We start from the raw sequence: 55,587 nt of genomic DNA, 5'->3' as shown, positions 1-55,587 counted from the left end.
GGACACGCCTAGGCCACGACCTCGCCCCGCACCGGTGTCAGCGCCATCGCGGCCAGCGGCAGCGCGGCGGCGACGACCAGGCTCCACGTCCAGCCCGCGACCGGGATCAGCGCGCCGAAGACCGGGGCGACGGCCAGGGCCACCGCGTTCTGGCCGGTGTTCTGGATGCCCAGCGCCCGACCGGCCCAGGACGGGCCGGCCAGCTCGGCCGTCGCGGTGAAGCCCAGGCCGTTGTCGGTGACCGAGACGACGAGCACCGCGATCAGGCCGACCACCGCCAGCCACGCCGCCGTTTGGTCTCCCAGGGCCCAGACCAGCAAGAACGCGGCGACGGTGGCCGCGATGGCACGCATCGGGCGCATCCGGCTGGCGACCCGGTCCGACCACACCCCCGCCCCGACGCGGCCCAGCGCCCCGAAGACCTGGACGAGGGCGAGGACCGCGCCCGCGGCCACCGCGTCCCACCCCAGCTCGCTGACCAGGTAGGTCAGCGCGAACGTGGCCGAGACGAACTGGGGCACCACCAACAGCGCGCTGGCCAGGTGCACCCGCGCCAGCCGACCCCCGCGGTACGGCGAGCGCGTGGCGGCCACGCCGGTGGCGGGCTTGCGCGGCGGGTCGAGCAGCAGCAGGACGACCAGGACCGCGCTCACCAGGCACAGCGCGGCCGGGACCAGCAAGGCCGCCCGGTACCCGAAACCACCGGCCACCGACGGCAGGGTCAGCGCCGCGATGCCGACGCCGATCGGTTGGCAGGTCTGGCGGATGCCCATGGCCAGGCCGCGCTCGGCGGGGCCGAACCAGCCCAGCACCGCCCGGCCGCTGGCCGCGCTGATCGACGCCGAGAACACCCCGGCCACCACCAGGGCCGCGGCGAGCCAGCCGGTGCCGGGCGCCCAGACCGCGGCCAGCGCGCCCAGGCCGGTGCCGGTCATGCCAATCGTCATCACGACCCGCTCGCCGAACCGGTCCGCGGCCGCGCCCCAGGCGATCAGCGCCACCAGCACGCCCAGCACCGGCGCGACGGTCAGGCTCCCGGCCCCGGCCAGGCTCATGCCCTCGGCGGAGCGGATCGCCGGGATCAGGAACGGCAGGCCGTAGACGAGGGTGCTCGTGGCGGCCTGGGCCGCGACGGCCACCCCGAGGATGACCCACCGACGAGAGGTTCCCTGCTCGACATGCGCGACCATGTAGTTAACATAGCTAACTGTTCCTGTATTTCGGAACTCTCGTCTCATTTTATGAGAAGACCAAAACGAGCAGGGCCGCGACCCGGGAGGGTCGCGGCCCTGTGGCCCAGCCTGGGATCAGGTGCCCGTGCTCGGGGACTTGTCCTCGTCCGGCAGCGGGGTGCCGGTGTCCGTCTCGTCGGTCGGGATGTCCGGCCGCTCGGTCTTGCCGCGCTTGACCGCCTCGAGCAGGAGCTGCGCGACGTCGACGACCTCGACGTTCTCGCCCGCCAGGCCGTCGGCCTGGCGCGCGGTGACGCCGTCGGTGAGCATGACGCGGCAGAACGGGCAGCCGGTCGCGATCTTCGACGGGGCCGTGCTCAGCGCCTCGTCCACGCGGTCGACGTTGATCCGCTTGCCGATCCGCTCCTCCATCCACATCCGGGCGCCACCGGCGCCGCAGCACATGGACCGGTCGGCGTGGCGCGGCATCTCGCGCAGCTTCGCGCCGGACGCGCCGACCAGCTCGCGCGGAGCCTCGTAGATCTTGTTGTGCCTGCCCAGGTAGCACGGGTCGTGGTAGGTGACGTCCTCGGTGACCTTGGCGACCGGCACCAGGCGCTTCTCCCGCACCAGCTTGTTGAGCAACTGGGTGTGGTGCACGACCTCGTACTTGCCGCCCAGTTGCGGGTACTCGTTGGCGATGGTGTTGAAGCAGTGGGCGCAGGTCACCACGACCTTGCGCTTACCGGCCTCGCGGCCCTCGAACACCGAGTTCATGACCTCGACGTTCTGCTGGGCCAGCATCTGGAACAGGAACTCGTTGCCCGCGCGGCGCGCCGGGTCGCCGGTGCAGGTCTCCTCCGAGCCGAGCACGACGTAGTTGACGCCCGCGTTGTGCAGCAGCTCGGCCACCGCGCGGGTGGTCTTCTTCGCGCGGTCCTCGAAGGCGCCCGCGCAGCCGACCCAGAACAGGTACTCGGTCTCGTCGGCCAGCTCGCCGTCGAACACCGGGACCTCGAAGTCCAGCTCCTCGGTCCAGGCCAGGCGGTCCTTGGAGTTCTGGCCCCAGGGGTTGCCCTTGTTCTCCAGGTTCTTGAACATGCCGCCCAGCTCGGACGGGAAGTTCGACTCGATCAGGACCTGGTAGCGGCGCATGTCGACGATGTGGTCGACGTGCTCGATGTCCACCGGGCACTGCTCGACGCAGGCGCCGCAGGTGGTGCAGGACCACAGCACCTCGGGGTCGATGACGCCGAGCTCGTCCGGGCCGCCGATCAGCGGGCGCTCGGACTCGGCCAGCGCCAGCACATCGATCCCGGCGTGGGAGTTGTCGCCGACGAGGCCGATCTCCTCGCCCATCATGTCCTTCTTGCCGCCCGCGAGCAGGTACGGCGCCTTGGCGTAGGCGTGGTCGCGGAGCTGGGTGATCAGCAGCTTCGGCGACAGCGGCTTGCCGGTGTTCCAGGCCGGGCACTGCGACTGGCAGCGACCGCACTCGGTGCAGGTCGTGAAGTCCAGCCAGCCCTTCCAGGTGAAGTCCTCGATCTTGCCCGCGCCGAAGACGTCCTTCTCCGGGTCGGCCTCCTCGAAGTCGAGGGGCTTGCCGTCGGACATCATCGGCTTCATCGCGCCCAGCGCCACGCCGCCGTCGGCCTCGCGCTTGAAGTAGATGTTGAAGAACGCGCTGAACCGGTGCCAGGCCACGCCCATCGTCATGTACTTGGCCACGACGTAGACCCAGACCATCGCGCCCATGAGCTTGATGAACGCGAGCACGGAGACCAGGTTCGGGCTCGCGGGCAGGAGCTCGCCCAGCGGGTTGGACACGAACGCGGCCCACAGCGGCAGCTCGTGCGCGCCCATGGCGGCCTTGGCCGCGCGGACACCGAGGATGCCGAAGCCCTCGAAGATCACGACGGTCTCGACGAAGTAGGCCTGCCGGAAGTTCGAGCCCTGGAAGCGCGACATGCGGTCGGCGCGGCGCGGGTGGTTGCGCTGGCGGATGACCACCAGCGCGATGCCGCCGATGATCGTGGCGACGCCCAGCACCTCCATCAGCAGGTGCCACACGTTCCAGTGGTCGAGGATCGGCCAGCCCCAGGTCGGGACGAACACCTCGCCGTAGGCCTCGAACAGGGCCGCGGAGCCGATCAGGAAGCCCCACATCACCAGCCAGTGCGCCCAGCCGACGTGCCGGAACTTGTTCATCCGCGTGTGCGCGGCGAACTCGACGAGCATCGTCTTCATGCGGGGCACGAACGGGCCGTTGCGCGTGGAGTCGGGTTGCCCGAGCTGGATCGTCTTGATGAACCGCATGATCGTTCGCACGAACATGCCCCAGGCCACGAGGCTGACCGCGACCGCGATCAGCCCGAGGATCAGTTGCACGGCACCCATGGCGTGGTGACCTTCCGTCAGTTCGGCATTCGGTGGGAGACCCTACTCGCCAGTAACCGGGTAAGCCGACCCTAAGCCTGACAAGTGTGGTGCACACCTCCGGACTACTTGGACGATCGTCCAGGTAGTGTTTCCCGGCATGGTGGCGTTCATTCTGCTGGTAGCGGCGATCGTCGGCGAGGTGGCGGTGGCCTTGTCGCGGAAATTGTCAGCGAGGTTCAGCGGACTTGTGCCCGCGGGCGGCGCGTCGTGAGCGCGACCGCCTACCGCCGGGTCGACGGCCGCCGGGCCAGGGGCGACCGCAGGCGCGCGGAGATCATCGAGGCGACCTTGCGCGTGGTCGAGCGCGACGGGGTCGCGGGCGTCACGCACCGCACGGTGGCCGCCGAGGCGGGCGTGCCCCCCGCCTCGCTCACCTACCACTTCGCCGCGCTCGACGACCTCATCGTCACGGCGCTGACCTGGTCGGCGGAGGACATGGCGGTGCGCATCCGCGACCGCATCGAGTCCAGCCGGATCAAGGGGCGCAGCCAGGCGGGGGCGGTGGCCGAGATGCTGGCCGAGGCGCTCGGCCCGCGCCGGGGGCGGACGATGGCCGAGTACGAGCTCTACCTGCTCGCGGCCCGCCGCCCGACCCTGCGCCGCGCCGCCCGGCAGTGGCTCGACGTGCTGACCAGCCTCGGTCGCCAACCGGACGAGACCGGGTTCCGCGCCTTCCTCGCGGGCATCGACGGAATCCTGCTCCAGGGCCTCATCGACGACGACCCGCCGACGGAGGAGGAGCTGCTCCCGGTCGTCGAGCACCTCCTCGCACCCCTGCGCTAGGGGTAGGGAGAACATCAGGGTGGTTCCGGGGGCTTTCCCTGATCCCCGGGCGCCGTGCGCGGCCATAACGTCTTCCTTGTTGCTCAACCAAGGGGGAAACGATGAAGAACCTGCTGGTCGCGGTGCTGATCGGGGCGTCGGGGGCCGCGCTGGTAAGCGGCTGCGGGATGTTGGAGAAGCAGGGGGCGTACTCCGACGACGCGCGGTTCGACCAGGTGGTCCGGGAGGTCCGCCTGTCCGTCGACTCGGGCTCGGTCCGGATCGTCGCCGGGGAGACCAGCTCGGTCCACCGCACGGTGCACTACCGCGGCGACCGGCCCGACGTGTCGACGTTCCGGATGGAGGGCGACACGCTGGTGCTCGACTCCTGCGAGGTCTCGGGCTGCTGGGTGGACTACGACGTGGTCGTGCCGAGGGGGGTCGCGGTCGACGGTGACATCGACTCCGGGCAGGCGGAGGTCCAGGATGCCTCGACGGTCTCGCTGGCGGTCTCCTCCGGCGACCTGACGGTCACCCGGCCCAGCGGCGCGGTCTCGGTCGAGGCCGACTCCGGCCGGGTCACCCTCGCCGAGACCCAGGACGCGGTGACCGTGCGCGCCGACTCCAGCGATGTCGAGGTGCGCGCCGCCAAGGCCGCCCCGCTCGTGGCCAGGGTCGACAGCGGCACCATCGACGTGCGGGTCCCGCGCGGCGACTACAACACCACCCTGCGCGTCGACTCCGGGCGCATCGACAACCGCATCGGCCACGACCCGACGGGCACCCCGCTCGAGGCCAGGGCCAACTCCGGCACCATCACTCTCGACTTCGGTTGAGTTTTCCCGCCGGGTCGGGAACAACTCCGCGCTGGTCCTCGTTGTGCGGGTCAGAAAGGTTGAGCGGGACCGACTCAAGTAGCAAAGCTGAGTCGAGTACACTCAACCTAGAGGATCACCCGAGAGCAGTCACAGCAGGAGGAAGACATGGCGCGAGCGGTCGGCATCGACCTGGGGACGACCAACTCCGTCGTCGCCGTCCTCGAAGGCGGCGAGCCGACGGTCATCGCCAACTCCGAGGGCTCGCGGACGACTCCATCGATCGTCGCGTTCGCCAAGAACGGCGACGTGTTGGTCGGACAGCCCGCGAAGAACCAGGCGGTCACCAACGTTGACCGCACCGTCCGGTCGGTCAAGCGGCACATCGGCACCGGCTGGAAAGAGCAGTTCGACGGCAAGGACTACACGCCGCAGGAGATCTCCGCGCGCGTGCTGATGAAGCTCAAGCGCGACGCCGAGTCGTACCTGGGCGAGACCATCACCGACGCGGTCATCACCGTGCCCGCGTACTTCGAGGACGCCCAGCGCCAGGCCACCAAGGAGGCCGGGCAGATCGCGGGCCTCAACGTCCTGCGCATCGTCAACGAGCCCACCGCGGCCGCCCTGGCCTACGGCCTGGACAAGGGCGCCAAGGAGCAGACGATCCTGGTCTTCGACCTCGGCGGCGGCACCTTCGACGTCTCGCTGCTCGAGATCGGCGACGGCGTCGTGGAGGTCCGCGCGACCTCCGGTGACAACCACCTCGGCGGCGACGACTGGGACCAGCGCGTCGTCGACTGGCTGGTCGAGAAGTTCAAGTCGTCCAGCGGCATCGACCTCACCAAGGACAAGATGGCGCTGCAGCGCATCCGCGAGGCGGCCGAGAAGGCGAAGATCGAGCTGTCCAGCTCGAACAGCGCCAACATCAACCTGCCCTACATCACCGTCGACGGCGACAAGAACCCGCTGTTCCTCGACGAGACGCTGACCCGCGCGGAGTTCCAGCGGATCACCCAGGACCTGCTCGACCGCACCCGCACCCCGTTCAACAACGTGGTCAAGGACGCGGGCATGCCGATCGGCGAGATCGACCACGTCGTGCTGGTCGGCGGCTCCACCCGGATGCCCGCCGTCGCCGAGCTGGTCAAGGAGCTCACCGGCGGTCGCGAGGCCAACAAGGGCGTCAACCCGGACGAGGTCGTCGCCATCGGCGCCGCGCTGCAGGCCGGTGTGCTCCGGGGCGAGGTCAAGGACGTCCTGCTGCTCGACGTGACCCCGCTGTCGCTGGGCATCGAGACCAAGGGCGGGGTGTTCACCAAGCTCATCGAGCGCAACACCACCATCCCGACCAAGCGCTCGGAGATCTTCTCCACCGCCGACGACAACCAGACCACCGTGGGCATCCAGGTGTTCCAGGGCGAGCGCGACTTCGCCGCGGACAACAAGAAGCTGGGCACCTTCGACCTCACCGGCCTGCCCCCCGCCCCGCGCGGCGTGCCGCAGGTGGAGGTCACCTTCGACATCGACGCGAACGGCATCGTGCACGTCAACGCGAAGGACCTGGGCACCGGCAAGGAGCAGTCAATGACGATCACGGGCGGCTCGGCGCTGCCCAAGGACGACATCGACCGGATGGTCAAGGACGCCGAGGCGCACGCCGAGGAGGACAAGAAGCGCCGCGAGGAGGCCGACGTCCGCAACCAGGCGGAGACGCTGGTCTACCAGACCGAGAAGTTCCTCAAGGACAACGAGGACAAGGTCCCGGCCGACGCCAAGGAGAAGGTGACCGCCGCGATCACCGAGGCCAACGAGGCGCTCAAGGGCACCGACATCGGCGCCATCAAGGCCGCGATGGAGAAGCTGGGCACCGAGTCCCAGGCGATGGGTTCCGCGCTCTACGCCAACACCGGGGCCGAGCAGGCCGCGGGCGGCCCCGAGGGCGGCGCGCAGGCCAAGCCCGAGGACGACGTGGTGGACGCCGAGATCGTCGACGAGGACAAGGACAAGAAGTGACCGAGCAGAAGCGCGAGGAGAACGCCGCGCAGGAGCCGGTCGTGGTGCGCGACAAGCGCAGGCTCGACCCGGAGACGGGTGAGGTCCGCGCCGAGGCCAAGGCGGCCGGGGACACCCCGGCCGCGCAGGCCCCGGCCGAGGCCGAGGTCGAGGACGTCACAGTGGTGGACGGGATCGTCGACGACGCCGAGGCCGACGCCGACGCCGACCCGGCTGCCGAGGCGAAGTCCCAGTTGGCCGAGCGCACCGCCGACCTGCAGCGCCTGCAGGCCGAGTACGCCAACTACCGCAAGCGCGTCGAGCGCGACCGCGAGGCCGTGGCCACCTCGGCCAAGGCCCAGGTCGTGGCCGAGTTCCTCGGTGTCCTCGACGACCTGGAGCGGGCCGAGAAGCACGGTGACCTCACCGGCGCGTTCAAGGCGGTGGCGGACAAGCTCAACTCGGTGCTGACCAAGACCGGGTTGGAGGCGTTCGCCCACGAGGGCGAGCCGTTCGACCCCTCGGTGCACGAGGCCGTGCAGCACGACACGTCCACCGAGGTGGACGGGCCCACCGTCAGCGGTGTGCTGCGCCGGGGTTACAAGATCGGGGACCGCGTCGTGCGGGCCGCGCTGGTCGCGGTGACCGACGCCGAGGCAGCACCCGCCACCCCGGCGGACTGAGCGAGAGGAGGGGACGTCCGGTGAGCGCACGGGACTGGATCGACAAGGACTTCTACCGCGAGCTGGGCGTCTCCTCCGACGCCGGTGAGGGCGAGATCAAGAAGGCGTACCGCAAGCTCGCCCGCGAGCTGCACCCCGACGCCAACCCGGGCAACGCCGACGCCGAGGCGCGGTTCAAGGCGGTGTCCGAGGCGCACGGGGTGCTCGGCGACCCGGAGAAGCGCAAGCAGTACGACGAGGCCCGCTCCCTGTTCGGCGGCGGGCTGCGCGGCGGCTTCGGCGGCGGGTCGGGGGGCGGCGGCGCGTCGTTCTCCGACCTGTTCGGCCAAGCCGCGGGCGGCGCGGCCGCGGGCGGCGGCTTCGGCGACATGCTGGGCAACCTGTTCGGCCGCGGCCGGGGTGCGGCGTCCTCGCCGCGCGCCCGGCGCGGGGCCGACGTCGAGACCGAGGTCCGCATCGACTTCGTCGAGGCGGTCAAGGGCGCGACGGTCCCGCTGCGGCTGTCGAGCCCGTCGGAGTGCGAGACCTGCCACGGCTCCGGTGCCCGGCCGGGCACCACCCCGCGCACCTGCGCGACCTGTTCGGGCGCGGGCCTGATCAGCCGCAGCCAGGGCGCGTTCGCGTTCAGCGAGCCGTGCCACGACTGCCGCGGCACCGGCCGCATCGTCGACAACCCCTGCCCCGACTGCGGCGGCGACGGGGTCAGCACCAAGACCCGCACGCTGACCGTCCGCATCCCCCCGGGGGTGGAGAACGACCAGCGCATCCGCCTGTCCGGCCAGGGCGAACCCGGCTCCAACGGCGCCGCGTCCGGCGACCTGTACGTCCGCGTGCACGTCACCCCGCACCCGGTCTTCGGCCGCGACGGCAACAACCTCACCCTGCGGGTCCCGGTCAGCTTCACCGAGCTGGCCCTGGGCACCACCATCTCCGTCCCCACCCTGGAGGGCTCGGTCAGCGCCCGGGTCGCCCCCGGCACCCCGTCCGGCCGCGTCCTGCGGGTCCGGGGCAAGGGCGTCGCCAAGCGCGACGGCCAGACCGGCGACCTGCTGATCACTCTGCAGGTGTCGGTCCCCCCGACCCTCGACGAGACCGCCACCGAGGCCCTGCAGGCCTACGCTGAGGCGACCAAGCAGCACGATCCCCGACCCGACCTGACCGCCATGGTCGAGAAGGCGAGGCAGTCGTGAACCCCTTCCCGCCGGGGGCCGACGAGGACACCCCCGTCTTCGTGATCTCGGTGGCCGCCCAGCTCTCCGGCCTGCACGCCCAGACCCTGCGCAGCTACGACCGCATGGGCCTGGTCTCCCCCGGCCGCACCTCCGGCGGCGGCCGCAGGTACTCGGTCCGCGACATCGTCCTGCTCAAGGAGGTCCAGCGCCTCTCCCAGGAGGCCGGGGTCAACCTCGCGGGCGTCAAGCGCATCATCGAACTCGAGAACGAGGTCGACGCCCTGCGCTCGCGCATCGCCGAGCTGACCGAGGAACTGGCCCAGGTCCACGCCGCCGCCGAACAGGCCGCCGCGGCCATCCACAAGAGCTACCGCCACGACCTGGTCCCCGTGAAGCGCGAGACCGCCCTGGTCGTCTGGCGCCCCCCGCAGCGCCGCCGCTGACGGGGTCGCGCCGTTCGATCAGCTCAGGATGAACGGGTCGTAGGTGATGTGGTCGATGGGGGCGCCCGCGAGCAGGAGGGCGGAGACCGTGCTGCGGATCATCTGGGGACTGCCCGAGACGAGGATGTCGCAGTCGGACCAGGAGCCGTACTTGGTGACGACCTGGGCGAGGGTGCCGTGTTCGGCCTCCGCGACGTCGGGTTCGTGCTCCAGGACGGGCAGGATCGACAGCCACGGGTTGCTGGCGGCGATGTTCTGCAGGTGGGCCAGGTCGTAGAGGTCCTCGCGGACGCGGCCGCCGGTGAAGAGGTGGACGCGGGGGTTGAGGCCCCACTGGGCGAGCTCCTCGATGATCGAGCGCATCGGGGCGATGCCGGTGCCGCCCGTGATCATGAGGACGTCGCGGTCGGACTGGCGGTCGACGGTGAGGCGGCCCATGGGGGCGGCGATGCGCCACTCGTCGCCGACCTGGGTGTCGTTGACGATGGTGGGACTGACCAGGCCGTTCTCGACGGTGCGGACGTGGAACTCGAGGACGCCGTCGTCGGCGGGGGCGGTGGCCGGGGACAGGTAGCGCCACAGGCGGGGGTGCTGCGGGACCTCGACGCTGACGTACTGGCCGGGGCGGTAGGGCAGGGGCTGGTCGGGGCACACGCGCAGCACGGCCAAGTCCCAGCTGATCCGCTCGCGCTCGACGACCGTCGCGTTCCACCACGCTGGCCCGGTGGCCTCGGCGGCGGCGCCCAGCATCGCCCTGGCCATGATCGTGTACGCCTCGGCCCACGCCCGCTCGACGTCCTCGGTCCACACCGGCTCGGCGAACTCGCGCACGGCGTGGATCAACGCCATGCCCACGGCCTCGTAGTGGTCGCTGACCAGGCCGAACTTGCGGTGCTCGCGCCCGATCTCACGCAGGTAGGGCACCAGGTCCTCCGGCCGGTCGACCATCTGCACGACCTGCACGAGCGCCTGCAGCAGCCGCGAGTCCCGCACCCGCATGTCCGGTGGGAACATGTCCTGGGTGCTGGGCTCGACGTGGAACAGGTTGTCGTAGAAGGCGGCGGCGACCTCATCGGCGCGCGGCTCGACGAAGGCGAAGCTCTCCCGGACCAGGCGCACCATCGCCGCCACCGCGGCGGGTGCCTCGGCGCGCGGGTTCGAGGACGGGAACGGGCTCACATCGGCTGACATGGTCGGGCGGTCGCTCCACCGGTCTGACGGTCCCTGGGCGGCACTCAGCGTACTTGAGCCCCCCGCACCAGCGGGGTGGAGAACGGGTGAATCGGTACTGCTCGACTACTGGACGTACACGGTACTGCATTTTTTGCCTGGTAGCTGCGCCCCAGCGGCGCCGTGCCGCTAACTTTCCGGGAGGCGTGACGAAGGGACTGACGAGGGTGGACGAGCAGTCGGGCGAGCGGGAGAACGCGGCCCAGGACCTGGAGCGGGAGCTGTCGAAGCTGTTCGGCCGCGCCCGCAGCCTCTCGATGACTTTCGCCTCCCGGGTGCACACCGGCCTCGACGCGGCCTCCTACGCGCTGTTGCTGCACCTCAGCGACATCAGCCCGGTGCGCGCGGCCGACGTAGTGGAGCGCACCGGTCTGGACAAGTCGACGGTCAGCAGGCAGATCGCACGGCTGGAGGAACTCGACCTGATCGAGCGCGTGCCCGACCCCTCCGACGGCCGGGCGCGGTTGGTGCAACTGACCGTCACCGGGGCGGCTCGGCTCGCGGAGGTCCGATCGGATCGACGGGCGCGGCTGCGCACGCAGTTGGGGACCTGGCCAACCGAGGACATCCAGGAGTTCAGCAGGTTGTTGGGCAAGCTCAACCTGGACCTGTAATCCCTGGTCACGCCGTTCTCCCGGCGGGCTGGGGACAGTTGTACACAAGCCTGTGGACAACTTCCTGGGGATTGTGGACAACTGCGTCACAACTGTGGACAGCCATGTTGCGACAAGTGGGTGATCGCTCGATCGGGTGACTTCGGAGCGCAACCGGCAAAGTCGTCCGGGTTGAGTGGAACCGACTCAACTTTGCTGACGTTAGAAGAGTCGAGAGTTCCAGGCAGCAGGCAGATCCGAGGTGGAGATGGACGCGTTCAACCCGACGACCAAGACTCAGCAGGCGATCTCGTCGGCGGCCCAGGCCGCCGCGACCGCGGGCAACCCGGACATCAGCCCGGTCCACCTGCTCGGCGCCCTGCTGGCCCAGGCGGACGGCCTCACCGCGCCGCTGCTGACCGCCGTCGGCGTCGACCCGGCCGTGGTCGGAAAGGAGCTCGAGCCGCTCAGCCGCGGCCTGCCCAGCGCCACCGGGGCCACCGTGTCGCAGCCGGGGCTGTCCCAGCAGGCGCTGCGCACGATCACCCACGCCCAGAAGCTCGCCACCAGCATGGGCGACGAGTACGTCTCCACCGAGCACCTGCTCGTCGGCCTGGCCGCCGAGGGCGGTGAGGCGGGCGACCTGCTCAAGCGGCACGGGGCCACCGCCGAGGCGCTGACCGAGGCGTTCACCAAGGTCCGCGGCTCCGCGCGGGTCACCTCCCCCGATCCCGAGGGCACCTACCAAGCGCTGGACAAGTACGGCGTGGACCTCACCGAGCGCGCCCGCAAGGGCGAGCTGGACCCGGTGATCGGCCGCGACGCCGAGATCCGGCGCGTGGTGCAGGTGCTGTCGCGGCGCACCAAGAACAACCCGGTGCTCATCGGTGAGCCCGGCGTCGGCAAGACCGCCATCGTCGAGGGCCTGGCCCAGCGGATCATCGCCGGTGACGTGCCCGAGTCGCTGCGCGGCAAGCGGGTGATCTCGCTCGACCTGGGGTCGATGGTGGCGGGCGCGAAGTTCCGCGGCGAGTTCGAGGAGCGGCTCAAGGCCGTCCTCAAGGAGATCACCGACTCCGCCGGCCAGGTCGTCACCTTCATCGACGAGCTGCACACCATCGTCGGCGCGGGCGCGACCGGCGAGGGCGCGATGGACGCGGGCAACATGATCAAGCCGATGCTGGCCCGCGGCGAGCTGCGCATGGTCGGCGCCACGACGCTGGACGAGTACCGCGGGCACATCGAGAAGGACCCGGCCCTGGAGCGCCGCTTCCAGCAGGTCTTCGTCGGCGAGCCGACGGTCGAGGACACCATCGGCATCCTGCGCGGGCTCAAGGAGCGCTACGAGGTGCACCACGGCGTGCGGATCACCGACAGCGCCCTGGTCGCCGCGGCCACCCTGTCCGACCGCTACATCACCGCCCGGTTCCTGCCGGACAAGGCCATCGACCTGGTCGACGAGGCCGCGTCCCGGCTGCGGATGGAGATCGACTCCCGGCCGGTGGAGATCGACGTGGTCGAGCGCGCCGTGCGCCGCCTGGAGATCGAGGAGATGGCGCTGGCCAAGGAGGAGGACGCCCCCTCCCGGGACCGCCTCGCCGCGCTGCGCGCCGAGCTGGCCGAGAAGCGCGAGGAGCTGTCCGGGCTGACCGCCCGCTGGCAGAACGAGAAGGGCTCCATCGACAAGGTCCGCGAGCTCAAGGAGCAGTTGGAGTCGCTGCGCGGCGAGTCCGAGCGCGCCGAGCGCGACGGCGACCTCGGCCGGGCCGCCGAGCTGCGGTACGGGCGCATCCCGGCGCTGGAGAAGGACCTGGCCGCGGCCATCGACGTGTCTGCGGTGTCCGCGGACACCTCGCCGACCGGCGACCTGATGCTCAAGGAGGAGGTCGGCTCCGACGACGTGGCCGAGGTGGTGTCGGCGTGGACCGGCATCCCGGCCGGGCGCATGTTGGAGGGTGAGACGCAGAAGCTGCTGCGCATGGAGGAGGAGCTGGCCCGCCGCGTGGTGGGGCAGGCCGAGGCCGTGCGCGTGGTGTCCGACGCCGTCCGCCGCACCCGCGCGGGCGTGGCCGACCCGGACCGGCCGACCGGCTCGTTCCTGTTCCTCGGCCCGACCGGCGTCGGCAAGACCGAGCTGGCCAAGGCGCTCGCGGAGTTCCTGTTCGACGACGAGCGGGCGATGATCCGCATCGACATGAGCGAGTACTCCGAGAAGCACTCGGTGGCCCGCCTCGTCGGCGCGCCCCCCGGGTACGTCGGCTACGACCAGGGCGGGCAGCTCACCGAGTCGGTCCGCCGCCGCCCGTACAGCGTGGTGCTGCTCGACGAGGTGGAGAAGGCGCACCCGGACGTCTTCGACGTGCTCCTGCAGGTCCTCGACGACGGTCGGCTGACCGACGGCCAGGGCCGCACCGTCGACTTCCGCAACACCATCCTGGTGCTGACCTCCAACCTCGGCTCGCACGCCATCGTCGACCCGGCCCTCGACGACCGGGGCAGGCACGACGCGGTCATGGCCGTCGTCCAGCGCCACTTCAAGCCCGAGTTCCTCAACCGCCTCGACGACGTCGTGGTCTTCCACGCCCTCGCCACCGAGGAGCTCACCTCGATCGTCGACATCCAGGTCGGCAAGCTCGGCCGCCGCCTCGCCCAGCGCCGCCTCGCCCTCGACGTCTCCGCCGCCGCCCGCGAGTGGCTCGCCCTCAACGGCTTTGACCCGGTCTACGGCGCCCGCCCCCTGCGCAGGCTGGTCAGCTCCGCGATCGGCGACCAACTGGCCCGCAAGCTCCTCGCGGGCGAGGTCCGCGACGGCGACACGGTCAAGGTCGACATCAACGAGGACAGCTCTGGCCTGGTCGTGTCGCAGGCCGAGTAGCAGTGCCAGGTGTGGGGCCGTTCTCGCCCGAGCGCGGCCCCACACCCGGCGGAGAAGACAGCGCCTGCTGAGCTTGTGCATGATCATTCCCCCCGTCGGGCAGTTCCTCTCGACCCAGCCTCGCCGCCGTCGGGCCGCGGTTGAAGGGGTGGTCGAATTCTGTGGACAGATCCGGACCCTGTGGACAACTCGCCCTTACCGAGCCGTTCCTGTCGGACCCCCTGAGTAGCGTTGAAACCGGGGGCCCCAGAGCGGTTGATCTTGGAATGGCGCCCGCGGTCGACTCCGCCACGCCCGGCGGCGTTCGCGGATTCACCCCAAAGGGCAAACGGCCGCAAACCCGCCGCTCCCGCGCGTTGTGTCCCAGCGAACGAGACGAAGTTCCAGCGATCGGGTGCGCGGCGCGCCCCCCGTGATCTTGAACAACGGCGCGTGGCGACTACGCTGCCCGATGTGGGCGTTCCCGCTTGGGTCTGGTTCTTGATCGCTGTCGTCGCGTTCGTCGCCGGTGGCGGGTTCCTGCTGCGCGACCGGGCGGTGTTGACGTCGAGAAACCGGGAGCGACGGCGGTGGGCCGGGCTGCGCGGGTGGCAGTTCGCCGAGACGGACATGGTGCTGCCCAAGCAGTGGAGCGGCGGGGCCGTGGCCTACTACGGGGACGGGCTGGCCAGGGACGTGGTGGCCGGGACGACGTTCACCGCGGACGGGCGACGCAAGGTCTACGTGTTCGACCTGGAGGCCGGGGGGCGGGTCAACACCGTCATCGCGGCGGTGCAGACGCGCAGGAAGCACCCGGTGGTCGTGGAGCTGTGGGTGCCGAGCACGCCGTTCCAGCGCGAGCACATGCCCGAGCTGCTGGGGCCGGTCGGGCAGCGGTACGCCTTCGTCTCCGACATCGGCGCGGCGCGGACGCTGATCACCCCGGACCTGGTCGACGCGACCGAGGAGATCGGGCGCGACATCGCCGTGGCGTGGATCGAGGACGGGTGGGTGCTGGCGGCGGCGCCGCCGAACTCGAGCCCCTCGCGGCTCGAACGCCTGCTGCGGGGCATCGGCGAGATCGCCGACGTCGTCGACCCGTTCGACGGCGAGTCCGACACCGCCGAGGCCGAGCCCGAGGCGGACACGGCGGCGAAAGCCGACGTCAAGGACGCGTGATCTTCTTCCGGTCTGGGTTACCGCTTAGTAGCGTGTCCACATGCCCACCGCCCTCATCACCGGAGCCACCGCAGGCATCGGCCACGCGTTCGCCCGCAGGCTCGCCGCGGACGGCTGGGACCTCGTCATCGTCGCCCGCACCGCCGACCGGCTGAAGTCCGTCGCCGCCGAGTTGGCCGGGGCCCACGACGTCCAGGTCCAGCCGATGACCGCCGACCTGACGACGACCAGGGCCCGCAAGCGGGTCGAGGCGCGGCTGGCCGACCCGGACAAACCGGTCGACCTGCTGGTGAACAACGCCGGGTTCGGCACCAGGGGCGCCTTCGCCGAGGCCGACCCGGACTGGCTGCAGAACCAGCTCGACCTCAACGTCACCGCCGTGATGCGCCTCACCCGCGCCGCGCTGCCCGGCATGGTCGAGCGCGGCCGCGGCGGCGTGGTCAACGTCTCCAGCGTCGCCGGGTACTTCCCGGCCAGCGGCCCCTCCTACGCCGCGTCCAAGGCCTACGTGACCGCGCTGTCCGAGGGCCTGGCCGCGCACCTGGCGGGCACCGGCGTCCGCGTCGTGGCCCTGGTCCCCGGCTTCACCCACACCGAGTTCCACCAGCGCGCGGGCGACGACATGTCCGAGCTGCCCGACTTCCTCTGGCTCGACGCGGACCGGGTCGTCGACGACTGCCTGCGCGACCTGGCCCACGGCCGCAGCCGCTCGGTCCCCGGCGTCCAGTACAAGGCCCTGCTCGGGGTCACCAAGCTGCTCCCGCGCGGCCTGCTGCGACTCGTGGAGAAGCGGGCGACCGCAGGACGCAATCGCGGCTAACGCCCAGCTCGAGTGCGGCGGCGCGCATACGCTGCTGCTCATGACGAACCAGCAGCCGGGGTGGTACCCGGACAGCCCCGGCAGCCCCGTCCTGCGGTGGTGGGACGGGACGAAGTGGACGCACCACACCCAGCCCGCACCGCGGCGGCAACCGCGCAGCGACGCCTCGGCGTGGGAGTTGGAGGTCGGCGGTCCCGCCGACCCGGACAAGATCCGCGAGCAGCAGCGCCGGGCAGGCGTCGGCCAGGTCGGGCAGGGTGGCGGCTCGCTGTTCACCGAGCCGGTTCTGGTGGTCAACCAGAAGGCCAAGCTGATCGAGCTGGCCAACGAGTACTCGGTGTTCGACCAGCACGGCCGCCAGGTCGGCTCGGTCGCCCAGGTCGGGCAGAGCGGGCTCAAGAAGGCGCTGCGCTTCCTGGGCAGCTACGACCAATTTATGACCCACCGGTTCGAGGTGCGCGACACAGGCGGCCACACCCAGCTCCTGCTGACCCGGCCCGCCAAGTTCGTGAAGTCGCGGATGATCGTGTCCCGGCCGGACAACTCCCCGGTCGGCGAGATCGTCCAGGAGAACGCGTTCGGCAAGATCCGCTTCGGGTTCCTGGTCGACGGGAACAAGATCGGCGGCATCCAGGCCGAGAACTGGCGCGCGTGGAACTTCTCCATCACCGACCACACCGGCGCCGAGGTCGCCAAGATCACCAAGACCTGGGAGGGCCTGGCCAAGTCGATGTTCACCACGGCGGACAACTACGTGCTGCAGATCCACCAGCGGCTGCCCGACCCGCTGCTGAGCCTGGTCGTCGCGTCCGCGCTGACCGTCGACACCGCGCTCAAGCAGGACAGCAACTAGGACTCGTCCGCGGCATGAGAGGGTATGCACCCGTGCGGACCACAGTTGACGCCTCGGCCAAGGCCGAGCTGGCCAGGCTCGTGAGCGAGTTGGCCGTCGTGCACGGCCGGGTGACCCTGTCTTCGGGCAAAGAGGCCGACTACTACATCGATCTGCGGAGGGCGACGCTGCACCACGCGGCCGCCCCGCTCATCGGTCGGCTGCTGCGCGGGCTCACCGCCGACTGGGACTACGTCGCCGCCGGGGGCCTGACCCTCGGCGCCGACCCGGTCGCGGTGGCGATGATGCACGCCGCGGCGGGCGCGGGCGAGGTGCTCGACGCGTTCGTCGTGCGCAAGGACGCCAAGGGCCACGGCATGCGACGGCGGATCGAGGGCATCGAGGTGGCCGGGCAGCGCGTGCTCGCGGTCGAGGACACCTCGACGACCGGTGGCAGCGTGCTGACCGCCGTCGACGCGCTGACCGAGGCCGGGGCGACCGTGATCGGCGTGGTCACCGTCGTCGACCGGGACACCGGGGCCCGGGAGGCCATCGAGGCCCGCGGTCTGCCATACCGGTACCTCCTCGACCTGGCGGATCTCGGTTTGGTCAAGGGTGACTGACCGATCTTAATCACGGCCGCAAACCCCCGGCCGCGAGCTACGGTGGACGCAGGTAGCCGCTGACTCGGTGGCCGGGGGAGGTGCCGGAGATGGCCGGTGTGCTCGCTGCCGCGACGATGGTCGTGCACTTCGCAGCCCTGCTCTACATCGGGCTGGGTGGCTTCTTGGCCTGGCGCTGGCCGAAGTCGCTGTTCGTGCACGTCTTCTTCGCCGCGTGGGGCGTCATCGTCAACGTCACGTCGCTGCCGTGCCCGCTGACGGCGCTGGAGAACCACTTCCGCGCCCAGCAGGGCCTCGGCGACCTGCCGGGCGGGTTCAACGAGTACTACGTGTTCGGGCCGATCGTCCCCGACGGCTATGTTTCCGTCGTGGCAATCGCGGCCGTGGTCCTGCTCCTCATCTCCTACGCCGGCGCCTACCTGCGGTGGCGGCACCGGAAGAGCCCGCTGGCGGCCGCTGCCGGATGAGCGAGGAGCAAGGCCCGACGGAGTGGGTGTTCGGCGAGCCCGTCGGCGTCGGCCCCTGGGCGGGCGAGCCGCCGCGGGACCCGCGCTACGACCCGGTGCTGCTGGCCGAGGGCGACCGCCGCAACGTCGTCGACGCCTACCGGTACTGGCGGCGCGAGGCGGTCGTGGCCGACCTCGACCGGCGCAGGCACGACTTCCACGTGGCCATCGAGAACTTCGGGCACGACCACAACATCGGCACGGTCGTGCGCACCGCCAACGCCTTCGCCGCCCGCGCGGTGCACATCGTCGGGCGCAAGCGCTGGAACCGGCGCGGGGCGATGGTGACCGACCGCTACCAGCACGTGCACCACCACCCGGAGGTCGCGGGCCTGCTGGCCTTCGCCGCCGCGCAGGACCTGGCCGTGGTGGGCGTGGACAACACCCCCGGCTCCACGCCGATCGAGCGCACGCCGCTGCCGCCCCGGTGCGTGCTGGTCTTCGGCGCCGAGGGGCCCGGTCTCACCGAGGAGGCCAGGACGGGCGCGGACCTGCTGGTGTCGATCGCCCAGTTCGGCTCCACCCGGTCGATCAACGCCGGGGTGGCCGCGGGGATCGTCATGCACTCCTGGGTCCGCGACCACGCCGACCTCGATACCGCCTGGTAGCGCCGCACGACCGGGTGAAAGGGGCACATCGGCCCGGCGGCCGGGGCCCGCCTGCGCACACCATGGGGCCATGAGCCGGTACGCCCGGGACGCCGTGGCGTCCGCGCTGTGGTCGGCGCGTGCCACCGCCGCCGAGAAGGCCGTTTGGGAACGCTACCTGCGCCGTGCCCGCGGTCTGCCCGGAACCCTGCTCGGCCGCCCCGACCCGATCTCCGGCTGGCGCCCGGACTGGCAGGCGCACCTGCTCAACGCCCTGGTCGACGCGTACGACCGCGCGCCGACCGACGAGCGCGCCACCACCGTCACGCGCGTGCTGCGCGGCCTGCGCGTGCGCACCATGGGCCGCTGGACGGTGCCCGACCACGCCGCCCTGGCCTGGCTCGGCGTCGCACTCCTGCGCACCGGCGACCGCCTGGGCGTCGACTCCCGCGCGGGCCTCGACAGCGCTATCGCCACCTTGCGCGACGCGTGGACCGACCACGGCGGCGGCGGGCTCTGGTCCACCCCCGGCGGCCCGCGCAAGGACGCCGCCACCAACGCCCCCGCCGCACTCCTGCTCGCCATGGCCGATCGCGAACGCGCCGACCGGCAGCGCGCCCGCGCGATCGCCGAGTGGCTCACCACCACCCTGCGCGACCCGAACGCCGGACTGCTGCGCGACGGCGTGGACCTCGACCTCGACAGCCCCCCGCCGCCGCCCCCGGCGGTCGAACCCTGGCCCGCCCAGGACGACGACATGTGGTCGTACCGGGCGTTCCCGGCCCAGCGCGGCGACATCTGGGACGTCCCCCGCCCGCGGCAGGGCGAGGACGCCACCGCGGGCCTGGCCCCGGGCGAGGCCCAGGGCGCCTACATCTCGGCCTGCGTCGTCCTGGCCGCCACCGACCCCACCGGCGGGTGGCTCGCCCACGCCGCCGACACCGTCCACGCCGCCGTCGACACCTTCGCCCCCACCGGCGTCCTGCGCCTGCGCACCGGGGCGGGCGCGGGCCTGCTGGCCCGCTGCCTCGCCCACGCCGCCCCCCACCTCCCCCAGCCCGCCGCCGAGGTCGCCCGCACGGTGGTCCTGACCTCGGCCGAGGCCGCCTGGCGCAACCGCGCCATAGCCCCCGGCGGCCCCATCCTGCCCGTCGACTGGACCAAGCCCGCTGACCACGCACGGGGGCCGGGCGCGGAGTGGTCGCTCGCGACGCAGGTCGGCGGGTGGCTGGTGCTGGAGGCCGCCGCGCGGCTGGAACGCGCGCTCTAGGCTGACGGGCGTGAGCGTCGTGGTGGTGACCGGCGGCAGCCGCGGGATCGGCGCCGCCACCTGCGTGAAACTGGCAGCTGACGGGTTCGACGTCGTCGTCGGCTACACCGCCGATCACGACGCGGCGGCGCGGGTGGTCGCCGAGGTCGAGGCGCGGGGCAGGCGGGCCGTGGCCGTGCGGGGGGACGTGGCGTCGGAGGCCGACGTCGTGGCGCTGTTCGAGGCGGCCGGTGGCCTGGGCGCGCTCGGCGCCGTGGTGGCGAACGCGGGGATCACCGGGAACACGCCGGGGCGGTTGGACGAGCAGGAGGCCGACACCGTGCGGCGGGTGTTGGACGTCAACGTGACCGGGGTCTTCCTGTGCTTCAGGGAAGGCGTCCGCAGATTGTCCACTCGGTACGGTGGCCCGGGCGGTGCGCTCGTGGCCATCTCCTCCACCGCCGCGGGGCGGGGATCGCCCGGCGAGTGGGTGCACTACGCCGCGAGCAAGGCCGCCGTGGAGACGGTGGTGCGCGGACTGGCCGCCGAGGTCGGGGCGGAGGGGGTGCGGGTCAACTGCGTGGCGCCGGGCGTCGTCCACTCCGAACTGCACGCGGCTGCGGGGATGCCCGACCGCCCGGCGCGGCTCGTGCCGCGCGTGCCGCTGGGCAGGGCCGGGCAGCCGCACGAGGTGGCCGATGCGGTCTCGTGGTTGCTGGGGAGCGGGGCGGCGTTCGTGACCGGTGCGGTGGTGCCCGTGTCCGGTGGGTTCTGACTCCCCCTTTCGGACGCGTGTGGGTCGACGTCGAGCCGGGTAAGTCGGGGGCGAGGAAGGCCGGACGGCGAAAGGGACGTGGCCATGGCGAGCGGGGCTGTTGAGCCATTGCAGATCGAGGAAGACTTGTCTTCGGCGGTGCGGCGCAAGGCCGCCAGGACGATCGCGTCAGTCGCGGTCGACGCCGATGAGTGCGCGGAACTCCTGGCGATGCTGGGCTTGGCCCCGGAGGAGGGCAAGGGCTTCCAACGGGAATCCAGGGCGGCGTAGCGCCCTACAGCTCGGCGAACCCGGCCGCGGAGGCGGCGTCCGGGGTGTCGACCGGGCAGCCGCAGGAGCCGCGGTGGTTGAGGACCGGGGGCAGCAGCACCGTCTCGGGCGGGCGCTCCCGGTCCTTCAAGCGTTCCAGCAGCAGCCGCACGGCCGTGCGGCCGATCTCGTCGACCGGGTGCGCCATGGTGGTGATGCCCGGCTGCACGACCTCGGCCCAATCGACCTCGTCGTGCCCGGCGATGGCCAGGTCGCGGCCGATCTGCAAGCCGTGCGCGCGGGCCTCCCGGTAGGCGCCCGCGGTCATGGCGCCGTTGCCGGTGATGACCGCCGTCGGCCGCTCCGGGACGGTGAGCAGGCGGCGCATGGCGAGCACGCCGTCGTCGATGGCGGCCCCGCCGCCCGCGACCAGGTTGGAGTCCCAGCGCAGACCCGCGCGGCCGAGGCCGAGGCGGTAGCCCAGGGTGCGCTCCTCGCTGGCGGTCATCCACTCCACGCCGCTGATGAACGCGATGCGCCGGTGGCCCGCGTCGGCCAGGTGCGAGACCAGCGCCGAGGTGGACTGGATGTTCTCCGCGCCCACCTGGTCCAGCTTGATCTTGTGCGACACCCGGTCGACCAGCACGGCGGGCACGCCGGTGCGCTCGAGCTGCTCCAGCGTCGAGGTGTCGCCCGGGGCCGGGGTCAGCAGCATCCCGTCGACCCGCCTGGCTTGCAGCCTGCGCACCGCCGCGCGCTCACCGTCGGCCGAGTCGAGGGTGTCGCCGAGCAGCACCTGGTAGCCCGCCGCGGTGGCCTCGGCCTCGATGGCGTGGATGAGCTGGGCCAGGTGCGGGTTGGCCAGCAGCGACATGGCCACGCCGAGCGACATGGTCCCGCCGGTCACCAGCGACCTGGCGATGGCGTTGCCGGTGTAGCCGGTCTCCTCGATGGCCGCGCGCACCCGCTCCAGCGTCGACTGGGCCACCGGCCGGGTCTCGTTCACCACGTGTGAGACCGTGCTGATGGACACGCCCGCGAGCTTGGCGACGTCTTCCATCGTGGCCACGCGGACACCTCCCTGCAAGCGCTTGCGGCCTGACCCTACTCATCCGGATGGAGGCGCCGTGACCCGGGAGCCGACGTTCGCCGAACTGGTGGCCAGGGCCGCCGTCCTCGCCGCCGGACCCCGACGCGTCCTCGGGATCACCGGCGCCCCCGGGTCGGGCAAGTCCACGCTCGCCGCCCGCCTCGTCGAGGCGCTCGGCGACCGCGCCGCGCTCGTCGGGATGGACGGCTTCCACCTCGCCCACACCGTGCTCGCCCGACTCGGCCGCGTCGAGCGCAAGGGCGCGCCGGACACCTTCGACGCCGACGGGTACGCCGACTTGCTCCGCAGGCTGCGCACCAGCACCGACAGGACCGTCTACGCGCCGGAGTTCCGGCGCGAGGTGGAGGACCCGATCGCCTGCGCGGTCCCGGTGCCGTGTGAGGTTTCCCTCGTGGTCACCGAAGGCAACTACCTGCTGCTCTGGCCGCAGATCCGTCCGCTGCTCGACGAGGTGTGGTTCCTCGACCTGGACCAGGACGAGCGCCGGGAACGCCTGTACCAGCGACATCTGGCCTTCGGGCGCACCCCCGACCAGGCGCGGGGGAGGACGGACGGATCGGACGAAACCAACGCGGGGCTAGTCGCCGACACCGCGCGCAAGGCCGATCTCGTCCTGCGAAAGATCCAATAACGCCCGTGCCGCTCGCTCCCCCGCTCAGGCACTATGACTGAGACCTGCCCCGAACGGGTCGAGGAAGGACGGTCGGCGATGCCCGCTCTCACCGGCGCGCACCATGTCGCCCTGACGGTGACCGACGTGGACCGCAGTGTGCCCTGGTACGAACGCGTGCTCGGCTTCACCGCGCAAGACTGGGACGACGAGGGTGACCTCGCCGCCCGCAAGGTCGCCCTCAACGGCTTCGGCATGACCCTCACCCTCGTGCAGCACGCAGGCGTCCAGCGCCAGTCCTTCGACGAGTGCCGACCCGGCCTCGACCACCTGAGCCTGCCGGTCGCCTCGGCGGCTGAGCTGACCACCTGGGCCGAGAGCCTCACCGCGCTCGGCGTCCCCTTCAGCCAGGTCCCCGGTACCGCGAACCTGTCGCTGCGCGACCCGGACGGCATCCAACTCGTCCTGGCCGCCCCCGCCGCCGCGCTGGCGGCGCGCCCTCACGCGGGGTCGGTCAGCGACAGCTCCTGAGCGGGCCTGCGCATCTCCTGCCGGTAGCGCCAGACGCCCCACGACGTCCCGACCACGAAGAACACGATGCTGCCGACGACCGCGGCGGTCTGCAACCACGGCAACCCGTCGAGCAACCCCGCCGCGTAGTACCCGGCCAGCACCAGGACCGGCACCCACGCCACCGCGCCGACGAAGGTGGCCAGCGCGAACCTCCTGGCGTCCATCCTGGCCGCGCCCGCGATCAGCGGAGCCAGCGTCCGCACCCACGGCAGCCACCGCGCGACCACCAGGGCGAAGAAGCCCCGCTGGTCCAGGTACCGCTTGGCCTGCTCGAGGCGCGCCGCGTTGAGCACCTTGCCGCCGCGCCGGGCGATGATCGTGTGGCCCGCGCGCGAGCCGATGTGGTACCCGGTCTGGTTGCCCGCCACCGCCACCACCGTCGCGACCAGCGACAGCCACCAGGCCTGGTGCTCGTGCTCGTTCTGGGCCAGGACGACGCCCGCGGCGAACAGCAGCGCGTCGCCGGGCAGGAACAGGCCGATGATGAAGGCGCACTCGGTGAAGACGAACCCCAGGACCACCGTCCACACGACCAGCGGGCCCGCATGCTCCAACCAGTCGAAGACGAAGTCCACAGGGCCAGGTTAAGTCCGTGTGGGGTCCAACAGGTCTTGAACGGGGACAGTTTCACCGTGGTGTCACCCCAGGAACTCCCCGCTGCTCCCCCGCGTTCGCAAAGCGTGATCATGGCGCGAGACCTGGGGGTCCGGTTCGGTGAGCACTGGCTGTTCCGAGCGCTCTCGTTCGAGGTGGGCGGGGGCGAGTGCGTGGCGCTGACCGGGGACAACGGGACGGGCAAGTCCACGATCCTGCGGTGCGCGCACGGCGAGCAGGAGGTCACCGAAGGCGAACTGCTCGTCAACGGCGTCGTGCCGGACGAGAGCCAGGAGACCTTCCGGGCAGGCATGTCGGTCCTGTTCGACGACTCGGCCCTCTTCGACCACCTGACGCCCCGGCAACACCTGGACCTGGTGGGCGTCGACCTCGCCCCGGATCTGCCGGACAACCCCGCCTACACCCTGTCGACCGGCCAGCGCAGGCGGTTGCTGCTGCTGGGCGCGGTCCACCGCGAGCACTCCGTGCTGCTGCTGGACGAGCCCGAGCGCGCCTTGGACGGCGCGGGCCGCAAGTGGCTGGCCGGCCTGATCACCGAGGCCAAGGCTGCGGGCTCGGCGGTGCTGCTGGCCTCCCACGACCCGCTGCTGGTCGAGCGGGTCGCCGACCGCGTGGTCGATCTGGGGTGACGCGCAGCGAGTGGATCGTCCCCGGTGTGGTCGTCACCGGGGTCCTGCTGACCCCACTGGTGCGCCCCGGCGTGCTGGCCCCCTGGGTCGGCGAGGCCGCCGCGCTGCTGCCGCTGGCCTGGGTCCTGCTGGCGGGCGCGGCGTACTCGGTGCTGCGCGGCAAGCACGTGTGGGCCGACCCGGCGGAGCTGACCTGGGGCGGGACCGGGCGCGAGCGGGTCCTCCGGCGGCGGCTGGTCCGGGACTGGGCCGCGCGCTTCGGGGCCGTGGTCTACGCCGTGGCCGCGGTGGGCATGACCACGGGTTTCGGCGACGTGCCGCCGCTGGTGCTGTCGATCGCGCTGGTGGCCCCGGCGACGCTCGCGGTGGCGTGGTTCCCGACCCGGCCCGCCCGGCGGGCCCAGTTGGTGCGGGGGTGGGCGCAGCGGCGGCTGCGGTCGGTCATGACGGCGTTCGGGGACTTGGTGGGCCTGCTCCCGCCCGCGCGCCCGGTGCCGGGACGCGTGCGCGGTGCGGCGCGGTTCGTGCTGCACGGGGCGGTGGCGCGGTGGTCGGCGCTGCCCGCCGCGGCGCTGGCGGTGGTGGCCGGGCCGGTGCTGCACGGGGCGTTCGCGCAGATCGCCGCGGTGTGGTGGCTGGCGATCGCGGCCTACCTCGCCGCGCTGCCGTTCGCCGGGGCGCTGGCTGAGGTGCACCGGGTGCCCGGGCTGCGCCGGTGGGTGCCGGTGTCGATGGTCGCGCTGAAGGTGTGGACGGCCGTGCTGTCGGCGGTGCCCGCGCTGGTCGCGGTGGGGGCGGCGACGTTGTGGGGGCTGCCGTTCGAGCCGCTGCTGGTGCCGTTGGCGGCGTGGGCCGTGGTGCGGACGGTGACCCGGCCGGAGATCGACTACGCGGCGCAGGGGGCGGCGGAGTTCGGCGGGTTGTACCTGCCGGTGGGGATCGTGCGGCAGGCGGTGCGGGGGCCTGACCTGGTGGTCCTGGGGGCTGCGGTGCTGCTGGTGCTCTGAGGGGAGTTGTCCACAGGCATGATCGACTTCGGGGTCTCTTTCGGGTTGCGCCGGTAGAACGGGCATCGGGACGCTCCCCAGTGGTGTGGCGGAACGCCACGGGCACAACTACCTCGGCCCCCTTGCCCTCGCCGCGACACATACCTGCTTCAAGAAGCTCGCCACACGAGACCAGGTCTCAAGGGAACGGCCCCGACCTGGTGGTCGGGGCCGTTCCGGTTGTCGGTCTTCGGCTACTTCCACTCGTCGTAGCCGAGGGTCACGTCGTGGGTGCCGACCTCGCCGCCGCGGAGGGCGACGGTGGCGGCCGTGGGGGCGTAGCCGCTGGCGATCACGGTGTACTCGCCCTCGGCCAGGTCGTCGACGAGGTAGCGGCCGTCGGGGTTCGTCGTCGTCACGGTGATCACGGCGCCTGCCGCGTCCAGGACGGTGATCCGGGCGTCGGGTACCGGGGTGCCCGCTGCCGTGCGGGCCACGCCGGACAGTTCCGCGCCGCCGACCAGTTCCACGTCGTGGCGGACCTCGCCGGTGGTGGGGACCGCCAGTGGGAGGGCGGTGGGGCGGAAGGTGTCGGCGCTGACGACCAGGGTGTGCTGGCCGGGGCGGATGCCTGCGAAGCGGTAGCTGCCGTCGTTGGCGCTGGGTTGGGAGGCGACGACCTCGCCGCGGCTGTCGGTCAGGACGATCCTGGCCGTGGTGACCGGGGTGTGGCCGTCGGCGGCCATGACGAAGCCGTGCAGCACCGCCGCGCCGATCAGGGTGACGTCGGTGGTGGTCTGGCCGTCTCGGAGTCGGACCGCGGTGGCCTGGGGCTGGTGGTCGGGTGCGGAGGCGATCAGCGTGTACGCGCCGGGGCGCGGGGCGCTCAGCGCGTACCGGCCGTCGTCGTCGGCGGTGGCGCGGGTGACCTGCTGGCCCTCGTCGTCGATCAGCGTCAGGGCGGCTCCGGGGAGGACGCCGCCGCTGGCCGTGCGCAGGGTCCCGACCAGGCTGCTGTCGCGGAAGTCGACCGGTGGGGAGGTCGGGCGCTCCTCGGCGGGGGCCTTGGCGGTCTCGCCGGGGGTGGGCTCGAACATCGCCTCGCCGCCCTCGAGCGCCGCGGCCTGGACCGCGTTGGACATCCGCAGCGGGATCTCCTTGATGAATAGCGACACCACGAACGCCAGCACCATCACCGCGGCCGCCACCAGGAAGACGAGCTGGATCGACTCCACGAAGCCCTGCTGGAACGGCAGCGCCAGCCGGGCGTCGACGCGCTGCAGGAACGAGGAGTCCTGCAGGACCCCGCCGCCGCCCTCGGCGCCCGTGCCGCTGGCGAGCAGGTCGAGCACCGGCCGGTTCTCCGGGTTCGCCCGCACGGCCGGGTCGGCGACGGCCGCCTGGAAGTCCGGGGACCCCACCGCGGACCGGAACGCCGAGGCGATGTTGTCGCCGACCGTGCTGAACAGCAGCGACAGGAAGACCGCCACGCCCAGCGTGCCGCCGAGCTGGCGGAAGAAGGTCGACGACGCGGTGGCCACGCCCATGTCCCGGGTCGGCACGGCGTTCTGCGCGGCGACGGTCAGGGTCTGCATGCAGTTGCCCAGGCCGAGGCCGAAGATCGCCATGAACACCATCGGCTGCCAGATCGGGGTGTCGACCTCGACGCCGTGGAACAGCACCATGCCCACGACCAGCAGCGCGGAGCCGATGACCGGGAACACCTTGTAGCGGCCGGTGCGCGAGGTGAGCTGGCCGGAGACGATCGACCCGGCCATGATGCCCACCATCAGCGGCAGCATGAACAGGCCCGCCTCGGTCGGCGTCTGGCCGCGCACGATCTGCAGGTACTGCGGGATCATCGAGATGCCGCCGAACATGCCGATGCCGATGATCGTGCCCGCGATGATCGACATCGCGAACGTCCCGGTCTTGAACAGGCGCAGCGGGATCAGCGCCGCGTCCTTCATCCTGTTCTCCACGAACAGGAACGCGACCAGCCCGAACACCCCGATGCCGTAGCAGAGCAGCGACCGCGTGGAGGCCCAGCCCCACTCGCGGCCCTGTTCGGCCACGATCAGCAGCGGCACGACGGCGACCGACAGGAAGATCGCGCCGAAGTAGTCGATGCGGTGGTTGTGGCGCTCGTGCGGGACGTTGAGCACCTTGGTCACCACGATCAGCGCGATGACGCCGATCGGCACGTTCACCAGGAACACCCAGCGCCAGCCGGTGACGCCAAGGATCGAGTCGGTGCCCGCGAAGAACCCGCCGATGACCGGCCCGAGCACGCTCGAGGTGCCGAACACGGCGAGGAAGTAGCCCTGGTACTTGGCCCGCTCGCGGGGCGGCACGATGTCGGCGATGATCGTCAGCGCCAACGACATCAGGCCACCGGCGCCGACGCCCTGGATCGCGCGGAAGGCGGCCAGCTCGTACATCGACGTGGACAGGGTGCAGGCCAGCGAACCGATGATGAAGATCGAGATCGCGATGGTGAACAGCGGCTTGCGGCCGTAGATGTCCGACAGCTTCCCGTACAGCGGGGTGGTCACCGTGGACGTGATCAGGTACGCGGTCGTGGCCCAGGCCTGCAGGCTCAGGCCGTTGAGGTCGTCGGCGATCGTGCGGATCGAGGTGCCGACGATGGTCTGGTCGAGCGCGGCAAGGAACATGCCCATCATCAGCCCGGACATGATCACCAGGATCTGCCGGTGGCTGAGCTGGGCGGGCGGCGCCGCGGGCTGCGGCGCCGGTGTGGCGTGCCGGGCCTCGTTGGGCGGCCGCTCGTCCTCGACGGTGGTCATCAGCGTTCCCCCTGGAACTTCTCGAACTCGGTGTTGAACCGGGTCAGCAGGCGCACGAGGTCGGTCCGGTCGGTGTCCGGCCAACCGCCGACCAGCCGGGTCCGGTGGTCGTGGATGGCCTGGAACACCCGACTTCCCTCTTCCGTGGGCGCCAGCACGCACGCGCGTCCATCGTCCGGGTCCGGTCTGCGCTCCACCAACCCCGGCCCGACCAGGGACGCGACCTGCCTGCCGCCCGCTCGATGCCGTGGTCGTGCGGACCGGTCCGGTGCTGGGCGTGGTTGACCAGCCGCAGCAGTCGGCCGAGCTGGTCGGCCGCGCGCAGGTCGTGGGTGGTGTCGGGCATGAGTGGTGTCCCGTTTTGTCCGGCGTGTGCCCGTCTGCCTTTGTTGTACTGGGCAACTTGTTGTGTCGCCCAAGCATGTTCTCGTCGCAGGGCGTGCGCAAGCCGGTTTAGCGTGACGTAGGAGTCAACCCGGGACGGGCCGCGATCAGGCCGCCATGCGCTGGGACATGGCTGTGCGGACGAAAGCGCCCACGTGGTCCAGCGCCAGCCTCGCCTCGGGGACCAGGTGGAAGAAGGCCGGGAAGACGTGCACCTGGCCGGGCCAGACCTGCAGCTCGCAGTGCGCTCCCGCCATCCGCATGGCGGCGGCGAGGCGCTCGGAGTCGCCCAGGAGGCATTCGACGTCGCCCGCCTGGATCAGGGTGGGTGGCCAGCGGCGCTTGCTGCCCTTGAGGACGTTGAGCCCCGGGGTGTCGAGGTCGACGTCGCCCGCGTACTGGCGGGCGGCCTCCCTGGCGCGCTCCGGCGGGATGTAGGGGTCGCGCTGGATCGCGTCGCGCTCGTCGAGCTGGGCGCAGGTCAGGTCCAGGAACGGGGAGAACAGCACGGCGGCGCCGGGCATCGCGGCGCGCTGCCTGGTCAGCTCGCTGAGCAGGCCCGCGGTGAGGTGCCCGCCCGCGGAGTCGCCCGCGACGACGACCTGGTCGGCGCTGTAGCCCTGGTCGAGCAGCCAGCGCCACCCGGCCATCGCGTCGTTGGCCGCGGCCGGGAAGCGGTGCTCGGGCGCGCGCCGGTAGTCCAGCAGCAGCACGGGAAGGCCGGTGACCTGCGAGACCATCGCCGCGAGGTGCCGGTGGCTGCGCAGCGAGCCGAAGACGAAGCCGCCGCCGTGCAGGTAGAGCACGGCGCCCGCGCGCGGGTCGGCCTCGCGGGCGGTGATCCACAGGCCGGTCACGTCGCCGTAGCCGTGCGGCTCGGAGATGGCCCGGATGCGGGTGCCGCGCGGCAGCGGGGCGAACCCGACGCTGTCGAAGGCCTCCCGCACCACCCGCAGGCCGCTCCCGCGGAGCCTGACCCGGTCGGCGACGGGCCGCAGACTCGACCGCAGCACGTTCGCCAGAGTGCGGGCCTGAACACTCGGACCGGGCATCACTTCGCGTGCGAGGCCAGCCATCGTCGACACCTCCCCGACCGCGGACTCCGCAGTGATGCCCGCCACACAACTGTAAAACAGTGCGTGCCCGATATGCGCATCCCATTTGAATAACCCCGGAAAAGCCTATGAATTTGTCGCCCGATGAGCGTAGGCGCGGGATTACCACTCACGGGTTAACGTCTTCTGGTGACCACTGACGCCGCCGCCCCCGCCGCCTTGCTGACCCGCCTGCGCGCCGTGCTCGGCGACGGCGGTGTGCAGGTCGACCCCGACGTGACCTCGGGATACAGCCGCGACATGATGCCGCTGGCCCCGTTCGGCGCCCCGTTCGCCGTGGTGTTCCCGGAAACCACCGAGCAGGTTCAACAGGTGGTCGGGGCGTGCGCGCAACACGGTGTGCCGATCGTTCCCCGGGGCGCGGGCAGTGGGCTGAGCGGCGCCGCGAACGCCATCGACGGATGTGTCGTCCTGGTTACCACGCGGATGAACCGGATACTCGAAGTGGACCCCGACAACCGTTTGGCGGTTGTGGAGCCGGGTGTTGTCAACCTCGACCTCCGAACCGCGGTGGAAAAGCACGGGCTGTTCTACCCGCCCGACCCGTCGAGCTACGACTGGTGCACGATCGGCGGCAACCTGTCCACCAACGCGGGCGGCCTGTGCTGCGTGAAGTACGGGGTCACCACCGACTCGGTGCTCGGCCTGGAGGTCGTCCTCGCCGACGGCGAGCTGCTGCGCACCGGCCGCCGCACGGTCAAGGGCGTGGCGGGCTACGACCTGACCAAGCTGTTCGTCGGCAGCGAGGGCACGCTCGGCGTGATCACCCGGGCCACGCTCGCGCTGCGCCCGCTGCCACAGGCCCCGGGGACCTTGGTCGCGGCGTTCAGCGCGGTCGGCGCGGCCGGGGCGGCGGTCAGCCGGGTCGTGCGCGCCGGCCTGGTTCCGTCGCTGATGGAGATCATGGACTCGGTGTCGATCGCCGCGGTCGAGGCGCACCTGAAGACCGAGCTGGGCGCGGGCAAGGGCGCCGCGGCGCTGCTGATCTGCCAGTCCGACTCCGGCGGCGAGGCCGCGCGCGCCGAGCTGGCCGCGATCGAGCAGATCTGCGGCGACGCGGGCGCCGAGCTGGTGCACACGACCTTCGACCCCGCCGAGGGCGGCATGCTGCTGGCCGCCCGCCGGGCCGTGCTGATGGCGCTGGAGGTCTACGGCGCCTGGCTGACCGACGACGTCTGCGTGCCGCGCACCCGGATCACCGAGCTGATCGAGGCCTGCGAGCGGATCAGCGCCGAGGTCGGCCTGCGGGTCGCCGTCGTCGGCCACGCGGGCGACGGCAACATGCACCCGACGATCGTCTACGACCCCACCTCGGAGGACGAGTTCGCCCGCGCCCGCCGCGCCTTCGACGACATCCTCGCCGCGGGCGTGGCGCTGGGCGGCACGGTGACCGGCGAGCACGGCATCGGCAAGGTCAAGCGGGAGTGGCTGGCGCGCGAGATCGGACCGGTCGGGGTGCGCGCGCACCAGGCGATCAAGCTCGCCCTCGACCCGGCCGGGCTGTTCAACCCCGGATCGATGTTCGCCCTGGAGCCGTCCTGACCGCTACCGTCCACCAGTAACCGTACGGCGCACTGGCTTGGGGGGGATGGATGGTCGTCGCACAGCACGTCGCCGTCGCTGAGGTGGCGCGCAGGCTCTCCGGCAGGCTGTCCGACGACGCGATCGGGGCGGTGGCGGCCCAGTTCGCGGCTGGCGAGGTCGAGCTGGCCTCGTCCGCGCTGCTGCTGGGCCTGGTCTGCGAGCAGGTGGCGGTGACCGCGGCGGAGGCAGCGCTCATCCGCGGGATCGTCGACGACCCGAACGACCCGGTGTTCGCCGAGGTCCCGCACGCCGACCTGGCCCCGCCCCCCGCCCACCGGTTCACCCCGACCGGCCCGCCCGAGGCGCCCGACCCCACCGGGGCCGACCACGTCCTGGTCGCCGAGGCGCCGCTGGTCGGTGCGCGCCGGGTGCGCCGCGCGTGGCGCGAGCCCCTGCCGGACGTGCCGCACCCGCCGGTCTGGGTCTACCTGGTGCAGGTCGCGCCGGACTCGGACGAGCTGCGCGCGACGGCTGCCCTGCGGGCGAAGCTGTGGGTGCGCCGCCAGGAGAAGTGGCCGATCGAGGTCATCGCCGACGGTGGCCTGCTGCCGCCGTACCACGCCGCCGCCGTGACGGCGGCGCGGCAGGTCTGGGCTAGCTGAGCGGGCGGAACTGGGTGGTCTCCTCGGTGGCCCGCTGGGCCTCGTGCTTCTTCTCGCGGCGGGCCTTGATGACCTCGATGATGATCGGCACGATCGAGAGGAAGACGATCAGCAGGATCATCGACTCGAGGTTCTGGTGCACGAACGGGATCTGGCCGAGGAAGTAGCCGAGCACGGTCACGCCGGTCGCCCACAGCACCGCGCCGATGGCGGAGTAGGTGAAGAACTTCTTCGCGTCCATCCGGCCGACGCCCGCGACCGCGGTGATGAAGGTGCGCACGATCGGCACGAAGCGCGCCAGCACGATCGCCCGGGGGCCGTACTTCTCGAAGAACGCGTGCGTCTTGACCACGTGCTCCTGCTTGAACAGCTTGGAGTCGGGCTTGTTGAACAGCGCGGGCCCGGCCTTGGCCCCGATCCAGTAGCCGACCATGTTGCCCACGAAAGCGCAGATAGTCAGCAGCAGGCACACCACCCACAGCGGCGGCATGTCCACCAGCCCGTCGCCCGCGGCGTCCTTGGCGATGAACAGGCCTGCGGTGAACAGCAGCGAGTCGCCGGGCAGGAAGAAGCCCAGCAGCAACCCGCACTCGGCGAAGATGATCAGGCACAGGCCGGGCACCAGGAACCAGCCCAGGCTGCTCAGGATGACCTCGGGGTCCAACCAGCTCGGCAGCAGGGCCAGGTTCACAGGAAGCTCAGTGGCGCGCACGCCCGATAAGGTACAGGGCTTGCCTGTGACCGCCCTGAGCGGATGGTGCCTGGAATGTCCGGGTTAGAGCAGGGTGATCAATCCGATGACCGTGCCTGCCGCGAGTCCCAGGAGCAGGGCCAGGGCGAGGACCCAGGTGGTGGTCGTGGTGGTTGTTTGTCGTGGGATGCGGGTGGTGGGGGTGTTCTCGGGGAGGGGGAGGTCGTTGCCGGAGAGCAGGCCGTAGCCGGAGATGGCGCTGTCGGGGACCGGGGTGCGGGTGGCTTGCGCTCGGAGCGCCTCGGCCAGGAGGCGTTCTGGGTCTTCGTCTGGCACGTGGGTGAGTCTAAAGAGCGGATTCTTGCTTGGGCGGCTCGTTGGGGTGGGTGGGCGCGCTGCTTCAAGGGCAAGGGCAAGGGCTAGGGGGTCAGCCAGGTTCCTCGGCGGGCGACTGCGGTGACCTCCAGGGATGGGGTCAGGAGGACCAAGTCGGCGGCTAGGCCCTTGGCCAGGCGGCCGGTGGTGTCGGTCAGGCCCAGGAGGGCGGCAGGCCTGGTGGCGGTGGCCTCGACCGCGTTGGTGATGGGGGTGCCGCAGGCGGTGATGAGGTTGCGGAAGGCCTTGTCCATGGTGAGGCTGCTGCCTGCCAGGGCGCCGGTGTCGGCGAGGGTGGGGATGCCTTCGTGGACTTCGACGGTGAGGCCGCCCAGGTCGTAGGTGCCGTCGCCCGCCGCCGCGGCGGCTATGGCGTCGGTGACGAGGGTCGTGCGGTGGGGGCCCGCGTGGTCGAAGGCGAGGCGGACGATCGTGGGGCTGAGGTGGACCAGGTCGCAGATCAGCTCGATGGTGACCCGGTCGTCGTCCAGGAGGGCGCCGATGGGGCCTGGCTCGCGGTGGTGCAGGGGGCGCATGCCGTTGAACAGGTGCGTGGCCACCGTCGCGCCCGCGTCGATGGCTGGGCGGACTTGGGCCTCGGTGGCGTCGGTGTGGCCGATCGCGGCGATGGAGCCCGCGTCGACCAGTTGGCGCACCGCCCGTGCGGCGCCGCCGAGTTCCGGGGCCAGGGTGACCATGCGGACCGCGCCCCGGCCCGCGGCCAGCAGCGTGGCCACCGCGTCGGCGTCGGGGGCGCGCAGGACCGCCGGGTCGTGCGCGCCGCAGCGGGCGGCGGACAGGAACGGGCCCTCCAGGTGGATGCCCGCGACCACGCCGTCCTCGACCTGCTCGCGCAGCGCGGCGACCTGCGAGGCCAGCTCCTCGACCGGGCGGGAGACCAGGCTGGCCAGCATCGTCGTGGTGCCGTGCGCGGCGTGCGCGGCGGCGGCGGCGCGGACGGCGGCCGGGTCGGGGTCGGTGAACGCGGACCCGCCGCCGCCGTGGCAGTGGATGTCGACGAAGCCGGGCACCACCCACGACCCCGCCGCGTCGACGACCTCCCCGGTGCGCGGCGCGGCGCCGGTCCCGAGCGCGGCGATGACTCCGTCCTCGACCAGCAGCCACCCGTCGTCCAGCACCCCGTCCGGGGTGACCAGCCTGCCCCCGGTGATGAGCTGTCCCGCCATCGTCTCGCCCCCTGTCGGACACCTCGGCAGGCCACGACAGTGGCAGCCGCTCGGCCTGGACCGCAATGGTCTGGACCAAATGTACCCCGGTGGGAGCAGGGCCGGTCAGCTCACGCCTGGTTCATGATCTTCTGCAGGGCTTCCAGGGCGCGGCTGGCGGTCGACTTGACCGTCCCCTTGGAGATGCCCGCGGCCTCGGCGATCTCGGCCTCGGTCAGGTTGCCGTAGTAGCGCAGCACCAGGACCTCGCGTTGGCGCGGCGGGAGCTGCGACAGCGCCCGGACCACGCTCTGGTGCTCGGCGGTCAGCATCGCCAGGCTCTCCGCCGAGCGGGCGTTGACCGCGTGCGGCGGGGTGTACTCGCGGGCGGTCTTGCGCCGCCGCAGCACGCTGCGGGAGCCGTTGACCACGGCGGTGCGCAGGTAGCCGACCGCGGCGGCGGCGTCGCGCAGGTTGCCCCAGTGCCGGTGCAGGCCGGTGAACGCCTCCTGCACCACGTCCTCGGCGGTCGCGGGCTCGTCGACCAGCAGCAGCGCCAGCCGGATCAGCCGCATCCGGTGGGTGCGGTAGAGGTCCTCGAGGGTGAGCGGCGCCTCGGGTTGCGGTGGGGGCGCGGTCTTGGTGTCGATCGCCCGCAGCCGTGTCAGCGTCTGCTCGACGCTGCGCTCGGCGCGCCCCTCAGACCGCTGGTGCTCACCAGGTCGTCCACCGTCCCCTGCCACGCGTGAACCCTACCGTCCCGGCTGGTGGGCGCACCGACCTCCGGTGCGAGGATGGGCTCATGACCTGGTTCATCGTCGACACGACCTACGCCGCCGACCGCGACGCCCTGCGGGCCGCGCGCCCGGCGCACCGCGAGTACCTGCTCGAGCTCGCCGATCGGGGCACGGTCGTCGGCGGTGGGCCGTGGGCCGACGACCTGGGCGGCATGTTCGTCGCCAAGGTCGCCGACCGCGCCGAGCTGGACGCGATCCTGGCCGCCGACCCGTACACCACCGGTGGGGTCGTGGCGGAGCAGAAGGTGCGGGAGTGGGAGCCGAAGCTGGGAAAGCTCAGCAGCCTCTAGTGAGCCGCTAGTAGCCGCCGCCCAGCTTGCGGTGGTCCCAGGACACGACCTTCGTCGGCGTGAAGACCAGACCGACCCGCTTGGCGGCCTGCACCCGCACGAACTGCGAGGCCGAGGCCGCCACCTCCGGGTTGCCGGAGTAGCGGACCATCAGGTCGGCGCCGATCGCGGCGACCCGCTCGCCGTCCTCGACCACCTCGACGTCGCACTCCATGCTGACCCCGCGCAGCTCCTCGTAGGAGCCGCCCGCCTCGACCAGCACCGTGGCCTGCGGCAGCCGCAGGAGGTTCTTGACCTTCTGCGAGCTGCCGTAGGTCCACGTGCGCAGGACCGGGCCCTCGGGCAGGTACCAGAGCGGGGCCAGGTGCGGTCGCCCGCCGGGGCCCATGCTCGCCACGTTCGCCACCCGCTCCTGCTCGAGGAACGCGGCGACCTCGTCGGTGGTCATGACGATCTGGTCGCGGCGCGACATGGGGCCTCCCGGGGGTTGAGCCGACAGTTCTAGCTCAGTCGCGCGCCGCCTCGACGGCCTTGGGCTTGTTGCCCGCCATCGCCGCCGCGCCGCCGGCGCCGACCGGCGCGGAGGACACCGCGGCACCGCGCTTGGCGATGTCCTCCAGCGCCGCCTTGTCGGCCTTGGCCACGATGTTGCCGGTGAACCGGGCGCCGTGCTCGATGATCAGCGGCACCGACCAGCGCACCAGCTTGAGCAGGCCGACCCAGCCGGGCACGTGGATGGAGCGGTCGCGGCGCAGCACGCCCTTCTCCAGCGCGTTGAGCGCCAGCGGCACCGGGTAGGCCTTGCCGACCGGGCCGGGCATCGAGCGGCGCAGCGGGCCGAACACCGGGTGCTCGTCCGCGCCGTTGACCAGGTCGGTCTTGATCCACGACGGGTGCGCGACGCCGACCTTGACGCCCAGGTGCTTGACCTCGGCGCGCAGGCTGTTGGTGAACGCCTCGACCCCGGCCTTGGCCGCGGCGTAGGCGCCCATGGCGGGGGCGTGCGCGATCGCCGCGAACGACGACACGACCAGCACGTAGCCCTTGCTGTCGATCACGTGCGGCAGCGTCACCCGGACGGTGCGCCACACGCCGAGCAGGTCGACCTCGATCGTCTTCTCGAACGCCTTGGGGTCGATCGAGCGGATGAACCCGGCGGCGGCGATGCCCGCGTTGGCGATCACGATGTCGATGCGGCCGAACCGCTCGACGACCCCGGCGGTGGCGGCCTCCAGGTCCTCCCAGGAGGTCACGTCGGCGGTGAAGACCGCGGCGTCGGGCCCGCACTTGGCGGCCACCGCCGCCATCTCGTCCGGCTCCAGCCCGACCAGCGCGACTTTCGCGCCCCGCTTGGCGAAGCGCTCGGCCAGCCCGGCGCCGAAGCCCCGAGCGGCTCCGGTGATCAGGATGACCTTGCCCTTCACGCTGCGCTCGCGTGCCAGCAGGTTCGTCGCGCCCACGGTTCCTCCTCGAACGGTGCGTTCCCAGACCGCACCGTACCGCGACTTACCCGGAGTAAGCTACCGCGAGTAACAGGTATTTCTCCGTGGTCGCCCATCACTTCCGGTCAGTTCGACGCGTGCTGGGCAGGTCCGCCCCGTCGGCAGGCGCCAGCACCGCGTTTCGGTCCGGGCCCAGGGGGTAAGCATCCGAATCAGCGCCCAGATGTTCGGCACAAGGCGAATTTCCGCTGAATGGCCCGCGCTAGGATTCACCATCCATTCGAACGGAGGGCGAATGACTGCCGAGCTAGGCCGTGTGGGTGTCTGGAGCAACACCCAGCTTTGGGTCGACGGTGCCGAGAACGCCGCTGAGCTGGAAGAACTCGGGTTCAGCGCGCTGTGGCTCGGGGGCAACCCCGGTGGTGACCTGTCCGTCGTCGAGCCGCTGCTCGGGGCGACCCGCGCGCTGGCGGTGGGCACGAGCATCGTCAACATCTGGCTGGACGGGCCCGCGGGCATCGCCACCGCGTTCGACCGCGTCTCCACGCGCTTCCCGGACCGGTTCGTGCTCGGTCTCGGCACCAGCCACAAGGGTCCGATCGAGCAGGCGACTGGCAAGGCGTACGAGAAGCCCTACAGCAAGCTGGTGGAGTACCTCGACCAGCTCGCCGTGCCCACCGACTCCATCGTGCTCGGGGTGCTCGGCCCGCGTTCGCTCAAGCTCGCCGCCGCCCGCACCCGCGGTGCCATCCCCTACCTGGTCACGCCCGAGCACACCGCGCGGGCGCGCGGCGTCCTCGGCGACGGCGCGCTGCTCGCGCCGGAGCAGCACGTGGTGCTCGAGACCGACCCGGACAAGGCGCGCGCCACCGCCCGCGCGGGCCTGTCGCTCTACTTCCAGTTGCCGCACTACACCGACAACTGGCGCAGGCTCGGCTTCTCCGAGGACGACGTCAAGGGCAGTGACCGGTTGGTGGACGCGCTCGTGGCCTGGGGCGACGAGGACGCGATCGCCAAGCGGGTCGACGAGCACCTCGCGGCGGGGGCCGACCACGTGGCGGTGCAGGTCATCACGGCCGACGGGTCGCTGGACATGGCGGCGCACCGCAGGCTCGGGGCGGCTTTCAAGGGGTGATCACACCTTCGCCGGTGTGCTCCGTCTGACGCAGCGCGCGGGGCTGGGCTGCTCGTAGTATCCGACGAAAGCCGCACCCGAGGAGGACCCCCGATGCCCATCGCCACACCCGAGGTCTACGCGCAGATGCTGGACCGGGCCAAGGCGAGCGAGTTCGCTTACCCCGCCATCAACGTGACGTCGTCGGAGACGCTCAACGCGGCGCTGCGCGGCTTCGCCGAAGCCGAGAGCGACGGCATCATCCAGGTCTCGACCGGCGGCGCGGAGTTCGCGTCCGGCACCAGGGTCAAGGACATGGTGACCGGCGCGGTCGCGCTGGCCGAGTACGCCCACGTGGTGGCGGCCAAGTACCCGGTGAACATCGCCCTGCACACCGACCACTGCCCCAAGGACAAGCTGGACGGCTACGTCCGGCCGCTGATCGCGATCAGCCAGGAGCGCGTGGACTCCGGCGCCAACCCGCTGTTCCAGTCGCACATGTGGGACGGCTCCGCGGTGCCGCTCGAGGAGAACCTCGAGATCGCCACCGACCTGCTCGACCTCGCGGCCAAGGCCCGCATCGTCCTGGAGATCGAGGTCGGCGTCGTCGGCGGCGAGGAGGACGGCGTCGACAACGAGATCAACGACAAGCTCTACACGACCCCGGACGACTTCCTGAAGACCGTCGACGCCCTGGGCGTCGGCGAGAAGGGCCGCTACCTGCTGGCCGCCACCTTCGGCAACGTCCACGGCGTGTACAAGCCGGGCAACGTCAAGCTCCGCCCCGAGATCCTCAAGCAGGGCCAGGACGTCGTCACCGACAAGCTCGGCCTCGACGCCGGCTCCAAGCCCTTCGACCTCGTCTTCCACGGCGGCTCCGGCTCGCTCCTGGAGGAGATCCAGGAGGCGGTGTCCTACGGCGTCATCAAGATGAACATCGACACCGACACCCAGTACGCCTTCACCCGCCCCATCGCCGCCCACATGTTCGCCAACTACGACGGCGTCCTCAAGATCGACGGCGAGGTCGGCAACAAGAAGACCTACGACCCGCGCAGCTACCTCAAGGCCGCCGAATTGGCCATGGCCGCCCGCATCACCGAGGCCTGCGAGCACCTCAAGTCCTCTGGTCGCACGATCGCGGGCTGACCACCCCGCACCACGTCGCGAAGCCGCCGCCCCCGTAACCCCCGGGGCGGCGGCTTCGCCCGTGGAAGGCCCGCCTAGCGCCCGCGCCGCCGCGCCCGACCGCCCGAGTCCGCCCGGCGCTCCCGCTCGAGCGCGGCGTCGAGCACGTCCATGGCCCGCAGACCGCGCTCACCGTCGCGGCTGACCACCGCGACCACCCCCGCGACGAGCACCAGCACCGGGCGCGGGGCCCAGCGCAGGAGTACGACCAGTGCCGCCAACCAGACGGGCGCCAACTCAACAAGCTGAAGGACAGCGTTCACCCACGTGCTCCTCGCAGGCCGGAGTAGGCGTGCCTGCATCCCGAGGAACACGTGCGCTCACCGTCTCTTGGAGCCAACGGCTGCGGTCCGCTTCCAGACAGCGACAGACACGACCCTGTCCGACCCAGTGTCCCACTGTGATCGCCTGATCACCAGACTGGAAGCGCTGGCTGATTCCCGCTGCGACGCCTCGCGCACGCGCTGCGCGGGGGCCTTCGGCATGATGGGCCGCATGACTGCGAACCTCTTCGGTGGACCTGACCCCACGTACCTGCCCGACCGTCCTGACCTGCAGGCGGCGCTGGACGGCGGCAAGCCCGCGGTCGAGGTCGTCGCCGGGGCGCCGGACTTCTCCGAGGCCTGGGCGGTGCTGGCGGAGGCCGCGCTGGCCGACGGGCAGACGGTGGCGGCCTACGCGTACGCGCGGACCGGGTACCACCGGGGGCTCGACCAGTTGCGGCGGGCGGGGTGGAAGGGGCACGGGCCGGTCCCGTGGTCGCACCGGCCCAACCAGGGGTTCCTGCGGGCGCTGGCGGTGCTGGCGAAGGCCGCGCGGGAGATCGGGGAGACCGAGGAGTGGGACCGCTGCTCGTCGTTCCTCGCTGACTCCGACCCGGCGGCGCCCGCCGCGCTCGGGCTGTAGGACAGGAGCGGAGGGCCCGGCGGTGAGCCGGGCCCTTTCGCGTCAGCAGGTGGCGAGCATGTCCGACAGCGCGGTCTTCTCGGCCTCGTCGACCGTCAGGGCGTAGTCGGCCTTCACCTGGACGTAGGCGCTGGCGTAGGTGCACCAGGACGACTCCAGCGGCGGCTTCCACTCGTCCGGGGTCTGGTCGCTCTTGGACTGGTTGACGTTGTCGGTCACCGCCCACAACTGGGGGCCCGACAGGTCGTTGGCGAACGCCTCGCGCCGGGTCTCGGTCCAGTCCGCCGCGCCGGAGCGCCAGGCCGCGGCCAGCGGGACCATGTGGTCGATGTCCACGTCGCCGGTGGCGGTCCAGGTGTCCCCGTCGTAGGGGCTGTACCAGGAACCGGAGGTGGCCGCGCAGTCCGCGCCGGTCTCCACGCCGTCGCCGTCGCGCTTGAGGACCTCTTCGCGCGTGTTGCAGGTGCCGGAGACGGTGGACCAGTGCGGGAACTCCTCGCGGTCGTAGCCGTCCATCGAACCCTCGGCGGCGACGGTCAGCCCGGCCAGGGCCGCGGTGGCGGCGGCCGGGCCGGGGATGCCCGGCGGCTCGGCGGACGCGGCGCCCGCGGTGCCGACGAGCGTCCCGGCGGTCAGCAGCAGGGTGAGACCGGCAGTGCGCAGTTTCCCCGACGAAAACATGCCACCTCCTGGTGGGGTGAGTCGTGAACTACTCACGACACTGACCCAGCCAACTGACGGTGGCAATACTTTCGGGTGACACGCGGACGACGGATGACGGCCACGGAGAGAATCGGAACTTTGGTAGGGGGCCGAACGGCCGAAGCCGCCCGGCCCCCGGTGCTCAGCAGCGGTCGAGCATCGTCAGCAGCGCCGACTTCTCCGCCGAGGTGACCCGCAGCGTGTACTTGGACTTCACCGAGGTCCACATCTTCGCGTAGGTGCACCAGTACGCGGTCCGCGACGGCTTCCACGACTCCGGGCCCTTGTCGCCCTTGGCCTGGTTGACGTTGTCGGTGACCGCGATGAGCTGCGGGGCGGACAGGTCGTTGGCGAGCTGCTGGCGCTTGGCCGTGCTCCACGACGACGCGCCGGAGCGCCACGCGTTGGCCAGCGGGATGACGTGGTCGATGTCGACGTCGGACGCCGCCGACCAGGTCGCGCCGTCGTACGGGCTGTACCAGCGGCCCGAGGTCGCCGCGCACGACGAGTTCGTGACGACGCTGGAGCCGTCGCGCTTGAGCACGGTCTCGCGGGTGTTGCACGCACCGGAGATGGTGACCCAGTGCGGGAACTTCTCCCGCGAGTACCCGGTCATCGACCCGGCCGCGCCGACGGCGAGACCGGCGAGCTGGGCGCGGGCGGTGGCCTCGCTGGGGATGCCCGGCGGCGTCGCGGCCGCGGTGCCCGCGACGCCGACCAGGAGCCCGGCGGCTAACAGCAGGGTGAGCAGTGCTGCCCGGAACTTCGACATTCTTCCTCCAGTGCAGGGGTCAGGAGGACTGCAAGGACGAGATTGACCTTGGCGGTGCCAGGTGGAGATCGTCATACCTGTGGGTGACACTCTGACAACTGAATGTAGAAACTCCGGGTTAACTGCTCTGCTCACTAGACCGGGCAGCTCGGGCGGTTGCCCGGCTCCGGGTCCGGCCAGTAGCCGAACCTCGGCCGCGACGGGCTGATCAGCGCCGCGGAGCAGCCGCGCGAGCGGATCGTGGCGTCGGAGTAGCTGGTGCCGGTCGACAGGCCGCTGATGTCGGTCAACCGCACCGCCGGCTCGTCGAAGTACACCTGCTGGCGGGCGCCCTTGGGCCGCACGCACGACGACGGCACGAACGACCAGACCCCGTAGGTGCCGCCGCCCGCGCGCGGCGCGCTGACCAGGGCGACCGACCCGTCGTCGGTCACGTACCGGTACGACACCGCGCTCAGGTCCAGGTCCACCCGCTGCGCCGGGTCGACGACGTCGGGGCCGCCGCTGCGGCGCGTGTAGTTCAGCGACGGCGTGCACTCCGCGCTCGCGGTCAGGGTCACGCCGGTGCCGAAGACGATCCGCCGCCAGCCGGTCGACCCGCCCACGGTGACCTCGCGCAGCGAGTGGAACGGGGCGTTGATCGCGCCGACCCAGGCGCGCCAGCGGTCGCCGTCGGTCCCACACCTCTCCGGGACCCCGGAGACGCTGCCGGACGTGACGTTCTCCCGCAGCACCCAGCCCACCGGGGTGGCCATCTCGTGCGAGTTCGACGTGACGCGGACGCGCGCCCAGCTCCCGCAGTACCCGGTCACGTCGACCCGGTCGCCCTTGGCGGCGTTGGCCAGCACCAGCCGCCCCGGGTACTCGCGCACCGTGGCCCGGTCGCTGGAGATCGTGTCGGTGGCCGCCGCCCGGCTGACCGGGGCGGTGACGACCCCGATCGCGGTCGCCAGGCCGACGGCCCATGTCATCCGCTTCACCGCGCCTCCTCGCGTTGGTGACGCGGACCAGCAAACGGTCAGCGGACAACGGAGAACAGGGGCGGTGCGCAAACGGTCAACGAGACTGCGCCGGGCGATCAGGGCAGGGCGAGCCGCAGGTCCTCGGTGTGCCGGTACCAGGTCCACTTCGTCGCGCCCTCGACCGCGACCCCGTCCCGCTCGACCGTCGTCGCCGAGCAGCCGAGCTGGAACGCCCGCCCGCGGAACTCCCGGGACTTGCGCCCGAACAGCCCCCACACCACCCGCGCGACCAACCCCGCGCCGCCCGCGGTGTCCGGGGCGACCTCGATCCGGCCCGCCGCCCCGTGCAGCGCCGTCGCGTCGTCGCAGAACGCCAGCCCGCGCGGCCGGTGCACGACGCCGTGGCCGAGCAGCACGCCGCCCGCGTCGTCGCGCACCAGCGGCACCGCCCGCCCCGACCCGCCCGCGGCGACCTCGGCCAGCCGGTCCGGGCGGTCCAGTGGCAGACCCCACAACCGTGCGACCCTGGACACGCGCGGCTCGGTCGGCAGGTAACCCACGGTCACCGCCAGCCGGTCCTTGACCATCAGCCGCAGCACGACGGCGGCCAGGTCCGCGTCGTCCCCGCGCACCACCAGGCGGTCGCCGGTGAACTCCGAGAGCACCGGGTCGAGCACTTTGCGACCAGGTCGGGCGGGCAGTTCGCGCAGCTCAGCCCGAGCACTGTCGGTGAGCGGACCGGGGCTCGCCGTGGTCGTCGCGTTTCCGCAGGCCAGCACGAGTGCACCCACGGGGGCCTCCTGGTCTAGTCTCAGCTACCGGCATTCGCACAACACCTGGAGTTTCACATGCCGGCTATCGTGCTGATCGGCGCCCAGTGGGGCGACGAAGGCAAGGGCAAGGCCACCGACCTGCTTGGCGAGCAGGTCCAGTGGGTCGTGCGGTACCAGGGCGGGAACAACGCGGGTCACACCGTCGTGCTGCCCAACGGGCAGGACTTCGCGCTGCACCTGATCCCCTCCGGCATCCTGACCCCAGGTGTCACCAACGTCATCGGCAACGGTGTCGTCGTGGACCCCGGCGTCCTGCTCAAGGAGCTCGCGGGCCTGGAGGACCGCGACGTGGACACCTCGCGCCTGCTGATCTCGGCCGACGCGCACTTGATCATGCCTTACCACGTGGCGATCGATAAGGTCACCGAGCGCTACCTGGGCAAGGCCAAGATCGGCACCACCGGTCGTGGCATCGGCCCGGCCTACCAGGACAAGGTCGCCCGCGTCGGCGTGCGCGTGCAGGACGTCCTGGACGAGAAGATCCTGCGGCAGAAGGTCGAGGCCGCGCTGGACATGAAGAACCAGATGCTGGTCAAGATCTACAACCGCAAGGCGCTCGACCCCGAGCAGGTCGTCGACGAGGTGCTCGGCGCCGCGGAGCGGTTCAAGCACCGCATCGCCGACACCCGCCTGCTGCTCAACAAGGCGCTCGAGGCGGGCGAGACCGTCCTGCTGGAGGGCTCGCAGGGCACCCTGCTCGACGTCGACCACGGCACCTACCCGTTCGTCACCTCGTCGAGCCCGACCTCCGGCGGCGCCAGCGCGGGCTCGGGCATCGGCCCGACCCGGATCACCACGGTGATCGGCATTCTCAAGGCCTACACGACCCGCGTCGGCTCCGGCCCGTTCCCGACCGAGCTGGAAGACGACATGGGCGAGCGGCTGCGCAAGGTCGGCGGCGAGGTCGGCGTGACCACCAAGCGCCTGCGCCGCACCGGCTGGTTCGACGCGGTGATCGCCCGCTACGCCAGCCGCGTCAACGGCATCACCGACTACTTCCTGACCAAGCTCGACGTGCTCTCCGGCCTGGAGAAGGTCCCGGTCTGCGTGGCCTACGAGGTCGACGGCGAGCGCGTCGACGACATGCCGATGACCCAGACCGACGTGCACCACGCCGTGCCGGTCTACGAGGAGCTGCCGGGCTGGTTCGAGGACATCAGCGCCTGCCGCACCTGGGACGAGCTGCCGGCCAACGCCAAGGCCTACGTCGAGCGGATCGAGGAGCTCGCGGGCGCCCGCGTCTCCGCGATCGGCGTCGGCCCCGGCCGCGAGCAGACGATCGTCCGCCACCAGATGGCCTGAGCTGCTGGTGGGGGTGTTCGCACTGCGGGACACCCCCACCCAGCGGCCACACACCCGGTCCTGACGCCACTCCGACTGCGCCGCCGTGCCTGGGCCGCGGACACGTCGCCTGCCGCGATCCCAGCACGCGACAGCGCACCACCGGGCGACGGGTCACCCGGTGGTGCGCTCGTTCGAGCCAGGCGAGGCCTAGCGGCGCGCGAAGGTCTCCGCGCGGGAGGCGACGGCGACGTCCGGGTTGTCGCTGAACACGCCGTCGACACCCGCCCGCCAGAAGGCGTCGAGCTCGGCGAACAGGTCGCCGTAGTCCGAGGTGGTGCCGGTGGAGCGCAGGTTGACCGGGAGGAACGTGTTCTCCGCGCGGAAGGTGTACGGGTGGACCTCGAGGCCCACCGCGTGCGCGTTCTGGACCAGCGCCGTGGGCGCGCCCAGGTTGCCCGCCGCGTCCTTGGGGATGACCAGGTTCTTGTCCGGGCCGATCCCGTCAGCGTAGGCCGCGACCTCCCGCAGGCCCTTGGCGCTGACGATGTCGGCGTAGGTGCGCGGGTCGCCCGCGACGGTGAAGTCGTAGGGCCGTCCGGACGCCGAGGTGAGCTGCACCAGCGGCACGCGCAGCTTCTTGTTCAGCTCCTTGAGGTTGGCCACCTCGAACGACTGCACGAAGACCTTGGCGTTCTTGCGGTTGAGCCCGTTGCGGTCGAGCGTGCGCACCAGCGGGGCCTCCAGCGCCAGGCCGAGCCGCTGGAAGTAGGTCGGGTGCTTGGTCTCGGGGTAGATCCCGATCTCGCGGCCGAGCTCGTGCGAGAGCCGCTTGCGCAGGTCGATGATCTCCTGCAGCGTCGGGATCTCGTAGCGGCCGTTGTAGATCGTGTTCTCCTGGCGCACGTTCGGGATGCGCTCGGTCGCCCGCAGCGTCTTGAGCTCGGCCAGGGTGAAGTCGTCGGTGAACCAGCCGGTGACCGCCACGCCGTCGAGGTCGCGGGTGGTCTTGCGGCCGGCGAACTCGGGGTGCGCGGCGACGTCGGTCGTGCCGCCGATCTCCGGCTCGTGCCGGGCGACGAGCACGCCGTCCTTCGTGGAGACCAGGTCGGGCTCCATGTAGTCCGCGCCCATCCGCGCCGCGAGCTCGTAGGCCGCCAGGGTGTGCTCGGGGCGGTACGCCGAAGCGCCCCGGTGCCCGATCACCAGCGGCTTGGCGTGCTCCCCGCCGCCGGGGCGGCGGTCGGTGGCCTCCGGCGTCGCTGTCGCGGAGGACAGGGTGGCGGTGCCGAGCAGTGCCAGGGCGCTCACTGCGACTCCCAGGGTCCGGGTAACCGGCATCAAGTCCTCCACGTCGTGGTTGCCGGGGCGTGTCGCGACCACCCTTTCGGCGGCCGCCGTCATCCCGGCCACCGGGGGGCGTCCGGGGCTTCACGGGTGCGTTAACGGCTGGTGCGGACGGCTTCGATTACCGCCGTTCGGGCGATAACCTCTAGGCTCTGCACCCGTGCGAGTCCTGGTGATCGGGTCCGGCGCCCGCGAACATGCCCTCGTCCTCGCGTTGTCGAGGGACCCCGAGGTGACCGCCCTGGCCTGCGCGCCGGGTAACGCGGGCACCGCGGCGCTGTCGGAGTCCTACGGCGTCGACGCCGCGAGTCCGGCCGCCGTCGTCGAGCTGGCCACCGGCTGGAAGGCCGACCTGGTCGTCGTCGGGCCGGAGATCCCGCTGGTCGCGGGGGTCGGCGACGCCCTGCGCGCGGCGGGCGTGGCCTGCTTCGGCCCCAGCGCCGCCGCCGCCCGAATCGAGGGGTCCAAGGCGTTCGCCAAGGACGTCATGGCCGCCGCGGGCGTCCCCACCGCGCACAGCGAGGTCGTGGACAACCCGGCCCGCCTCGACGCCGCCCTGGCCCGCTTCGGCCCCACCTGGGTGGTCAAGGACGACGGCCTCGCCGCGGGCAAGGGCGTCGTGGTCACCACCGACCTGCCCGCCGCCCGCGCGCACGCCATGACGCTGCTCGACAGCGGCCACCCGGTGCTGCTCGAGTCGTTCCTCGACGGGCCGGAGGTGTCGCTGTTCTGCCTGGTGGACGCCACCGGCGCCATCATCCCGCTGCAACCCGCCCAGGACTTCAAGCGCGTCGGCAACGGCGACGCGGGCCCCAACACCGGCGGCATGGGCGCCTACACCCCGCTGCCCTGGGCCCCCGAGGGCTTGGTCGAGGACGTGGTCGCCCGCGTCATCCGCCCGGTCGTCGACGAGATGGCCCGCCGCGGCGCCCCGTTCTCCGGCCTGCTCTACGCGGGCCTGGCCCTGACCGCCAAGGGCCCCGAGGTCATCGAGTTCAACTGCCGCTTCGGCGACCCGGAGACCCAGGCCGTCCTGGCCCTGCTCCGCTCCCCCATGTCGACCCTCCTGCACGCCGCCGCCACCGGCGGCCTCGCCGAGCACCCACCCCTGGACTGGTCCGACGGCTCCGCCGTCACCGTCGTCATCGCCGCCGACGGCTACCCCGGCCGCCCCCGCACCGGCGACGTCATCACCGGAGCCGACACCGAAGGCGTCCTCCACGCGGGCACCCGCCGCCGCGACGACGGCGCCCTCCTCTCCGCGGGCGGCCGCGTCCTCTCCGTCGTCGGCACCGGCGACGACCTGGCCGCCGCCCGCGAGGACGCGTACGCCAAGGTCGCCGCCGTGCACCTCCCCGGCTCCCACCACCGCACCGACATCGCCCTCAAGGCCGCCGACGGCGAGATCGGCGTCCCGGTCGCGGGCCAGTTGTAGGAACCCCCGACCGCGTTTCTGCGTCAAACCTCAAGTAGGTCCCACCAGCCCATTGGTAGCCTGCCGACGGAGACGACACAGTCACGATGCGTACGGGGGTCCCGTGACATGGAAATCAACCCACTCGCCGCCGTTGGGTCCGTCCTCGGCACGGTCAGCACCCTGCTCAACAACCTCACCCAGAACACCCCCACCAACGGCGGCCACTTCGTCGTAAACCACGACAACGTCCTAGCCGCCGCCAAGATCATCCAAAACCAGGCGGACGAGCTGCGCGCGACGTACACCGCAGCGTTGGAGAAGCTGGAAGTCGCCCCGCCGGGCGAGGACGAGGTCAGTGTCCGGATGGCCAAGGAGTGGAACCAGCTCCTGGTGCGCAACGGGGACTCCTATGCCAAGCGCGTACGGGACTACGTGGCTGGGCTGGACAACCTCGTCGCCCAGCTCACAGAGTCCGCCAGGGAGTACGGGTACAACGAGGACCAGGTGGCCTCCGCGCTCGGGGGTTCGGCCGTTGTCTAGTCGTGGCCTGTTGGCTACCGCCGTCGTGGTGTTGGCGGTGGGCTTGGCCGGGTGCACGAACACCGAGGCGGGCAGCCCCGCGCCCATGCGTGACCCCGCTCCGACGGAGTCGGGGGGCGGTGGCGGGGGGAGTGCCGAGCCCACATCGCCGAACCTTCCGGCACGGCCTGCCGAGCTGAGGTTGGACGCGGTTGACCCGTGTGCGGTCATGACCAAGGACCAGCTCAAGCAGATCAAGGTTTCCCGCTTCCTGCCCGGTACCAACGGCGGCGCGTTCGAGGGCGCGAAGAACTGCATGTTCAACGTCTTCGACCAAGGCAACAGCTACAGCTACACGGCCACCGTCGTGACCACCGAGGGAATCGGGCCTTGGTTGGAGGGCAAGCGGAACGTCGAGTCGAAGCTGGTAAGCGTTGAGGGTTACGCCGCGGCGCAGTATCACCTACCTGGTGAAGGCGAGTCGATTGACTGCTCGACCAGTGTCGATGTGGCTGAGGGGCAGCAGCTTGTGATCAGGATGACCCCGATCACCACCGGGAAGTTCTCCCAGGACCAGGTGTGCCAGCTCAGCGAGCAGGCCGCAGGGTTGGCCATGACCACACTCCAGGCATCGAGGTGAGGGGCTGAGATGGGCCAGGATCACGGACTCGGCAACCTGCGGTTCGAGGGCTACAGCTACCCCGCCCTCGCCGCCCAGTTGGACGGCCTGCGGCAGGGCCCGGGCGGCTCCTCGCTGGAGGAGGCGGTCCGGGCGCTCAAGCAGATCGCGGTGAGCCTCGAGGAGACCGACCGGACGTTGCGTACGGAGTTGGCTCGGATCGGGGTCGAGTGGGAGGGCGCCGCGTCCCAGGGTGGGCAGGAGGCGACTCAGCAGGCTGGGGTTTACGCCGAGGAGGCGGGGCCGGTGGTGGCGGCTTCCGCGTCTCAGGTTGGGGAGCAGGGGTCGGTGTTCGCCTCGACCTCGCGGTCGGCGCCGCAGGGTGGGGAGCTGCGGGGGGACACGCAGCAGAGCGTGTGGGACAAGGCGGCTGGGGCGTTCGGGTGGACTACTGATCACGCACATGAGGTGCAGCAGCGGCAGCAGGCGCATGATGCGGCGGCCGCGGCGATGAACGAGTACAAGAACGGGAGTCAGGCGGCGATCTCGGGGGCGCAGTCGTTGCCGGTGCCGCCGGGGTTGGACCTGGTGGCGCAGCCGCAGGGGGCGCAGGGGGGCACGTCGGCGCAGAGCTTCACCGTCAACTCGGCGACCTTCACCCCGGGTGGGGGCGGTGGGGCGCCTGGGGCTCCGGGGTCGGTTGGTGTGCCCGGTGGTGGATCGGGGCAGTTCGGGGCGTTCCCGGGGGGCGGTGGCGGCGGTGGGTCGGCGGGGTCGAACGGCAACTCCGGCAACGCCAACAGCCCCGGCAGCCCCGGCTCGAACTCGCCGAACGGGCCCGGGCGCCTGGCGGGGATCGGGCCCACCGGCAGCAACCCGGGCGGCCTGCCCGTGCAGGGCGCCTCGAACTTCGGCGGGCTCCGGCCCGGTCTCGGCATGATGGACGGCGCGGCCACGGCGGCCGGGATCGCGGGCGCCGGTGGGGCGGGCGCGGCGGCGGGTGCGGCGCTGGAGCGGGACCGGGTCGTGCGCGGTGCGGCCGGGGGCGGTGCCGCTGGTGGGGCCGCGGGTGGCGCCAAGGGGGTCACGCCGGACGGGGCCGAGGGCAAGAATCGGTCGCCGATCGCGGGTGCGCCGGAGGAGCAGGCCAGGGCCGCGCGCAACGCCGAGAAGCTGGGGGCGGGCCGGGGTGGGCGTGGTCCGTCGTCGGTGATGTCCCCCGCCGCGGGTGCGGGTGCGCCCGGTGAGGATGATGACGAGCACGTGCGCAAGTACGGGATCGACTCCGACGACGTCTTCGGCGACGAGCGGCTCGTGGTCAACCCCGTGCTCGGCCAGGACGAGTGAGGCCCACCCCTTGACCACCGGCTCTGTCGTGCTCTCGGCGTTGGAGTTCGACGTGCTCTGGGAGTCCGAGCGGCTCCCGCGCAGGCACGTCGCCATCGACGTCCCCAGCCCCGGCGCCACCCACACCGAGCGCGCGGACCTGGTCGAGGCGGCTCTCACCAGCCTCGCCGAGCGCGGGTTGGCCAAGGCGGGCCGGGCCGCGCCCGAGCTGGCCGACCGGCTGGCGCTGCTCGCCCACGCCAGGGTGAGCGTGGACAGCTGGGTGTGGACCGACCGCGAGATCCGGGCGCTGGCGGTGGCGGGGGGCGACGACGCGCTGCTGGCCGCTGTCGACCGCGCGGAGGTCTGGCTCATCCCGACCAGGGCCACCGCGCTGGCCGAGGCGGCCGTGTCCATCGCCGGGGAGGTCCCCGCGGGCCCGGGGCGGTCGGTCAGCCTGCCCACCGACCTGCTGCTGGAGGCGGACAAGGCCGCCGACGGCTCCCCGCAGGGCATGGTCACCACGCTGTACCAGAACGGGGTCATGCTGGCTGATGCGCAGACCCTGGCCGCGATGGCCAGCGGGGCCACCGTGCGCGGGCAGCTCGGCGCGACCCGGGTGTCGCGCCGCGACCAGCGCCGCCGCCGCGCCGAGCGGGTGGTGTCCTTCCACGACACGGAGGCGGGCCGCTACCTCTACCTGGCCAAGCCCAGTGCCGACGGGCGCATGTGGAGCACCGTCGCGCCCGCGGACAACGCGCGCCTGGCCGCCTGTGTGTGGGATTTGCTCGAAGAGGTCTGACCTGTGCTCAGGGGTCGACCCGTGACGGGCTCCAACATCAACCTGAAGGCGATCGAACAGTGCCGGGCCGCCGTGTCCGGCCAGGCCGGTCCGATCGCCGCGGCGGGCGACGGCCTGCCGGTCAACGTCGACGCCGGGGTCTTCGGCGCGCTGCCCAGCTCGGCCGGCTCGCCGACGAGGCGACCGAGCTCTACCAGGTCCAGCCCGCCGCCACCGGCACCCGCCTTACCACCGCCGGGACCGCCGCGAACGACTCCGTCGGCGAGGTCGACGCCACGGTCAGGCCCTGCGTCCCCGGCCCCGGCAAGAACATCGAGTGGACTCCGACGCCGGTCGTCGGCACCGATCCGGCGCGCGTGAACACCGCCCCGGCGAGCTCCGGCAGGTCATCCGGCGGTTCCGATCCCAGCGGTCAGCCCCGGGCGATGTCCAGCAGTAAATCCAGGAAGCGATCGCCGAGCTGCGCGAGCACGGCGTCGCCGTGTCCGAGGCGGACGCCCAGACCATCCAGCACGAGTCCAGCGGAAACCCCAACGCGATCAACAACCGGGACTCCAACGCCGCCAACGGCCCCCCCACAACACGGCCTAGGCTCCGACAATGCACAGCTCCCGCCTGCTCGGGGTCGCGAACCGCGCGCTGGTCCCCCCGTTCTACGTCATGGACGTCCTGTCCGCGGCCAACGCCAGGCAGCGCACGCACGGGGATGTCGTGTCGTTCGCGGCGGGGCAGCCCTCGACCGGGGCGCCGAAGGCGGTGCGGGCGGCGGCGGTCGAGGCGATCGCCGCCGACCCTGGGTACACCGAGCAGTTGGGCATCCCCGAGCTGCGGCAGGCGATCGCGGGCCACTACGGGCGCTGGTACGGGGAGCCGGTCTCCGCCGAGGACGTCGTGGTGACCACCGGGTCCAGCGGCGGGTTCCTGCTGGCCTTCCTGTCGGCGTTCGACGTCGGCGCCAGGGTCGCGCTGACCAGGCCCGGGTACCCGGCCTACCGCAACATCCTCACCGCGCTGGGCTGCGAGGTCGTCGAGCTGGCGTGCCTGCAGCCCACCGTCGAGGCGCTCGAGGCGGCCGGGCCGCTGGACGGGCTGATCGTGGCGAGCCCGGCGAACCCGACCGGCACCGTGCTCGCCCCCGCCGAGCTGGCCGCCATCGCCGGGTGGTGCACCGAGCGCGGGGTGCGGCTGGTCAGCGACGAGATCTACCACGGCATCTCCTACGGGGCCGAGACGGCGACGGCGTGGGCGCACTCGCGCGAGGCCATCGTGGTCAACTCGTTCTCGAAGTACTTCGGGATGACCGGGTGGCGGCTGGGGTGGCTGCTGGTCCCCGAGCGGCTGCGCGCGGCCGTGTCCTGCCTGACGGCGAACTTCACCATCTGCCCGCCCGCGCTGTCGCAGCGAGCCGCCGTCGCCGCCTTCACCGACGAGGCCTACGCCGAGCAGGACGGCCACGTCGCCCGCTACGCCACCAACCGCCGACTGCTCCTCGACGGCCTCGCCGACCTGGGCATCACCGGCGTCGCCCCCGCCGACGGCGCCTTCTACGCCTACGCCGACGTGTCCCACCTGACGCACGACTCGATGGCCTTCTGCAAGCGCCTGCTCGCCGACACGGGCGTCGCCGTCGTCCCCGGTGTCGACTTCGACCCCGCCGACGGCGGTCGCTCGATCCGGTTCTCCTTCGCCGGGTCGAGCGAGGACGTGCGGGAGGGCTTGCGCAGGCTGGGACCCTGGCTGGGAACGATCGACGGCCCGGGCTCGTTGACCGGCTGAGTGCACCAGGGGAGGAACCATGCTGCTCAAGATCATCGGCGCGATCATCGTGATCTGGATCGCGTTGAGCGTGATCGGCTTCGTGTTCAAGGCGATCGGCACCCTGCTCATCATCGCCGCCGTGGCGACGGTGGGCGTCGCCGCCTACGGCGCGATCAAGGGCAAGTCCAACAAGCAGATCGGTCGCTAGGTCGTGTTCGGGAGCCGCTGTTCGCGATAGCCGCGCCGGACGCGGCCCCTGACGGCACGGGGTGAAGGCACCTCCACCCCGCACCGCCACCGAACCACCCCGATCACGACTCTCGTCGAACCGACTTCCGAAACACGACCTAGCCCGCGGCCCAGCGGCGGACCCGCACCCGGTCGCCGACGGCGATCGTGCCCGGGGTCAGGACCGCCAGTTTGGCGCCGAAGCTGACGCCGCCGCCGAAGTCGGGCTCGCGGCGGTAGGAGGCGAGCGTGCGGGTCGGCTCCGGGCCGTCGCGCTCGCCCGTGCGCTGGTCGACGGTGGGGACGGCGCAGCGGATGGCCTTGGTGGAGAAGCCGAGGTCGGCGGTGCCGATGCCCAGCTCGCGCACGGTGTCCTCGGTGTGCGGCTCGGCCCAGCCGGAGACGACGACGTTGGGGCGGAAGCGGTCCATCGGCACCGGCCTGCCGCCGCTGCCCGCGATCCGCTCGTTCAGAGCGTCCAAAGAGGACTCGGAGATCATCGACAGCGCGTGCGCGTCGCTGAACCCGATCTTGCCGGGGTGCTCGCCCCAGCCGTCGCGGTCGTGCTCGGGGGCCACCCCGACCAGCCGCACCTGCCTGCCCAGCGCCTCGCTGCACCAGCGCGCCGCGTCCTCGCCCTGGTCGACGGCCTCGCCGAACCAGTGCTTGAAGAGGCTGACCTGCCGCCGCGGCCCGTCGAGGACCACCCGCACCTCGGTCGAACTGCCGCCGCGGGTCAGCCGGAGGCCGCCGTCGACGAACTCCGGCCGGACCGTCGCCATCGCGGGCAGGACGCGTTGGCTGAGGAACACGCCGTCCTCGGCCGAGACCACCATGAGCGCCCGGTCGCCGACGACGCCGGTGACCGACACCTCGGCCCGGTCGAGCGCGACGGCGGCGAAACCCTTCACCGGGTAGCAAAAGAGCGCGGAAACCGTTGTCACCTCGGTAAAGTACCGTGACATGCGAGAATAGGCGGCACGTTTACGCGAGGGGAGGAACCCGTGCGCCTCCGGACGGTCCTGCTCGTCGGGGCGGCCACCGCGCTGACGACTGCCTGCACGACAGTGGTCGAGGGGGTCCCCGGCCCGTCCGCGAACATCCACCAGACCGGCTCCAAGCCCGAGCCGACCGCCCCCCGCGTCCTGAGCCTGCTGCCCAAGCAGTGGGGCGAGCAGGCGGGCATCCGCAACGACGCGCTCGGCCTGATGGTGAGCTTCAGCTTCGACAAGATCGTGGTCGACCCCAAGTGCACCGGCCGGGCCGCGACCAAGCCTGCCAACGGGCACTTCATCGCCATCACCGTCACCGCCGAGACCGGCCCGAACTACGACGGCGCCACGCTCCACGACCTCAACAGCGCCGACTTCAAGGTCATCGACCCGAGCGGCGACCTCGACACCAGCCCGTTGCAGACCGCGGCGGCCAACAGGTGCCTGCCCGGCAGCCGGTACCTGCCCGACCTGGTGAAACAGGGCCAGGTCTACCGGGGCGAGATCGTCCTGGACACGCGGTTCCCCAAGGGCAGCGTCGTCTTCCGACCAGGAACCCTGCAGGACAACGCCGGGTGGTCCTGGGCGTTCTAGAGGATGGCCCCCGGCGCGTACCCGGCGGCGTCGGGGAAGCGGTCCAGCACCTCGGCGACGCGGGCGACCACGGCCGCCACCTGCCCCCCGGCGACCCCGGTGAACGACACCCGGTCGGCCACCAGCGCGTCCAGCCCGGCCCGGTCCAGCGGGACGCGCTCGTCGGCGGCGAGGCGGTCGAACAGGTCGTTGCGGTCGAGGCCCTGCTCGCGCATGGCCAGCGCCACCGCGACGGCGTTCTCCTTGATCGCCTCGTGCGCGGTCTCCCGGCCGACCCCGGCCCGGACCGAGGCCATCAGGACCTTGGTGGTGGCCAGGAACGGCAGGTAGCGGTCGAGTTCGCGGGCGACGACGGCCGGGTAGGCGCCGAACTCGTCGAGCACGGTCAGGAAGGTCTCCAGCAGGCCGTCGAGGGCGAAGAAGGCGTCCGGCAGGGCCACCCGGCGCACGACCGAGCAGGACACGTCGCCCTCGTTCCACTGGTCGCCCGCCAGCTCGCCGACCATCGAGGCGTGCCCGCGCAGGATCACGGCCAGGCCGTTGACGCGCTCGCAGGACCGGGTGTTCATCTTGTGCGGCATTGCCGAGGAGCCGACCTGGCCGGGCTTGAAGCCCTCGGTGACCAGCTCGTGGCCCGCCATCAGCCGGATGGTCTTGGCCAGGCTGGACGGGGCGGCGGCGACCTGGACCAGGGTGGTGACGACCTCGTAGTCCAGCGAGCGCGGGTAGACCTGCCCGACGCTGGTGAACCGGTGCGCGAAGCCCAGGTGCTCGGCGACGACCCGCTCCAGCTCCACCAGCTTGGCCTCGTCGCCGAGCAGGTCGAACATGTCCTGGGCGGTGCCGACCGGGCCCTTGACCCCGCGCAGCGGGTACCGGGTGATCAGCTCGTCGAGCCGGGCGAAGGCGACCAGCAGCTCGTCGGCCGCGGTGGCGAACCGCTTGCCCAGCGTCGTGGCCTGCGCGGCGACGTTGTGCGAGCGACCCGCCAGGACCAGGTCGGTGTGCTCGGTGGCGAGCCGGGCCAAGCGGCCCAGGACGGCGGCGACGCGGGTGCGGACCAGCTCGAGGGAGCGGCGGACCTGGAGCTGCTCGACGTTCTCGGTGAGGTCGCGGGAGGTCATGCCCTTGTGCACGTGCTCGTGACCGGCGAGGGCGTTGAACTCCTCGATGCGCGCCTTGACGTCGTGGCGGGTGACCCGCTCGCGGGCGGCGATGCTGTCCAGGTCCACCTGGTCGAGGACGCGGCGGTAGTCGTCGATGGCGCCCTGGGGGACGTCGACGCCGAGGGTGGACTGGGCGGTGAGGACGGCCAGCCAGAGCTCGCGCTCCAGGCGGATCTTCTCCTCGGGGGACCAGAGGGTGGCCAGCTCGGTTGAGGCGTAGCGCCCGGCGAGGACGTTGGGGATGCGGGGCTTCTGCGCTGCGGTCACGGGGGGCGAGCCTAGTCGGCGCTGCGCTCGGGCCTCAAAAGC

General features: G+C 71.8%; 59 protein-coding genes (1 of these 59 only partly in view). 37 read left to right on the top strand and 22 right to left on the bottom strand.

What is annotated here, in order from left to right; all coding sequences use genetic code 11:
• Position 1, top strand: a 1-nt sliver of a protein-coding gene (gene dcd / locus GCL84_RS07275; protein ID WP_156754596.1) for a dCTP deaminase. The gene continues 581 nt to the left of window position 1, outside the view; only 1 of the gene's 582 nt is visible here; the start codon falls outside the window, past its left edge; only part of the stop codon is in view: it crosses the left edge, with 1 base visible at position 1.
• 7 nt (positions 2 to 8) lie between these two features.
• Here dcd and GCL84_RS07270 read toward each other — a convergent pair whose 3' ends face one another.
• Together GCL84_RS07270 and GCL84_RS07265 are read right to left on the bottom strand one after the other, a co-directional pair.
• Positions 9 to 1,190: an MFS transporter gene (locus GCL84_RS07270; protein WP_156754595.1), complete on the bottom strand. Its 1,182-nt coding sequence runs from the start codon at positions 1,188 to 1,190 to the stop codon at positions 9 to 11.
• Positions 1,191 to 1,307: 117 nt separating this feature from the next.
• Entirely contained in the window at positions 1,308 to 3,569 is a 2,262-nt protein-coding gene (locus GCL84_RS07265; protein WP_156754594.1) for a (Fe-S)-binding protein, read from the bottom strand.
• A 249-nt stretch (positions 3,570 to 3,818) separates the two neighbouring features.
• On the opposite strand from GCL84_RS07265, the gene GCL84_RS07260 reads away from it, so the two are divergent.
• The 6 genes from GCL84_RS07260 to GCL84_RS07235 all read left to right on the top strand — a co-directional run bounded on the left by GCL84_RS07260 (position 3,819) and on the right by GCL84_RS07235 (position 9,478).
• Positions 3,819 to 4,394, top strand: coding sequence for a TetR/AcrR family transcriptional regulator (locus tag GCL84_RS07260; protein ID WP_156754593.1), 576 nt, complete (start codon positions 3,819 to 3,821; stop codon positions 4,392 to 4,394).
• 101 nt (positions 4,395 to 4,495) lie between these two features.
• Entirely contained in the window at positions 4,496 to 5,209 is a 714-nt protein-coding gene (locus tag GCL84_RS07255; protein WP_156754592.1) for a DUF4097 family beta strand repeat-containing protein, read from the top strand.
• Between the two features lie 147 nt (positions 5,210 to 5,356).
• Complete coding sequence (gene dnaK, locus GCL84_RS07250) at positions 5,357 to 7,201, top strand: molecular chaperone DnaK (RefSeq protein ID WP_156754591.1); 1,845 nt, start codon at positions 5,357 to 5,359, stop codon at positions 7,199 to 7,201.
• Positions 7,198 to 7,863, top strand: coding sequence for a nucleotide exchange factor GrpE (gene grpE / locus GCL84_RS07245; protein ID WP_156754590.1), 666 nt, complete (start codon positions 7,198 to 7,200; stop codon positions 7,861 to 7,863). The genes dnaK and grpE overlap by 4 nt, the downstream gene beginning before the upstream one ends.
• 20 nt (positions 7,864 to 7,883) lie before the next feature.
• Positions 7,884 to 9,053: a molecular chaperone DnaJ gene (gene dnaJ, locus GCL84_RS07240; protein WP_156754589.1), complete on the top strand. Its 1,170-nt coding sequence runs from the start codon at positions 7,884 to 7,886 to the stop codon at positions 9,051 to 9,053.
• Complete coding sequence (locus GCL84_RS07235) at positions 9,050 to 9,478, top strand: heat shock protein transcriptional repressor HspR (protein ID WP_156754588.1); 429 nt, start codon at positions 9,050 to 9,052, stop codon at positions 9,476 to 9,478. Before dnaJ ends, GCL84_RS07235 begins: the two co-directional genes overlap by 4 nt.
• Positions 9,479 to 9,496: 18 nt before the next feature.
• Here GCL84_RS07235 and GCL84_RS07230 read toward each other — a convergent pair whose 3' ends face one another.
• Entirely contained in the window at positions 9,497 to 10,669 is a 1,173-nt protein-coding gene (locus GCL84_RS07230) for an FAD-binding oxidoreductase (protein WP_235926050.1), read from the bottom strand.
• 206 nt (positions 10,670 to 10,875) lie between these two features.
• Between GCL84_RS07230 and GCL84_RS07225 the strand changes: the two genes are divergently transcribed.
• The 11 genes from GCL84_RS07225 to GCL84_RS07175 all read left to right on the top strand — a co-directional run bounded on the left by GCL84_RS07225 (position 10,876) and on the right by GCL84_RS07175 (position 20,996).
• Positions 10,876 to 11,322, top strand: a complete 447-nt coding sequence (locus GCL84_RS07225; protein WP_235926049.1) for a MarR family winged helix-turn-helix transcriptional regulator — start codon at positions 10,876 to 10,878, stop codon at positions 11,320 to 11,322.
• A gap of 247 nt (positions 11,323 to 11,569) precedes the next feature.
• On the top strand, positions 11,570 to 14,176 hold the full coding sequence (clpB, locus tag GCL84_RS07220) for an ATP-dependent chaperone ClpB (RefSeq protein WP_156754587.1): 2,607 nt from the start codon (positions 11,570 to 11,572) through the stop codon (positions 14,174 to 14,176).
• Positions 14,177 to 14,629: 453 nt separating this feature from the next.
• Positions 14,630 to 15,334: a type III secretion system chaperone family protein gene (locus GCL84_RS07215; RefSeq protein WP_156754586.1), complete on the top strand. Its 705-nt coding sequence runs from the start codon at positions 14,630 to 14,632 to the stop codon at positions 15,332 to 15,334.
• Positions 15,335 to 15,374: 40 nt separating this feature from the next.
• On the top strand, positions 15,375 to 16,154 hold the full coding sequence (locus GCL84_RS07210; RefSeq protein WP_156754585.1) for an SDR family NAD(P)-dependent oxidoreductase: 780 nt from the start codon (positions 15,375 to 15,377) through the stop codon (positions 16,152 to 16,154).
• Positions 16,155 to 16,194: 40 nt separating this feature from the next.
• Positions 16,195 to 17,007: a phospholipid scramblase-related protein gene (locus GCL84_RS07205; RefSeq protein ID WP_156754584.1), complete on the top strand. Its 813-nt coding sequence runs from the start codon at positions 16,195 to 16,197 to the stop codon at positions 17,005 to 17,007.
• 32 nt (positions 17,008 to 17,039) lie between these two features.
• Positions 17,040 to 17,609, top strand: a complete 570-nt coding sequence (pyrE, locus tag GCL84_RS07200) for an orotate phosphoribosyltransferase (RefSeq protein ID WP_235926048.1) — start codon at positions 17,040 to 17,042, stop codon at positions 17,607 to 17,609.
• An 89-nt stretch (positions 17,610 to 17,698) separates the two neighbouring features.
• Positions 17,699 to 18,076 carry a DUF2784 domain-containing protein gene (locus GCL84_RS07195; protein ID WP_156754582.1) on the top strand — a complete coding sequence of 126 codons (378 nt, stop codon included), beginning with the start codon at positions 17,699 to 17,701 and terminating at the stop codon, positions 18,074 to 18,076.
• Positions 18,073 to 18,723 (top strand): TrmH family RNA methyltransferase, encoded by a 651-nt coding sequence (locus tag GCL84_RS07190; RefSeq protein WP_156754581.1) that lies wholly within the window; start codon positions 18,073 to 18,075, stop codon positions 18,721 to 18,723. Before GCL84_RS07195 ends, GCL84_RS07190 begins: the two co-directional genes overlap by 4 nt.
• 70 nt (positions 18,724 to 18,793) lie before the next feature.
• Positions 18,794 to 19,972 carry a hypothetical protein gene (locus GCL84_RS30585; RefSeq protein ID WP_156754580.1) on the top strand — a complete coding sequence of 393 codons (1,179 nt, stop codon included), beginning with the start codon at positions 18,794 to 18,796 and terminating at the stop codon, positions 19,970 to 19,972.
• Between the two features lie 10 nt (positions 19,973 to 19,982).
• Positions 19,983 to 20,726 (top strand): SDR family oxidoreductase, encoded by a 744-nt coding sequence (locus GCL84_RS07180; protein ID WP_407924373.1) that lies wholly within the window; start codon positions 19,983 to 19,985, stop codon positions 20,724 to 20,726.
• Positions 20,727 to 20,810: 84 nt separating this feature from the next.
• On the top strand, positions 20,811 to 20,996 hold the full coding sequence (locus tag GCL84_RS07175) for a hypothetical protein (protein ID WP_156754578.1): 186 nt from the start codon (positions 20,811 to 20,813) through the stop codon (positions 20,994 to 20,996).
• A 4-nt stretch (positions 20,997 to 21,000) separates the two neighbouring features.
• On the opposite strand, the gene GCL84_RS07170 is transcribed toward GCL84_RS07175, so the two are convergent.
• Positions 21,001 to 22,035, bottom strand: a complete 1,035-nt coding sequence (locus GCL84_RS07170; protein WP_156754670.1) for a LacI family DNA-binding transcriptional regulator — start codon at positions 22,033 to 22,035, stop codon at positions 21,001 to 21,003.
• Positions 22,036 to 22,102: 67 nt separating this feature from the next.
• On the opposite strand from GCL84_RS07170, the gene GCL84_RS07165 reads away from it, so the two are divergent.
• On the top strand, positions 22,103 to 22,717 hold the full coding sequence (locus tag GCL84_RS07165; protein WP_235926047.1) for a nucleoside/nucleotide kinase family protein: 615 nt from the start codon (positions 22,103 to 22,105) through the stop codon (positions 22,715 to 22,717).
• A 78-nt stretch (positions 22,718 to 22,795) separates the two neighbouring features.
• Positions 22,796 to 23,227, top strand: a complete 432-nt coding sequence (locus GCL84_RS07160) for a VOC family protein (protein WP_156754576.1) — start codon at positions 22,796 to 22,798, stop codon at positions 23,225 to 23,227.
• On the opposite strand, the gene GCL84_RS07155 is transcribed toward GCL84_RS07160, so the two are convergent.
• On the bottom strand, positions 23,197 to 23,844 hold the full coding sequence (locus GCL84_RS07155; RefSeq protein WP_156754575.1) for a DedA family protein: 648 nt from the start codon (positions 23,842 to 23,844) through the stop codon (positions 23,197 to 23,199). The two genes, GCL84_RS07160 and GCL84_RS07155, sit on opposite strands and share 31 nt — an antisense overlap.
• Positions 23,845 to 23,955: 111 nt before the next feature.
• Between GCL84_RS07155 and GCL84_RS07150 the strand changes: the two genes are divergently transcribed.
• Together GCL84_RS07150 and GCL84_RS07145 are read left to right on the top strand one after the other, a co-directional pair.
• On the top strand, positions 23,956 to 24,513 hold the full coding sequence (locus GCL84_RS07150) for an ABC transporter ATP-binding protein (RefSeq protein WP_235926046.1): 558 nt from the start codon (positions 23,956 to 23,958) through the stop codon (positions 24,511 to 24,513).
• A complete protein-coding gene (locus GCL84_RS07145; protein ID WP_156754573.1) occupies positions 24,510 to 25,520 on the top strand; it encodes a hypothetical protein in 1,011 nt (336 codons plus the stop codon). Before GCL84_RS07150 ends, GCL84_RS07145 begins: the two co-directional genes overlap by 4 nt.
• A 233-nt stretch (positions 25,521 to 25,753) precedes the next feature.
• Here GCL84_RS07145 and GCL84_RS07140 read toward each other — a convergent pair whose 3' ends face one another.
• The 3 genes from GCL84_RS07140 to GCL84_RS07135 form a co-directional block, all read right to left on the bottom strand.
• Entirely contained in the window at positions 25,754 to 28,306 is a 2,553-nt protein-coding gene (locus GCL84_RS07140; protein WP_156754572.1) for an MFS transporter, read from the bottom strand.
• On the bottom strand, positions 28,306 to 28,434 hold the full coding sequence (locus GCL84_RS30580) for a hypothetical protein (protein ID WP_268891333.1): 129 nt from the start codon (positions 28,432 to 28,434) through the stop codon (positions 28,306 to 28,308). Before GCL84_RS30580 ends, GCL84_RS07140 begins: the two co-directional genes overlap by 1 nt.
• 363 nt (positions 28,435 to 28,797) lie before the next feature.
• Positions 28,798 to 29,703, bottom strand: a complete 906-nt coding sequence (locus GCL84_RS07135) for an alpha/beta hydrolase (RefSeq protein WP_197523072.1) — start codon at positions 29,701 to 29,703, stop codon at positions 28,798 to 28,800.
• Between the two features lie 231 nt (positions 29,704 to 29,934).
• Here GCL84_RS07135 and GCL84_RS07130 point away from each other — a divergent pair, with 231 nt between their 5' ends.
• Positions 29,935 to 31,347, top strand: a complete 1,413-nt coding sequence (locus tag GCL84_RS07130) for an FAD-binding oxidoreductase (protein ID WP_156754570.1) — start codon at positions 29,935 to 29,937, stop codon at positions 31,345 to 31,347.
• A gap of 50 nt (positions 31,348 to 31,397) precedes the next feature.
• A complete protein-coding gene (locus tag GCL84_RS07125) occupies positions 31,398 to 31,991 on the top strand; it encodes a hypothetical protein (protein WP_156754569.1) in 594 nt (197 codons plus the stop codon).
• Here the strand turns inward: GCL84_RS07125 and GCL84_RS07120 are convergent.
• The 4 genes from GCL84_RS07120 to GCL84_RS07105 all read right to left on the bottom strand — a co-directional run bounded on the left by GCL84_RS07120 (position 31,984) and on the right by GCL84_RS07105 (position 34,966).
• A complete protein-coding gene (locus tag GCL84_RS07120; RefSeq protein WP_156754568.1) occupies positions 31,984 to 32,703 on the bottom strand; it encodes a DedA family protein in 720 nt (239 codons plus the stop codon). The two genes, GCL84_RS07125 and GCL84_RS07120, sit on opposite strands and share 8 nt — an antisense overlap.
• 63 nt (positions 32,704 to 32,766) lie before the next feature.
• The gene (locus GCL84_RS07115; RefSeq protein ID WP_156754567.1) at positions 32,767 to 33,018 is read right to left on the bottom strand and encodes a hypothetical protein; all 252 of its coding nucleotides are present in this window, start codon (positions 33,016 to 33,018) and stop codon (positions 32,767 to 32,769) included.
• 83 nt (positions 33,019 to 33,101) lie between these two features.
• Positions 33,102 to 34,244, bottom strand: coding sequence for an N-acetylglucosamine-6-phosphate deacetylase (gene nagA / locus GCL84_RS07110; RefSeq protein WP_156754566.1), 1,143 nt, complete (start codon positions 34,242 to 34,244; stop codon positions 33,102 to 33,104).
• Positions 34,245 to 34,354: 110 nt separating this feature from the next.
• Complete coding sequence (locus tag GCL84_RS07105; RefSeq protein WP_156754565.1) at positions 34,355 to 34,966, bottom strand: RNA polymerase sigma factor; 612 nt, start codon at positions 34,964 to 34,966, stop codon at positions 34,355 to 34,357.
• Positions 34,967 to 35,025: 59 nt separating this feature from the next.
• Between GCL84_RS07105 and GCL84_RS07100 the strand changes: the two genes are divergently transcribed.
• Positions 35,026 to 35,310: a YciI family protein gene (locus tag GCL84_RS07100; RefSeq protein ID WP_156754564.1), complete on the top strand. Its 285-nt coding sequence runs from the start codon at positions 35,026 to 35,028 to the stop codon at positions 35,308 to 35,310.
• 7 nt (positions 35,311 to 35,317) lie between these two features.
• On the opposite strand, the gene GCL84_RS07095 is transcribed toward GCL84_RS07100, so the two are convergent.
• Complete coding sequence (locus GCL84_RS07095; protein WP_156754563.1) at positions 35,318 to 35,782, bottom strand: pyridoxamine 5'-phosphate oxidase family protein; 465 nt, start codon at positions 35,780 to 35,782, stop codon at positions 35,318 to 35,320.
• Positions 35,783 to 35,816: 34 nt separating this feature from the next.
• Positions 35,817 to 36,770, bottom strand: coding sequence for a short-chain dehydrogenase/reductase (locus GCL84_RS07090; protein WP_156754562.1), 954 nt, complete (start codon positions 36,768 to 36,770; stop codon positions 35,817 to 35,819).
• Between the two features lie 277 nt (positions 36,771 to 37,047).
• On the opposite strand from GCL84_RS07090, the gene GCL84_RS07085 reads away from it, so the two are divergent.
• Positions 37,048 to 37,887 carry an LLM class F420-dependent oxidoreductase gene (locus GCL84_RS07085; RefSeq protein ID WP_156754561.1) on the top strand — a complete coding sequence of 280 codons (840 nt, stop codon included), beginning with the start codon at positions 37,048 to 37,050 and terminating at the stop codon, positions 37,885 to 37,887.
• Between the two features lie 93 nt (positions 37,888 to 37,980).
• Positions 37,981 to 39,015, top strand: coding sequence for a class II fructose-bisphosphate aldolase (fbaA, locus tag GCL84_RS07080; RefSeq protein WP_156754560.1), 1,035 nt, complete (start codon positions 37,981 to 37,983; stop codon positions 39,013 to 39,015).
• A gap of 74 nt (positions 39,016 to 39,089) precedes the next feature.
• Here fbaA and GCL84_RS07075 read toward each other — a convergent pair whose 3' ends face one another.
• Positions 39,090 to 39,317 carry a hypothetical protein gene (locus tag GCL84_RS07075; RefSeq protein WP_156754559.1) on the bottom strand — a complete coding sequence of 76 codons (228 nt, stop codon included), beginning with the start codon at positions 39,315 to 39,317 and terminating at the stop codon, positions 39,090 to 39,092.
• 232 nt (positions 39,318 to 39,549) lie between these two features.
• Between GCL84_RS07075 and GCL84_RS07070 the strand changes: the two genes are divergently transcribed.
• A complete protein-coding gene (locus tag GCL84_RS07070; protein WP_156754558.1) occupies positions 39,550 to 39,960 on the top strand; it encodes a DUF3151 domain-containing protein in 411 nt (136 codons plus the stop codon).
• Positions 39,961 to 40,002: 42 nt separating this feature from the next.
• Here GCL84_RS07070 and GCL84_RS07065 read toward each other — a convergent pair whose 3' ends face one another.
• The 4 genes from GCL84_RS07065 to GCL84_RS07050 form a co-directional block, all read right to left on the bottom strand.
• Complete coding sequence (locus GCL84_RS07065) at positions 40,003 to 40,641, bottom strand: HNH endonuclease family protein (protein ID WP_156754557.1); 639 nt, start codon at positions 40,639 to 40,641, stop codon at positions 40,003 to 40,005.
• A 163-nt stretch (positions 40,642 to 40,804) separates the two neighbouring features.
• Positions 40,805 to 41,434, bottom strand: a complete 630-nt coding sequence (locus GCL84_RS07060) for an HNH endonuclease family protein (RefSeq protein ID WP_156754556.1) — start codon at positions 41,432 to 41,434, stop codon at positions 40,805 to 40,807.
• A gap of 134 nt (positions 41,435 to 41,568) precedes the next feature.
• Entirely contained in the window at positions 41,569 to 42,414 is an 846-nt protein-coding gene (locus GCL84_RS07055; protein WP_156754555.1) for a hypothetical protein, read from the bottom strand.
• Between the two features lie 98 nt (positions 42,415 to 42,512).
• Positions 42,513 to 43,187, bottom strand: a complete 675-nt coding sequence (locus GCL84_RS07050; RefSeq protein ID WP_156754554.1) for a hypothetical protein — start codon at positions 43,185 to 43,187, stop codon at positions 42,513 to 42,515.
• Positions 43,188 to 43,244: 57 nt separating this feature from the next.
• Here GCL84_RS07050 and GCL84_RS07045 point away from each other — a divergent pair, with 57 nt between their 5' ends.
• Positions 43,245 to 44,531, top strand: a complete 1,287-nt coding sequence (locus GCL84_RS07045; RefSeq protein WP_156754553.1) for an adenylosuccinate synthase — start codon at positions 43,245 to 43,247, stop codon at positions 44,529 to 44,531.
• Positions 44,532 to 44,720: 189 nt separating this feature from the next.
• On the opposite strand, the gene GCL84_RS07040 is transcribed toward GCL84_RS07045, so the two are convergent.
• Positions 44,721 to 45,851, bottom strand: a complete 1,131-nt coding sequence (locus GCL84_RS07040; RefSeq protein WP_156754552.1) for a glycerophosphodiester phosphodiesterase — start codon at positions 45,849 to 45,851, stop codon at positions 44,721 to 44,723.
• A 166-nt stretch (positions 45,852 to 46,017) separates the two neighbouring features.
• On the opposite strand from GCL84_RS07040, the gene purD reads away from it, so the two are divergent.
• The 7 genes from purD to GCL84_RS29140 all read left to right on the top strand — a co-directional run bounded on the left by purD (position 46,018) and on the right by GCL84_RS29140 (position 52,506).
• Complete coding sequence (gene purD, locus GCL84_RS07035; RefSeq protein WP_156754551.1) at positions 46,018 to 47,292, top strand: phosphoribosylamine--glycine ligase; 1,275 nt, start codon at positions 46,018 to 46,020, stop codon at positions 47,290 to 47,292.
• Positions 47,293 to 47,400: 108 nt separating this feature from the next.
• Positions 47,401 to 47,814, top strand: coding sequence for a PE domain-containing protein (locus tag GCL84_RS07030; protein WP_156754550.1), 414 nt, complete (start codon positions 47,401 to 47,403; stop codon positions 47,812 to 47,814).
• 25 nt (positions 47,815 to 47,839) lie between these two features.
• Entirely contained in the window at positions 47,840 to 48,433 is a 594-nt protein-coding gene (locus tag GCL84_RS07025; RefSeq protein WP_268891334.1) for a DUF3558 domain-containing protein, read from the top strand.
• Positions 48,434 to 48,442: 9 nt separating this feature from the next.
• Positions 48,443 to 49,759, top strand: a complete 1,317-nt coding sequence (locus GCL84_RS07020) for a PPE domain-containing protein (protein WP_156754548.1) — start codon at positions 48,443 to 48,445, stop codon at positions 49,757 to 49,759.
• 10 nt (positions 49,760 to 49,769) lie between these two features.
• Positions 49,770 to 50,540 carry an ESX secretion-associated protein EspG gene (locus GCL84_RS07015; protein ID WP_235926045.1) on the top strand — a complete coding sequence of 257 codons (771 nt, stop codon included), beginning with the start codon at positions 49,770 to 49,772 and terminating at the stop codon, positions 50,538 to 50,540.
• Positions 50,541 to 51,140: 600 nt separating this feature from the next.
• Complete coding sequence (locus tag GCL84_RS07010) at positions 51,141 to 52,316, top strand: aminotransferase class I/II-fold pyridoxal phosphate-dependent enzyme (RefSeq protein ID WP_156754546.1); 1,176 nt, start codon at positions 51,141 to 51,143, stop codon at positions 52,314 to 52,316.
• Positions 52,317 to 52,335: 19 nt separating this feature from the next.
• Positions 52,336 to 52,506, top strand: a complete 171-nt coding sequence (locus tag GCL84_RS29140; RefSeq protein WP_197523070.1) for a hypothetical protein — start codon at positions 52,336 to 52,338, stop codon at positions 52,504 to 52,506.
• 139 nt (positions 52,507 to 52,645) lie between these two features.
• Here GCL84_RS29140 and GCL84_RS07005 read toward each other — a convergent pair whose 3' ends face one another.
• Entirely contained in the window at positions 52,646 to 53,470 is an 825-nt protein-coding gene (locus tag GCL84_RS07005; protein ID WP_235926044.1) for an MOSC domain-containing protein, read from the bottom strand.
• A 60-nt stretch (positions 53,471 to 53,530) separates the two neighbouring features.
• Between GCL84_RS07005 and GCL84_RS07000 the strand changes: the two genes are divergently transcribed.
• Positions 53,531 to 54,112, top strand: coding sequence for a hypothetical protein (locus tag GCL84_RS07000; protein ID WP_156754544.1), 582 nt, complete (start codon positions 53,531 to 53,533; stop codon positions 54,110 to 54,112).
• Here the strand turns inward: GCL84_RS07000 and purB are convergent.
• Positions 54,109 to 55,545: an adenylosuccinate lyase gene (gene purB, locus GCL84_RS06995; RefSeq protein WP_235926043.1), complete on the bottom strand. Its 1,437-nt coding sequence runs from the start codon at positions 55,543 to 55,545 to the stop codon at positions 54,109 to 54,111. The two genes, GCL84_RS07000 and purB, sit on opposite strands and share 4 nt — an antisense overlap.
• Positions 55,546 to 55,587 lie beyond the last annotated feature (42 nt).

The sequence above is a fragment of the Actinokineospora pegani genome (assembly GCF_009745975.1).
GTDB classification, from domain to species: Bacteria; Actinomycetota; Actinomycetes; order Mycobacteriales; family Pseudonocardiaceae; genus Actinokineospora; species Actinokineospora pegani.
Note: the sequence above shows the minus strand (reverse complement) of the source record. Positions and strands in the feature narration are given on the sequence as shown.

Excerpts from the sequence above, each read along its gene's own strand:
- GCL84_RS07270 (WP_156754595.1), bottom strand. The coding sequence starts at position 1,190 with ATGGTCGCGCATGTCGAGCAGGGAACCTCTCGTCGGTGGGTCATCCTC.
- GCL84_RS07265 (WP_156754594.1), bottom strand. The coding sequence starts at position 3,569 with ATGGGTGCCGTGCAACTGATCCTCGGGCTGATCGCGGTCGCGGTCAGC.
- GCL84_RS07255 (WP_156754592.1), top strand. The coding sequence starts at position 4,496 with ATGAAGAACCTGCTGGTCGCGGTGCTGATCGGGGCGTCGGGGGCCGCG.
- dnaK (WP_156754591.1), top strand. The coding sequence starts at position 5,357 with ATGGCGCGAGCGGTCGGCATCGACCTGGGGACGACCAACTCCGTCGTC.
- GCL84_RS07230 (WP_235926050.1), bottom strand. The coding sequence starts at position 10,669 with ATGTCAGCCGATGTGAGCCCGTTCCCGTCCTCGAACCCGCGCGCCGAG.
- clpB (WP_156754587.1), top strand. The coding sequence starts at position 11,570 with ATGGACGCGTTCAACCCGACGACCAAGACTCAGCAGGCGATCTCGTCG.
- GCL84_RS07210 (WP_156754585.1), top strand. The coding sequence starts at position 15,375 with ATGCCCACCGCCCTCATCACCGGAGCCACCGCAGGCATCGGCCACGCG.
- GCL84_RS07205 (WP_156754584.1), top strand. The coding sequence starts at position 16,195 with ATGACGAACCAGCAGCCGGGGTGGTACCCGGACAGCCCCGGCAGCCCC.
- GCL84_RS07195 (WP_156754582.1), top strand. The coding sequence starts at position 17,699 with ATGGCCGGTGTGCTCGCTGCCGCGACGATGGTCGTGCACTTCGCAGCC.
- GCL84_RS07190 (WP_156754581.1), top strand. The coding sequence starts at position 18,073 with ATGAGCGAGGAGCAAGGCCCGACGGAGTGGGTGTTCGGCGAGCCCGTC.
- GCL84_RS30585 (WP_156754580.1), top strand. The coding sequence starts at position 18,794 with ATGAGCCGGTACGCCCGGGACGCCGTGGCGTCCGCGCTGTGGTCGGCG.
- GCL84_RS07175 (WP_156754578.1), top strand. The coding sequence starts at position 20,811 with ATGGCGAGCGGGGCTGTTGAGCCATTGCAGATCGAGGAAGACTTGTCT.
- GCL84_RS07170 (WP_156754670.1), bottom strand. The coding sequence starts at position 22,035 with ATGGAAGACGTCGCCAAGCTCGCGGGCGTGTCCATCAGCACGGTCTCA.
- GCL84_RS07160 (WP_156754576.1), top strand. The coding sequence starts at position 22,796 with ATGCCCGCTCTCACCGGCGCGCACCATGTCGCCCTGACGGTGACCGAC.
- GCL84_RS07150 (WP_235926046.1), top strand. The coding sequence starts at position 23,956 with ATGGCGCGAGACCTGGGGGTCCGGTTCGGTGAGCACTGGCTGTTCCGA.
- GCL84_RS07140 (WP_156754572.1), bottom strand. The coding sequence starts at position 28,306 with ATGACCACCGTCGAGGACGAGCGGCCGCCCAACGAGGCCCGGCACGCC.
- GCL84_RS07125 (WP_156754569.1), top strand. The coding sequence starts at position 31,398 with ATGGTCGTCGCACAGCACGTCGCCGTCGCTGAGGTGGCGCGCAGGCTC.
- nagA (WP_156754566.1), bottom strand. The coding sequence starts at position 34,244 with ATGGCGGGACAGCTCATCACCGGGGGCAGGCTGGTCACCCCGGACGGG.
- GCL84_RS07100 (WP_156754564.1), top strand. The coding sequence starts at position 35,026 with ATGACCTGGTTCATCGTCGACACGACCTACGCCGCCGACCGCGACGCC.
- GCL84_RS07095 (WP_156754563.1), bottom strand. The coding sequence starts at position 35,782 with ATGTCGCGCCGCGACCAGATCGTCATGACCACCGACGAGGTCGCCGCG.
- GCL84_RS07085 (WP_156754561.1), top strand. The coding sequence starts at position 37,048 with ATGACTGCCGAGCTAGGCCGTGTGGGTGTCTGGAGCAACACCCAGCTT.
- fbaA (WP_156754560.1), top strand. The coding sequence starts at position 37,981 with ATGCCCATCGCCACACCCGAGGTCTACGCGCAGATGCTGGACCGGGCC.
- GCL84_RS07070 (WP_156754558.1), top strand. The coding sequence starts at position 39,550 with ATGACTGCGAACCTCTTCGGTGGACCTGACCCCACGTACCTGCCCGAC.
- GCL84_RS07065 (WP_156754557.1), bottom strand. The coding sequence starts at position 40,641 with ATGTTTTCGTCGGGGAAACTGCGCACTGCCGGTCTCACCCTGCTGCTG.
- GCL84_RS07060 (WP_156754556.1), bottom strand. The coding sequence starts at position 41,434 with ATGTCGAAGTTCCGGGCAGCACTGCTCACCCTGCTGTTAGCCGCCGGG.
- GCL84_RS07045 (WP_156754553.1), top strand. The coding sequence starts at position 43,245 with ATGCCGGCTATCGTGCTGATCGGCGCCCAGTGGGGCGACGAAGGCAAG.
- GCL84_RS07040 (WP_156754552.1), bottom strand. The coding sequence starts at position 45,851 with ATGCCGGTTACCCGGACCCTGGGAGTCGCAGTGAGCGCCCTGGCACTG.
- GCL84_RS07030 (WP_156754550.1), top strand. The coding sequence starts at position 47,401 with ATGGAAATCAACCCACTCGCCGCCGTTGGGTCCGTCCTCGGCACGGTC.
- GCL84_RS07020 (WP_156754548.1), top strand. The coding sequence starts at position 48,443 with ATGGGCCAGGATCACGGACTCGGCAACCTGCGGTTCGAGGGCTACAGC.
- GCL84_RS07010 (WP_156754546.1), top strand. The coding sequence starts at position 51,141 with ATGCACAGCTCCCGCCTGCTCGGGGTCGCGAACCGCGCGCTGGTCCCC.
- GCL84_RS29140 (WP_197523070.1), top strand. The coding sequence starts at position 52,336 with ATGCTGCTCAAGATCATCGGCGCGATCATCGTGATCTGGATCGCGTTG.